51 protein-coding genes and 1 pseudogene (2 of these 52 only partly in view) are annotated in these 56089 nt (G+C 68.4%); 19 read left to right on the plus strand and 33 right to left on the minus strand.

The annotated features are described in order from the left end of the window. Positions 1-476, plus strand: partial view of an N-acetyltransferase gene (locus BLV15_RS04440; protein ID WP_090224953.1) — the 3' portion only. Its footprint begins 13 nt before the window's first position; the window shows 476 of its 489 coding nt (coding positions 14-489); its start codon lies off the left edge, out of view; it ends in the stop codon at positions 474-476. A 105-nt stretch (positions 477-581) separates the two neighbouring features. Here the strand turns inward: BLV15_RS04440 and BLV15_RS04445 are convergent, their stop codons facing one another. Then, positions 582-1493 (minus strand): acyltransferase, encoded by a 912-nt coding sequence (locus BLV15_RS04445; protein ID WP_090224956.1) that lies wholly within the window; start codon positions 1491-1493, stop codon positions 582-584. 151 nt (positions 1494-1644) lie between these two features. On the opposite strand from BLV15_RS04445, the gene BLV15_RS04450 reads away from it, so the two are divergent. From BLV15_RS04450 to BLV15_RS04470, 5 genes are all read left to right on the plus strand, one after another. Further along, positions 1645-2877 (plus strand): cyclic di-GMP phosphodiesterase, encoded by a 1233-nt coding sequence (locus BLV15_RS04450; protein WP_090224958.1) that lies wholly within the window; start codon positions 1645-1647, stop codon positions 2875-2877. 112 nt (positions 2878-2989) lie between these two features. After that, positions 2990-3514, plus strand: a complete 525-nt coding sequence (gene rloA2 / locus BLV15_RS04455; RefSeq protein WP_090224960.1) for a retropepsin-like aspartic peptidase RloA2 — start codon at positions 2990-2992, stop codon at positions 3512-3514. A 98-nt stretch (positions 3515-3612) separates the two neighbouring features. Continuing rightward, on the plus strand, positions 3613-5643 hold the full coding sequence (locus BLV15_RS04460) for a methyl-accepting chemotaxis protein (protein WP_090224962.1): 2031 nt from the start codon (positions 3613-3615) through the stop codon (positions 5641-5643). Between the two features lie 393 nt (positions 5644-6036). Beyond that, positions 6037-6291, plus strand: coding sequence for a hypothetical protein (locus BLV15_RS04465; RefSeq protein WP_090224963.1), 255 nt, complete (start codon positions 6037-6039; stop codon positions 6289-6291). Beyond that, positions 6291-6494, plus strand: a complete 204-nt coding sequence (locus BLV15_RS04470; protein ID WP_090224965.1) for a hypothetical protein — start codon at positions 6291-6293, stop codon at positions 6492-6494. Before BLV15_RS04465 ends, BLV15_RS04470 begins: the two co-directional genes overlap by 1 nt. 4 nt (positions 6495-6498) lie before the next feature. On the opposite strand, the gene BLV15_RS04475 is transcribed toward BLV15_RS04470, so the two are convergent. The 7 genes from BLV15_RS04475 to BLV15_RS04505 form a co-directional block, all read right to left on the minus strand. Next, positions 6499-6681, minus strand: a complete 183-nt coding sequence (locus BLV15_RS04475; RefSeq protein ID WP_090224966.1) for a hypothetical protein — start codon at positions 6679-6681, stop codon at positions 6499-6501. Then, a complete protein-coding gene (locus BLV15_RS04480; protein ID WP_090224968.1) occupies positions 6678-7808 on the minus strand; it encodes a PepSY-associated TM helix domain-containing protein in 1131 nt (376 codons plus the stop codon). The genes BLV15_RS04475 and BLV15_RS04480 overlap by 4 nt, the downstream gene beginning before the upstream one ends. A 70-nt stretch (positions 7809-7878) precedes the next feature. Next, positions 7879-10296, minus strand: a complete 2418-nt coding sequence (locus BLV15_RS04485) for a TonB-dependent receptor (protein WP_090224970.1) — start codon at positions 10294-10296, stop codon at positions 7879-7881. A gap of 105 nt (positions 10297-10401) precedes the next feature. Next, positions 10402-11376: a FecR family protein gene (locus BLV15_RS04490; RefSeq protein ID WP_090224972.1), complete on the minus strand. Its 975-nt coding sequence runs from the start codon at positions 11374-11376 to the stop codon at positions 10402-10404. Next, positions 11373-11891 carry an RNA polymerase sigma factor gene (locus BLV15_RS04495; RefSeq protein WP_090224973.1) on the minus strand — a complete coding sequence of 173 codons (519 nt, stop codon included), beginning with the start codon at positions 11889-11891 and terminating at the stop codon, positions 11373-11375. The genes BLV15_RS04490 and BLV15_RS04495 overlap by 4 nt, the downstream gene beginning before the upstream one ends. A 99-nt stretch (positions 11892-11990) precedes the next feature. Beyond that, entirely contained in the window at positions 11991-12692 is a 702-nt protein-coding gene (locus BLV15_RS04500) for a 3'-5' exonuclease (protein WP_090224975.1), read from the minus strand. Next, on the minus strand, positions 12689-14620 hold the full coding sequence (locus BLV15_RS04505; RefSeq protein ID WP_090224977.1) for a putative nucleotidyltransferase substrate binding domain-containing protein: 1932 nt from the start codon (positions 14618-14620) through the stop codon (positions 12689-12691). The genes BLV15_RS04500 and BLV15_RS04505 overlap by 4 nt, the downstream gene beginning before the upstream one ends. Positions 14621-14886: 266 nt before the next feature. On the opposite strand from BLV15_RS04505, the gene BLV15_RS04510 reads away from it, so the two are divergent. From BLV15_RS04510 to BLV15_RS04520, 3 genes are all read left to right on the plus strand, one after another. Next, positions 14887-15939 (plus strand): glycoside hydrolase family 5 protein, encoded by a 1053-nt coding sequence (locus BLV15_RS04510; protein WP_090224979.1) that lies wholly within the window; start codon positions 14887-14889, stop codon positions 15937-15939. 295 nt (positions 15940-16234) lie between these two features. Beyond that, positions 16235-17275, plus strand: coding sequence for an acyltransferase family protein (locus BLV15_RS04515; RefSeq protein ID WP_090225218.1), 1041 nt, complete (start codon positions 16235-16237; stop codon positions 17273-17275). Positions 17276-17353: 78 nt separating this feature from the next. After that, positions 17354-18790 (plus strand): mechanosensitive ion channel family protein, encoded by a 1437-nt coding sequence (locus tag BLV15_RS04520; RefSeq protein ID WP_090224980.1) that lies wholly within the window; start codon positions 17354-17356, stop codon positions 18788-18790. Here the strand turns inward: BLV15_RS04520 and BLV15_RS04525 are convergent. From BLV15_RS04525 to kdpF, 7 genes are all read right to left on the minus strand, one after another. After that, on the minus strand, positions 18768-19844 hold the full coding sequence (locus BLV15_RS04525) for an NAD(P)H-dependent flavin oxidoreductase (protein WP_090224982.1): 1077 nt from the start codon (positions 19842-19844) through the stop codon (positions 18768-18770). The two genes, BLV15_RS04520 and BLV15_RS04525, sit on opposite strands and share 23 nt — an antisense overlap. Further along, positions 19841-20560 carry a response regulator gene (locus tag BLV15_RS04530; protein ID WP_090224984.1) on the minus strand — a complete coding sequence of 240 codons (720 nt, stop codon included), beginning with the start codon at positions 20558-20560 and terminating at the stop codon, positions 19841-19843. Before BLV15_RS04530 ends, BLV15_RS04525 begins: the two co-directional genes overlap by 4 nt. Next, complete coding sequence (locus BLV15_RS04535; protein WP_090224986.1) at positions 20557-23193, minus strand: sensor histidine kinase; 2637 nt, start codon at positions 23191-23193, stop codon at positions 20557-20559. Before BLV15_RS04535 ends, BLV15_RS04530 begins: the two co-directional genes overlap by 4 nt. Positions 23194-23212: 19 nt before the next feature. Further along, a complete protein-coding gene (gene kdpC / locus BLV15_RS04540; protein ID WP_090225220.1) occupies positions 23213-23761 on the minus strand; it encodes a potassium-transporting ATPase subunit KdpC in 549 nt (182 codons plus the stop codon). Positions 23762-23900: 139 nt separating this feature from the next. Continuing rightward, the gene (kdpB, locus tag BLV15_RS04545) at positions 23901-25958 is read right to left on the minus strand and encodes a potassium-transporting ATPase subunit KdpB (protein WP_090224988.1); all 2058 of its coding nucleotides are present in this window, start codon (positions 25956-25958) and stop codon (positions 23901-23903) included. 9 nt (positions 25959-25967) lie between these two features. Then, complete coding sequence (gene kdpA / locus BLV15_RS04550) at positions 25968-27665, minus strand: potassium-transporting ATPase subunit KdpA (protein WP_090224990.1); 1698 nt, start codon at positions 27663-27665, stop codon at positions 25968-25970. 5 nt (positions 27666-27670) lie between these two features. Beyond that, complete coding sequence (gene kdpF, locus BLV15_RS04555; protein WP_090224992.1) at positions 27671-27760, minus strand: K(+)-transporting ATPase subunit F; 90 nt, start codon at positions 27758-27760, stop codon at positions 27671-27673. 208 nt (positions 27761-27968) lie between these two features. Here kdpF and BLV15_RS04560 point away from each other — a divergent pair, with 208 nt between their 5' ends. The 4 genes from BLV15_RS04560 to BLV15_RS04575 all read left to right on the plus strand — a co-directional run bounded on the left by BLV15_RS04560 (position 27969) and on the right by BLV15_RS04575 (position 32032). Further along, entirely contained in the window at positions 27969-28496 is a 528-nt protein-coding gene (locus BLV15_RS04560) for an SMI1/KNR4 family protein (protein WP_175534281.1), read from the plus strand. Between the two features lie 18 nt (positions 28497-28514). Next, positions 28515-30164, plus strand: coding sequence for a hypothetical protein (locus BLV15_RS04565; protein WP_090224995.1), 1650 nt, complete (start codon positions 28515-28517; stop codon positions 30162-30164). A 47-nt stretch (positions 30165-30211) separates the two neighbouring features. Beyond that, positions 30212-31342 carry a coiled-coil domain-containing protein gene (locus tag BLV15_RS04570; protein ID WP_090224997.1) on the plus strand — a complete coding sequence of 377 codons (1131 nt, stop codon included), beginning with the start codon at positions 30212-30214 and terminating at the stop codon, positions 31340-31342. A gap of 90 nt (positions 31343-31432) precedes the next feature. After that, positions 31433-32032 carry a sugar O-acetyltransferase gene (locus BLV15_RS04575; RefSeq protein WP_090225000.1) on the plus strand — a complete coding sequence of 200 codons (600 nt, stop codon included), beginning with the start codon at positions 31433-31435 and terminating at the stop codon, positions 32030-32032. Between the two features lie 149 nt (positions 32033-32181). Here BLV15_RS04575 and BLV15_RS04580 read toward each other — a convergent pair whose 3' ends face one another. The 4 genes from BLV15_RS04580 to BLV15_RS04595 are packed head-to-tail and all read right to left on the minus strand — an operon-like array spanning position 32182 to position 34985. Then, positions 32182-32889 (minus strand): type 1 glutamine amidotransferase, encoded by a 708-nt coding sequence (locus BLV15_RS04580; RefSeq protein WP_090225002.1) that lies wholly within the window; start codon positions 32887-32889, stop codon positions 32182-32184. Beyond that, positions 32889-34058, minus strand: a complete 1170-nt coding sequence (locus BLV15_RS04585) for an aspartate aminotransferase family protein (protein ID WP_090225004.1) — start codon at positions 34056-34058, stop codon at positions 32889-32891. Before BLV15_RS04585 ends, BLV15_RS04580 begins: the two co-directional genes overlap by 1 nt. After that, entirely contained in the window at positions 34051-34290 is a 240-nt protein-coding gene (locus tag BLV15_RS04590) for a hypothetical protein (RefSeq protein ID WP_090225005.1), read from the minus strand. Before BLV15_RS04590 ends, BLV15_RS04585 begins: the two co-directional genes overlap by 8 nt. Further along, a complete protein-coding gene (locus BLV15_RS04595) occupies positions 34287-34985 on the minus strand; it encodes an MOSC domain-containing protein (RefSeq protein ID WP_090225007.1) in 699 nt (232 codons plus the stop codon). Before BLV15_RS04595 ends, BLV15_RS04590 begins: the two co-directional genes overlap by 4 nt. A gap of 101 nt (positions 34986-35086) precedes the next feature. On the opposite strand from BLV15_RS04595, the gene BLV15_RS04600 reads away from it, so the two are divergent. Continuing rightward, on the plus strand, positions 35087-35986 hold the full coding sequence (locus tag BLV15_RS04600) for a LysR family transcriptional regulator (protein ID WP_090225009.1): 900 nt from the start codon (positions 35087-35089) through the stop codon (positions 35984-35986). A gap of 2 nt (positions 35987-35988) precedes the next feature. Here BLV15_RS04600 and BLV15_RS04605 read toward each other — a convergent pair whose 3' ends face one another. From BLV15_RS04605 to bioB, 10 genes are all read right to left on the minus strand, one after another. After that, positions 35989-36882: a DMT family transporter gene (locus BLV15_RS04605; protein ID WP_090225011.1), complete on the minus strand. Its 894-nt coding sequence runs from the start codon at positions 36880-36882 to the stop codon at positions 35989-35991. A gap of 372 nt (positions 36883-37254) precedes the next feature. Next, positions 37255-39033 carry an acyl-CoA dehydrogenase C-terminal domain-containing protein gene (locus BLV15_RS04610; RefSeq protein WP_090225013.1) on the minus strand — a complete coding sequence of 593 codons (1779 nt, stop codon included), beginning with the start codon at positions 39031-39033 and terminating at the stop codon, positions 37255-37257. Positions 39034-39167: 134 nt separating this feature from the next. Further along, on the minus strand, positions 39168-40463 hold the full coding sequence (locus BLV15_RS04615; RefSeq protein WP_245728130.1) for a GGDEF domain-containing protein: 1296 nt from the start codon (positions 40461-40463) through the stop codon (positions 39168-39170). Between the two features lie 176 nt (positions 40464-40639). Then, positions 40640-42445: a phenylacyl-CoA dehydrogenase gene (locus BLV15_RS04620; protein ID WP_090225014.1), complete on the minus strand. Its 1806-nt coding sequence runs from the start codon at positions 42443-42445 to the stop codon at positions 40640-40642. A 309-nt stretch (positions 42446-42754) separates the two neighbouring features. Continuing rightward, positions 42755-43024, minus strand: a complete 270-nt coding sequence (locus BLV15_RS04625; RefSeq protein WP_090225016.1) for a hypothetical protein — start codon at positions 43022-43024, stop codon at positions 42755-42757. A gap of 90 nt (positions 43025-43114) precedes the next feature. Continuing rightward, positions 43115-43798 (minus strand): dethiobiotin synthase, encoded by a 684-nt coding sequence (bioD, locus tag BLV15_RS04630; protein ID WP_090225017.1) that lies wholly within the window; start codon positions 43796-43798, stop codon positions 43115-43117. 37 nt (positions 43799-43835) lie between these two features. Further along, entirely contained in the window at positions 43836-44633 is a 798-nt protein-coding gene (gene bioC, locus BLV15_RS04635) for a malonyl-ACP O-methyltransferase BioC (protein WP_090225018.1), read from the minus strand. Continuing rightward, positions 44626-45348: an alpha/beta fold hydrolase gene (locus tag BLV15_RS04640; RefSeq protein ID WP_090225020.1), complete on the minus strand. Its 723-nt coding sequence runs from the start codon at positions 45346-45348 to the stop codon at positions 44626-44628. Before BLV15_RS04640 ends, bioC begins: the two co-directional genes overlap by 8 nt. Next, positions 45341-46522 carry an 8-amino-7-oxononanoate synthase gene (gene bioF, locus BLV15_RS04645; RefSeq protein ID WP_090225022.1) on the minus strand — a complete coding sequence of 394 codons (1182 nt, stop codon included), beginning with the start codon at positions 46520-46522 and terminating at the stop codon, positions 45341-45343. Before bioF ends, BLV15_RS04640 begins: the two co-directional genes overlap by 8 nt. A 100-nt stretch (positions 46523-46622) precedes the next feature. Beyond that, a complete protein-coding gene (gene bioB / locus BLV15_RS04650; protein WP_090225023.1) occupies positions 46623-47681 on the minus strand; it encodes a biotin synthase BioB in 1059 nt (352 codons plus the stop codon). A 75-nt stretch (positions 47682-47756) separates the two neighbouring features. On the opposite strand from bioB, the gene BLV15_RS04655 reads away from it, so the two are divergent. The 4 genes and pseudogenes from BLV15_RS04655 (at position 47757) to rarD (ending at position 52015) form a co-directional block, all read left to right on the plus strand. Then, positions 47757-48494 carry a ComFC family protein gene (locus BLV15_RS04655; protein WP_175534282.1) on the plus strand — a complete coding sequence of 246 codons (738 nt, stop codon included), beginning with the start codon at positions 47757-47759 and terminating at the stop codon, positions 48492-48494. Between the two features lie 57 nt (positions 48495-48551). Further along, positions 48552-49895: pseudogene (locus tag BLV15_RS04660) on the plus strand (PhoX family protein); the annotation flags it as partial. A 107-nt stretch (positions 49896-50002) separates the two neighbouring features. Next, a complete protein-coding gene (locus tag BLV15_RS04665) occupies positions 50003-50977 on the plus strand; it encodes a serine/threonine protein kinase (RefSeq protein ID WP_090225028.1) in 975 nt (324 codons plus the stop codon). 141 nt (positions 50978-51118) lie between these two features. Beyond that, positions 51119-52015 (plus strand): EamA family transporter RarD, encoded by an 897-nt coding sequence (gene rarD, locus BLV15_RS04670; protein ID WP_090225030.1) that lies wholly within the window; start codon positions 51119-51121, stop codon positions 52013-52015. Positions 52016-52022: 7 nt separating this feature from the next. On the opposite strand, the gene BLV15_RS04675 is transcribed toward rarD, so the two are convergent. Both BLV15_RS04675 and BLV15_RS04680 read right to left on the minus strand, forming a co-directional pair. Further along, entirely contained in the window at positions 52023-52538 is a 516-nt protein-coding gene (locus BLV15_RS04675) for a glycine cleavage system transcriptional repressor (RefSeq protein WP_090225032.1), read from the minus strand. Between the two features lie 37 nt (positions 52539-52575). Continuing rightward, positions 52576-53028 (minus strand): GNAT family N-acetyltransferase, encoded by a 453-nt coding sequence (locus tag BLV15_RS04680; protein WP_090225033.1) that lies wholly within the window; start codon positions 53026-53028, stop codon positions 52576-52578. 178 nt (positions 53029-53206) lie between these two features. Here BLV15_RS04680 and BLV15_RS04685 point away from each other — a divergent pair, with 178 nt between their 5' ends. Next, a complete protein-coding gene (locus BLV15_RS04685) occupies positions 53207-55384 on the plus strand; it encodes a malate synthase G (RefSeq protein WP_090225222.1) in 2178 nt (725 codons plus the stop codon). Between the two features lie 135 nt (positions 55385-55519). Here the strand turns inward: BLV15_RS04685 and BLV15_RS04690 are convergent, their stop codons facing one another. Both BLV15_RS04690 and BLV15_RS04695 read right to left on the minus strand, forming a co-directional pair. Further along, positions 55520-55981 (minus strand): GNAT family N-acetyltransferase, encoded by a 462-nt coding sequence (locus tag BLV15_RS04690; protein WP_090225035.1) that lies wholly within the window; start codon positions 55979-55981, stop codon positions 55520-55522. A 97-nt stretch (positions 55982-56078) separates the two neighbouring features. Continuing rightward, on the minus strand, positions 56079-56089 hold the final stretch of the coding sequence (locus BLV15_RS04695; RefSeq protein ID WP_090225037.1) for a LysR substrate-binding domain-containing protein. It continues 880 nt past the right edge of the window; only the last 11 of its 891 coding nucleotides appear in the window; the start codon falls outside the window, past its right edge; its stop codon occupies positions 56079-56081.

Below are 56089 nucleotides of genomic sequence, written 5' to 3' on the forward strand. Positions count from 1 at the left end.
CGACCCCGGCCGATCTGCCGGCCCTGCTCGACATCTGGCTCGAAGCCACGCAACAGGCGCACGACTTCATCGAACCGTCCTTCTGGGAAGGCAAATTCGAGGACATGCGCGACCACTATCTCCCCAGCGCGGACGTCTGGCTCTACGAGCGTGACGGCCGGCCGCTCGGGTTCTTCGCCTTGCAGGAACACATCCTCGCCGCGCTGTTCGTCAGCCCTTCCGAACATGGCCAGGGCATCGGCTCGGCGCTGCTGGAGAAGGCGCGCAGCATGACCGACGGGCTGGAGTTGTCGGTCTACGAGCGCAACAGCGAGGCAGTGGCGTTCTACCAGAAGCACGGCTTCTGCCAGATCGACCTGCGCACCGACCAGCGTGCGGGGCACGTGGAACTGGTGATGCTCGATTGCACGCAGATGGACGGCGCCGAGCGGCGCGCGGCCGATCGCGAGGCGGTGGAGTTGATGCAGCCGGGTTGAGGAGGTTTGGATTTTTTGCAGCTGTGCAGCACCGTAGGATGGGTCGAGCGAAGCGACACCCATCGCCTCGCGGCATGACTTGGGTATCGCTGCGCTCAACCCAACCTACGGGCTGACGGACCCGGAGGCTTCGGCCTCCGCCTTCAACCGCTCGATCCGTTCGTCCTTCTCTGCCCACAATCCGCTCACCCATTCCTGCACCTGCCGGCGGAAGTCGGGGTCGTTCTCGTAGTCGCCGCGCCACAGCGCCGGGTCGAGCGGCAACGTGCGGATGTCCATGATCACCCGCGGCACCCGCCCGCACAGCAGGTCCCAGAAGCCTGGCGTGGGTGTCTGCGGGTAGACCACGGTGACGTCGAGGATGGCATCCAGCTGCTCGCCCAGGGCGGCGAGGACGAAGGCCACGCCGCCGGCCTTGGGCTTGAGCAGGTGGCGGTAGGGCGAGCCTTGCGCCGCGCGCTTGGCCGGCGTGAAGCGCGTGCCTTCGAGGTAGTTGACCACGGTCACCGGCAGGCGCTTGAAGCGCTCGCAGGCGGCGCGGGTGATGGCCAGGTCCTGGCCGCGCAGGTGCGGGTTCTTCTCCAGGAAGGCCTTCGAGTAGCGCTTCATGAACGGGTAGTCCAGCGCCCAGAACGCCAGGCCGAGGAAGGGCACCCAGATCAGCTCCTTCTTCAGGAAGAACTTGAAGTAGGGCGTCTTGCGGTTGAAGGCCTGCACCAGCGCCGGGATGTCGACCCAGGACTGGTGATTGCTGATGACCAGGTAGGAAGTGTCCATGCGCAGTTCGCTGCCGCCGCGGATGTCCCAGTGCGTCGGCGTGCACAGGGCGAAGATCGCCTTGTCGATCTCGGCCCAGGTCTCGGCGACCCACATCACGCCGCGCGAGCAGCGATCGCGCAGCGCCTGGTTCGGCGCGATCCGTTTGAACAGGGCGATCAGCAGCAGCGGGCCGATCAGGACGAGGGTGTTGAACAGCAGCAGAAGGGTGGTGACGACGCCGGTTAGCGGGGCTCTCATCGGCCTCTTCTCCTTGGCTATGTGCGGTCGGGGAATCATACCCAGCGCTGGCGCTCGTCCCAAGCCAATGGCGTTACAGGGCTTTTATGCAGCGATGCCTTTGGGCCATCATGGCGGCGCGACCATACGGTCATTCTCATCGGGTGCCAGCGTGCTTAAACGTATCGCTTTGACCGAACTGCGTATCGGCATGTTCATTCACGAATTTTCCGGCTCATGGATGGAGCACCCCTTCTGGAAGAGCCGGTTTCTCCTCGAGAACCCGAAGGATCTGCAACGCATCCGCGACAGCGGCATCGGCGAGCTGTGGATCGACACGGCCAAGGGACTGGACGTGCCGGGCGGGCAGACCGTTGACGAGGTCAAGGCGCAAACCGATGCGCGCTTGCTGGCCGCGGTGACGACGCCGACGGTGCTTCCGCCGCGCGCCAGCCTCGAGGAGGAAGTCGCCCGCGCGCAGAAGCTCTGCTCGCACTCGCGGCGGGCGGTGATGGAGATGTTCCAGGACGCGCGGATGGGCCAGGCGGTGAACGTCGAACAGGTCGGCCAGCTGGTCCGGGACATCACCGCCTCGGTGATGCGCCATCCGCACGCGCTCATCAGCCTGGCGCGCCTGAAGAGCGCCGACGAATACACCTACATGCACTCGGTGGCGGTGTGTGCGCTGATGATCGCGCTGGCGCGCCAGCTCGAGCTGAGCGATGCGCAGATCCAGGAGGCCGGTGTCGCCGGCCTGCTGCACGACATCGGCAAGATGGCGATCCCCAGCGAAGTGCTGAACAAGCCCGGCAAGCTCACCGACGAGGAATTCCGCCGCGTTTGCGACCATCCGCAGGCCGGCACCGACATCCTGCTGGAGTGCAAGCAGGTCAGCGCGCTGGTGATCGACGTCTGCCTGCACCACCACGAGAAGATCGACGGAACCGGCTATCCGCACCGTTTGGCCGGCGATCAGATCAGCCTGTTCGCGCGGATGGGCGCGGTCTGCGACGTGTATGACGCGATCACCTCCAACCGCCCGTACAAGCGCGGCTGGGACCCGGCCGAGTCGATCCGCAAGATGGCCGAGTGGTGTCACCGGCATTTCGACGAAGCGGTGTTCCAGGCGTTCGTCAAATCGGTCGGCATCTATCCGGTCGGCTCGCTGGTGCGCCTGGACAGCGGCCGCCTGGGCGTGGTCATCGAGCAGAACGAGAAATCCCTGCTGTCACCACGGGTGCGGGTGTTCTTCAACGCCAGGACCAATACGCACCTGGCGCGCGAGGTCGTCGACCTGGCCAAGCTGGTCGGCCGCGACAAGATCGTCGGCCGCGAATCCCCGGCGCAGTGGGGTTTCCGCGACATCGATGAGCTCTGGTCGGGAGTCGCCTCTCCCGCTCTCTGAGGCGGTCACCCTTCCGCGTAGCGCCGCGAGCGGCGTACCCTGTGCGCCCGCTGCGCTGAACCCCGTCCGCCAGCCGCCGTCTTAGACTATCCGCGCCCTTTGGAGAACCTGCGTGAAAGCCATTCTCGCCCTGTTGGCCCTGAGCGCCGTGCTGCCCGCCGTCGCCGATGAGCAAGAGCAACCGACCCTCTATGGGCGCAACGAGTACGTACGCTTGCCGGAACTGGGCAAGACCCTGCGCGCCAAGCTCGATACCGGTGCGCTAAACGCCTCGCTGTCGGCCAAGGACATCGAGCGCTTCGAGCGCGATGGCGAGGACTGGGTTCGGTTCCGCCTTGCCGGCAAGGGCGCCGACGACACCCTCTACGAACACAGGCTGGCGCGCATTGGCAAGATCAAGAACCGTGCGGGCGAGCAATCCGCCGACGAGGAGGAAGACGCCGGGGTCGAGGTCAGCAAGCGTCCGGTGATCGATCTCGAGCTGTGCCTGGGCACCGTCAAGGAGACCGTGGAAGTCAACCTGGCGGACCGCAGCAACTTCATCTATCCGCTGCTGCTGGGCGCCAAGACCCTGCGCGAACTGGGCGCGGCGGTGGACCCGGCGCGGCGCTTCACCACCCGCAAGCCGGAATGCTGAGCCTCACGACCAGCTGCGCAGCCAGGCGGCCTGCAACTTGCTAGCATTACGACATCATGGCGCCAGAAGACTGGCGTGATCGTTGTCGAGGTGTGCTGATGGGCGCTCTACTGGTACCGGGGATGCGCGTTCTGGAACGTTTCAGTTTCGCGCGCAAGTTTCAGCTGTTGTTCCTGCTTTTCGTGTTGCCCCTGTGCTTCGCCGCCTGGGTGATCGTCAGCGATTTCACCGCCAAGCTGGACGTGGTGGCGAAGGAACGCGGCGGCATGCGTGCGATGCAGGCGCTGGACGCGGTGCAGCAGGCGATGGTCGAGCAGCGCAACCTGTTCGCCCGCTGGAAAGGCACCGAGGAGCCGGCCAAAGCGGGGTTCGAGCAGCAGGCCGGCGAACTCGACCGCGCCCTGCAGGAGGCCGCCCGCCGCATCGCCCAGGAAGGTTTCACCGCGCAGACCGACCAGCATCTGCAGGCGCTCCAGGCCCTGCGTAGCGAGCTGGCGGTCGACCGGCTGGGCAAGATGGCCCTGCCCGACGGGCTCGAGCGCTATCAGAAATTCCTCCTGCAACTGCAACGCCTGCGTGACCAGGTCGCCACCGACAGCGGCCTGATCCTCGACCCGTGGCTCGACACCTACCTGATGATGGACCAGCTCACCGCCAGCCTGCCGCGGGCGCTGGAGCGCCTCGGCAGTTTCTTCGCCCAGGGCCACGGCGCGGTCGTCTCGCAGCATTTCACCCTGCAGAGCCGGGTGGTGATTCGCGACCTGCGCCGCGCGCTGGACGATTCCCGCGCCAGCCTGCAGAAGGCCGCCGCCACCCTCGCCCAGGATGCGCCCTGGGTGATGCCCGGCCTGCGCCAGCCCTACGACACTGCGCTGCAGGGCCTCGACGCCTATACCCAGCGCATCGATCGCGAGGTCTTCGAGAGCAATCCGATCGCCATCGCCCCGGCGCCGTTCGCCGCCGCCAGCGACACCCTGCGTGACCAGTTGCTCGGTCTGCAGCAGGCGCTCTACGGCGTATTCGAGGCGCGCATGGCCAGCTACCGGGAGGACGCGTTGCACAGCCTGCTGCAGGTGATCGGCGCCTTCGCCGTGCTGGCGTTGTTCGCGCTCTACGTGCTGCTGTGCCTGAACGCCTCGATCCGTCGCAGCACGGCGAGCATCACCGAGGCGGCCCAGGGGCTGCGCGACGGCGACCTGCGCGTGCGCGTCGCGGTGCATGGCGAGGACGACCTGGCGCAGATCGCGCTGGCCCTCAACGCCGCCGTCCTGCAGTTGCGCGACAGCCTGAAGGGCGTCGACGACGAGAGCCACCAGCTCGGCGACACGGTGCACCAGCTGTATGCCCAGGCGCAGGATTCCCTGGGCGAAGTCGAGCAGCAGCAGGTCCAGCTGAGCCAGATCGCCACCGCCGCGACGCAACTTGCCGCCACCGCGCAGAGCGTCGCGCAGAGTTGCGAGGAAGCGGCGGTGGACGCCGTGCAGACCCGCGAGGTCGCCATGCAGAGCCGCCAGCGCAGCACGCGGACCGGCACCAGCATGCATCAGCTCGGCGAGCGCCTGGGCGAGGCCTCGGTCACCCTTGGGCAACTGCGCGAGCAGGCGCAGCAAATCAACCGCATCGTCGACGTGATCAAGGGCATCGCCGAGCAGACCAACCTGCTGGCGCTCAACGCGGCCATCGAGGCGGCCCGCGCCGGCGAGCAGGGCCGCGGCTTCGCGGTGGTCGCCGACGAAGTGCGCAGCCTGTCGCAGCGTACCCAGGAGTCGACCAAGGAAATCGGCCAGACCGTCGGCGACCTGCAGAGCGTGGTCGGCCAGGCGGTGGCGCTGATGGAGGAAGCCAACCGCCAGGCCGAGGGCGACGTCGGCAGCGTGCTGGCGATGGGCGGCGATCTGGAGCACATCGCCGAGTCCGTGCAGCGCGTCAGCGACCGCCTCGCGCAGATCGCCACCGCCGCCGAGCAGCAGGCCGCCACGGCGGACGAGGTGAGCGGCAACATCCAGCAGATCGACCAGGCGGCAAGCCAGTTGCTGAGCGGCGCGCAGTCGGTCAGCGGCGCGGCGGAGCAGATGCAGCGTGGCAGCGAGGGGCTGCGGCGCAACACCGGGCGTTTCCAGCTGAGCTGAGCCGACGGGAGCCGACGAAGCGAAGCGGCACCATTTCGTTTCGCCGGCGTCATAACCCTTGAGAGCCAGTCAGGACAGGACATTCCTCATGCTGCTAGACATCTTGCTGTGGGCCGGTCTGGTCGCCTTTTTCCTCGGCGGTCTGTACGTGAACCCGAAATGGAAAGAACGTAACGACGCCTGATGCGCGCATCCGATCGTCTGCCTTCTTCAGCCTGACGGCGAGCGCCGCGCGCCGCTCTTCCCGCATGCCGCCACCGCCGGCGGCCTTTCGCCATTTCTTTCCGATCCCTTGAAGGACCTCCTCCAGGTTTGCCGGTGGACACTGCCGTGCCGATGCGGTTAGCGTCTTCAGCGCCGGAATAGACGCCTGGCGTCCACAATGGGACATGCATGAGCAAGCGAAAGAAACATGAAGAGCAGGGCGACGCCATCCTCGAGGCGATGCGTGCGGGGCGCCCGCAGGATGACCGCGAGGCACGCCGGAAACAGCTTTCCCGACAGCGCTTTCTCCTGCGTTTCGGCCTGGTCGGTTTCGCCATCGCCGGTGTCGCCGGCTACCTGATTTCCGGCGATCCGCTGCCGATCGCCTGGCTCGGCATGGTGCTGGGCGTGGCGGCGGGCTGGGGCTGGTTGAGGGTGCGCTGATGGACACCGCTTCGCTGCTCTGGGGGCTGCTGTTCAGCGCCTTCGGCTTCGCCTATTTCGTCTACGGCAAGAAGCAGGGCAAGGCGGTGCCGCTGCTCTGCGGCATCGCGCTGATGGTCTTCCCCTATTTTGTCGACAGCGACCTGCTGCTGGCCGGCATCGGTCTGACATTGCTGGCGGTGCCGTTGGTCGTTCGCGGCTGAGGCGCTAGCCGCCGCGTTCGCGGGTGGGGCGCAGGGCCAGGCAGCCGAGCAACGCCGGAACACCGAGGCCGAGCCAGGCTATCGCGTCCCACACACCGTCGCCGAGCAGTGCGCAGAACAGGCCGATGGCGCTGCCCAGGCCGATCAGCGCGGGCAGGGCGAAGGTCGAGCGACGCAGGCGCTTCATGCGTCCGCCCCGGCCGTTCGCGGACTGCCCATGGGCACGCGGCGGCGCACCCACCAGAGGTACAGGCCGCTGCCGAGGACGATGATCGTCAGCACGTCCAGTACGGCCCACAGCACCTTCATCGGCATGCCGCCGTAGTCGCCGAAATGCAGCGGCTGCGACATGCCCAGCGCATCCATGTACCAGGGCCGCGCGACCACCGCGGTGACGCCAAGGGTCTGCGCATCGATCAGCACCGGGGTGAACAGGTGCGAGGTCAGCGGCGTGTTGCCGTTCATGAACACCGTGTAGTGGTGCTCACTGGAGAACCGTGTGCCGGGGAAGGCGATGAAGTCCGGCTGGCTGTCGGGCGCCGCCGTGCGGGCGATCTCCAGCAGCCGGCTGGCCGGCGCGCGTTCGCCGAGCGGCGGGGCGTTGCGGTAGGGCGCCAGCATCGCGGTCAGCGCGTCCTGCCGCCAGGCCGCGATCAGCAGGTCGGCGCAGGCGCTGATCACCCCGGTGACGCCGACCGCCAGCGCCCAGACCAGGGTGACGATGCCGATTAGGTTGTGCAGGTCCAGCCAGCGCAGGCGGGTGGACCTGTCGCGGCGCACCTGGGCGAACCGCTGGCGGCGCATGAAGGGTGCGTAGAGCACGACGCCGGAGATGAGGGCGACGATGAACAGCAGCCCCATGAACGCCAGCAGCAGCTTGCCCGGCAGCCCGGCGAACAGGTCGACGTGCAGGCGAAGGATGAACAGCATCAGGCCGCCATTCGCCGAAGGCATTTCCAGGGCCTCGCCGCTGCGCGCATCGAGCAGGAAGGTGTGCGATTCGTTCGGGTCGCTGCCGGCCGTGGCCGCGCTGATCGCCATCACCGCGTCGGGCTCGTCGTCTTCCCAGGCGAGGTACTGCACCACCTCGCCGGGCCGGTGCGCCTCGGCGGCCCGTACCAGTCGCTGCAGGTCCAGGTGCGGTGTATCCGCCGGCAGCTCGCGCAGCGTGGGCGCATCGCCGAGCAGGTGGTCGATCTCGTGGTGGAAGATCAGCGGCAGGCCGGTCAGCGCCAGCATCAGCAGGAACAGCGTGCAGACCAGGCTGCTCCAGGTGTGGACGAAGGACCAGCGGCGGATTGTCTTGGCGTGCATCGGGGATTCCGTGGAAAACGCCGGAGCCGGCTCCCGGAGCGGCTCGCGCGCGAAGCGGGGCAGCGGCGGTTCAGAACTCCATTTCCGCCGAGAAGGTCAGGGTGCGCGGATCGCCCAGGTAGTAGCTGTTCAACCAATAGGACTTGTCCGCCAGGTTGCTGACGTTGGTGCGCAGGGTCAGCTTGTTGTCCGCCACCGGCATGCTGTAGCGCGCGCCGAAGTCGAAGGTGGTAAAGGACGGCAGGCTGTGGTCGTTGGCCTCGTCGCTGTATTGCTTGCCGGTGTAGTAGGCGCCGCCGGTGAAGGCGAAGCCGGGCAGGGCGTCGAGGTCGTACTCGGCATAGACCTTGGCCAGTTGCGAGGCCACGTTGGTCGGCTTGTTGCCGTCGTTCGCCGCCACGTTGGACTTCTTCACCTGCGGGTCGAGCAGGGTGAGGCCGCCGACCAGGGTCAGGTTGGAGGTCACCCTGCCGGTCACGCCGAATTCCAGCCCGGTGTTTTCCTGGCGGCCGTTAGGCGTGTAGACGAAGTTGGTGATGTAGTTGGGCTTGTCGATGTTGAACAGCGCCACGGTGAACAGCGCATCGCCCCAGGTGGCCTTGGCGCCGATTTCGTACTGCTCGCTGACTTCCGGCGGCAGGGCGATGGAGCGGCCGTTGAGGGTCGTGGCGCCACCGGCTTCCAGGCCTTCGATGTAGGTCGCATAGGTGGTCAGCCAGGGCAGCGGTTTGAAGATCAGCGAATAGTTCGGCGAGGTCTTGGTCTTGGCGTAGGTGCTCACCCCGCTGCCGTAGACGAAGTCGTTGGTGAAGGTGTCGATCTTGCTGTGGGTGAAACCGACGATCGTCGACCACTGGTCGTTGAAGGTGATGACGTCGCCGATCAGCAGGTTCCGCGTTTCGTTGGTGCTGTAGAGGTGCTTGTCGCTGTTGCCGATGCTGTAGGACGGCTTGTCGACCTGCGGGGTTTCGTCGAGCGGGATGTCGCCGACCACCGAGAACTGCGGATAGGACGGGTACGCGTGGTCGATGTGCTGCTTCACGCGGCGCATGTTGCCCTGATAGCCGAACGTCACCTTGTGCCCGATGGCGCCGGTGGCGAACGCCGAGTCGAGGAACAGGTAGCCGGAGGTCTCGGCGTTGTCCACCGGGGCGTAGGCATACAGCGGCTGCGTGTAGTTGCCCGGTGCCGATACCGGTGGCGAGGTGCTGTAGATGGTCGGGCCGGTGTAGGTGTATTCCTGGGTGTACTCGGTGTAGGCGAGCGCACCGCGCAGGCTGAAGATATCGTTCAGGCGCCAGTTGAAGCGGCTGCCGACGCGGTCGCTTTCCGAGTCCGAGAACGCCCACTTCTGGCTGTAGAGCCGGTCGTTGTCCAGGTCGTCCGCATCCGGGCGGCGAGCGCCGTCCTGGACGAACCAGTAGCTGCTCAGGCCGCGCGTCTCGCTCTTCTTGTGCGAGGCGTCGAACTGGATCTGCAGGTCGTCGCTGAGGTTCCAGTCCAGCGCCAGGCTGACCATCTCGCGGCGGCGCTTCTGCAGGTCGATGGCGGTTTCGCCATCCTGGGTCAGCACATTGAGGCGATAGGCGAACCGGCCTTCGGTGTCGATCGGGCCGCCGAAGTCGCCGTGCAGGTAGTAGTTCTCGCCGCCGGCGTTGCCCAGGGTGACGCTGTTGTAGCGCTCGGCCGTCGGCCGCTTGAGCACGTAGTTGACCAGTCCGCCGGGGTTGCCGGGGCCGTAGAGGAAGCCGGAGAGGCCGGTGAGGACCTCGATCTGCTCCATCTCCTCGACGAAGTTGTTGCTGTCGGAATCGGTACTGAAGCGCAGACCGTCGGTGGCCACGTTCAGGTTACCGGCGCTGCTGAAGCCACGGATCGCTACGGCGCTGGCGTAGCCGGCGTTCTTCGGCGAGTAGAGCTGGGTGAACGGGTTGCGCTTGAAGACGTCGTCGGTGGAGGTCGTCTGGGTGTTGCGCAACTGGTCGCTGGACACGACGCTGATCGAATACGGCGTGTCCTGCAGGCTCATGCCGCCCAGCGCGCCGACGTTCTTCGCGGCGTCAACGCGGTAGCCGGCGGCCGCGCTGCCGTCGACGGGCGCCGCGGCGCTCGCGGTGACGCTGGATTCGGAAAGCAGCATGGCGCCGCTCTGCTGCACCTCGTCGAGGCTGTAGACGCCGGCGGCGTTGCGCTGCAGTTGCAGGCCGGTGCCGCGCAGGGCCTCGCGCAGGGCGTCCTGGGCGTCGAACGAACCGCGCACCGGGTTGGACGTGCGGCCGGCGGCCAGCGCCGGGTCGATGCTCAGCGTCAGCCCGGCCTCGGCGGCGATGCGGTTGAGGGTGTTGGCCAGGGACGCGGACGGCAACTGGTAGTCGCGCACGTCGCTGCGGCTGGCGGCTTCCTGGGCCAGCGCGCTACTCCAGGGTTGGCTGGCGAGCAGGGCGGCGACCAGCAGGCTGGGACGGAAAAGGGTTTTCGAGGCGGACATTCGGGAATGGCTCCTGGACAAGAATGAATCTCAATGTCCCTTTGCCGAAGCAAAATCGAAAAGTGATAGGGCGCGGCGAAAATATTTCCGCCGGCGCCATTCCCGTCACTGCTCCTTGGTCGCCGCCGGCACCACCGTCACCCACCAGTCGGTGTGCCGTTCGATGCCCACCGGCAGGCTCGGCGGCAGCGCGGCGAGGGCCAGGTCGCTGTCGTTCAGCGGGAAGCTGCCGGTGATGCGCAGGTCCGCCAGGCGCGGGTCGAGGCCGAGATGACCGCGCCGGTATTCGCCCAGGCGCTCGATCAGTTGGCCCAGCGGCATGTCCTCCACCACCAGCATGCCGCGGCTCCAGGCGTCGGCGGCGACCGGCGCGGGCTGGCTGGCGCCGAGCCCGTCGCCGCGCATCAGCACCTGTTGTCCTTCGCCGATGATGCGTTCCTCGTCGCCCCGTTCCGGGTGCGCGGCGACGGCCGACTTCAGCACGATCAGGCGCGTGCCTTCGGGTTCGCGACGGACCAGGAAGCGTGTGCCGAGGGCGCGCAGATCGCCCTCGGCGGTCTGCACGATGAACGGGCGCGGGTCGCCGTGCGCGGTTTCCACCAGCATCTCGCCGCCGCGCAGGATCACCCGTCGCTCGCGGGCGTCGAAGGCGATATCCAGCGCGCTGCGGCTGTTCAGGCGGATTCGCGTGTGGTCGGGCAGCTCGACGTCGCGCTGTTCGCCGCTGGCGGTGACTTCATCGGCCAGCCAGTCGCTCAGCGGGCGTTGCTGCTGGAGCAGGCCGAGCGTCAGCCCGACCATCAGCAGCAGGCCTAGGGTCGTGCCGCCGAGCCGGCGCAGGCGCCGCCGCACTTCGCCTTCGGCGCGCTGCAGCGCGCGCCGCGCGGGGCCCGACGCGGCGCCGTGCAACTGCTGGTCGATGCCGCCCAGCTGCGCCCAGGCGCGCGCGTTGTCCGGATGCGCGGCGTGCCAGCGGGCGAACGCCTGCTGCTGGCCGTCGTCATCGCCGGCGCCGAGGTTCAGTTGCCAGGCGATGGCCTCGTCGAGGACGCGCGCGCTGACCGGGCGGGTATCGATCATGTCGGTTCGCCGTAGAGCGCGATGTAGCACTGGCGCAGGCCCTGGGCCAGGTACTGGCGCACGCGTGGCACCGAGACGCCGAGGCGCTCGGCGATCTCGGCGTGGCTCATGCCGTCGAGGCGGCTGTGCAGGAAGGCGGCGCGGGCGCGGGTCGACAACGTGGCGAGCAGGCGCTCGACCTCACGCAGCGTCTGCAGTATCTGCAACTGCTCTTCGGCGCTGGGCTGCAGGTCCTCGGGTTGGGCGGCGAGTTCGTCCAGATAGGCGCGTTCCAGCGCGCTGCGCCGGAAGTGGTCGATCAGCAGGCCCTTGGCGATGGTGCGCAGCAGCGCGCGCGGCTCGCGCGGCGCTTGCAGGTCCTGGCGGGCGAGCAGGCGCAGGAAGGTGTCCTGGCTGAGGTCCTCGGCGCGCTGCGGGCAGTTGAGGCTACGCCGCAACCAGGCGAGCAGCCAGTCGCGATGACCGCGATACAGCAGTCCGACCACCTCGTGGTTCGGCGATTGCCCGGTCGACACGACCAGCCTCCATTGCGCACGCTGGCCGCAAAACGAGAATTATTCGCACATGATCGCAAATGTCGTTGGTGCCCGCAATGCCGGGGTATGCCGGTCGGATTAGAGGGATTGCGCGCGCTGCCGGCGGCGCCAGCCGGCCAGGCGCTCTTCCAGCGCGGCGAAACTGTCCATGCCCTGGCGCCGCGCGTGGCTGAACAGGATCAGCGCCAGTTCCGCGGTGGCCAGGGCGTCGGCGCTGGCGTTGTGGCGCTGCTGCACCTGCAGGCCGAAGTATGCGATCCAGTCGTCCAGCCCGCCCTGGCGAATGTTCGCCTGGGGGAACAGCAGCGGCGCCAGCTCGGCGAGGTCGATGAACGGGTGCAGCAGCCGATGGCCGAGGCTGTGTTTCAGCGCGCGGGCCAGCATGCGTTGGTCGAACGGCGCGTGGAACGCCAGCAGCGGGCTGTCGCCGAGGAACTCGAGGAAATCCAGCAGCGCGCCGGCCGGGTCGCTGCCGGCGGCCACCGCGTCCGGGCCGATCCCGTGGATCAGCACGCTTTCGCTGACCTGGTGATTGTCGCGCTGCAGGGTGCGCTCGAACTGCTGGCCGAGCTGGATCGCGCCGTCGTCGATGACCACCGCGCCGATCGCCAGGACCAGGTCGCGGCTGGTGTTGAGCCCGGTGGTTTCCAGGTCGAGGACGACGAAGCGCTGGTCGCGCAGCGGCAGCGCGCCGCTGGCCACGCCCGGCAGGGCCTCGAGGCGCTGGCGCTGGCGATCGTCCAGGCTCGGCGCGCGGCCGTTCAGCCAGGAAAACCTCACAGCTGATACCTCAGCGCCAGGCTGCTCTGCAGGCGCTGCGCCTGGCGGAAGGATTCGCGCAGGATGCGCCGGTCGAGGTGGTTGAGGGTGTCCGGGTCGAGGCGGTTGGAGTAGGGCAGGTTCTGCCGCGCCTGTTGCTGGTGCTGCTGCATGCGGATCAGCTGGATGATGTGGTAGGCCTCCTCGTAGGCGCCGCCGTCCTGGGCGTCGATGATGTCCCGCGCGACCAGCTGGCGCAGGCGTTCCAGGGTGTTGCCGGCTTCGATGCCGTGGGCCAGGGCGAGCAGCCGGGCGCCGTCGACAAAGGGCGTCAGGCCCTGCACCTTGAGGTCCAGGGTGTCCTTCTCCGCGCCCTTGCGGGCCACCACGAAATCGCGGAAACGGCCCACCGGCGGGCGCTGGCGCAGGGCGTTCTCGGCCATCATGCGCTGGAACAGGCGGTTGTCGTCGATCTGCCGCAGCACTTCGCGGCGCAACTCGTCGCAGCCTTCCGGCGGGCCCCAGACCGCGCGCAGGTCGAAGTAGATGCTCGAGCCGAGCAGGTTCTCCGGCGTCGCCTCGCGGATGAAGCCGGCGAAGCGCCGCGACCACTCGGCGCGCGACAGGCACAGCTCCGGGTTGCCGGCCATGATCCGCCCCTGGCACAGGGTGAAGCCGCACAGCGCCAGGCCCTCGTTGATGCGTTCGGCGAGCGGCAGCAGGCGCCCGCGGATCGCCGCGGCATCGGCCGAATCCTCGGCATCGAAGAGGATGCCGTTGTCCTGATCGGTATGCAGCGTCTGCTCGCGACGGCCCTCGCTGCCGAAACACAGCCAGGTGAAGGGCACGCCGGGGTCGCCGCATTCCTCCAGCACCAGCTCGATTACCCGGCACACGGTGTGGTCGTTGAGCAGGGTGATGATGTGGGTGATCTGCGTCGAGCTGGCGCCGTGGGCGAGCATGCGGTCGACCAGCAGATGGATGTCGCGGCGCAGCGCCGCCAGCGTCTCGATGCGCCCGGCGTGGCGGATGGTCCGCGCCAGGTGCACCAGGTCGACGCGTTGCAGGGAGAACAGGTCGCGCTCGGACACCACGCCGCTCAGGCGGCCGTCCGCGACCAGGCAGACGTGGGCGATGTGCCGCTCGGTCATCGCGATGGCGGCGTCGAAGGCGCTGGCGGCGGGCGTCAGGTGGAAGGGGTCGCGGATCATCAGCGCGTCGATCGGCTGGTTCATCTCGCCGCCGCCGGCCACCGCGCCGCGCAGGTCGCGCAGGGTGAAGATGCCCAGCGGGCGCTGCTCGGGGTCGACGATCACGATGCTGCCGACGCTCTGCTCGTCCATCAGGCGCACCGCCTCACGCAGCGGCGTGCCCGGCGCACAGCTCACCGGCTGGCGCATCGACAGTTCGCCCAGGCGGGTATCCAGGGAATATTGCGCGCCCAGGGTTTCCGCGGCGCGCAGCTGGATCTGCTGGTTGACCTGATCGAGCAGGCTGCTCACCCCGCGCAGGGCGAAGTCGCGGAACACGCTCGACACGCCGAACAGCTTGACGAAGGCCGGCTTGCCCAGCTGCAGGCAGAAGGTGTCCTCGGCGGCGAGGTGTTCGGTGCGCGTGGCGCGTTCGCCGATCAGGGCGGCCAGCGGGAAGCATTCGCCGGCGGTGATCTCGAAGGTGGTCTCGGTGCCGCGCCGGGCGCTGTGCGGGCGTTCGCCGTGCACCCGGCCCTGCTTGACGATGTAGAAGTGTTGCACCACGCCATCGGCGGGTTTGATGATGGAGTCGCCGCTTCCGTAGAAGCGCAGCTGGCAGTTCTCCACCATGAACGCCAGGTGGGCGTTCTCCATCTGGTTGAACGGCGGGTACTTCTGCAGGAACTCCATGGTGCCGTGGATGTTCTGCAGCACGGCGGTCTTCCCCGCCTGGGCGAAGGCGTCGGCTTTGCTCATGGCTGGCTCGCTCTTGTTATTCAGCGCGCATGGTCGGCTGCACCCGGCACGCTCGACATTGGACGTAAGTCTAGTCGGGCCCCGGCAACCTCCGGTAACAGACGCGCCGGAACGGGTGAACGCGGCGCCGGCACGGCGTCTCCGCCGTTCCGTCGAGAGGCGCGGCGAGGCGTCTGGCCAGGCATTTTTGAACCTAGCCGGGGTATCCGGGTCGCTTGTGGTCACGGGAATGCATGGTGGGTTCCCATCGGACTGGAGATCAGCCTATGAATAGCGCTTCGACCCTGTGGGGCAAACTCTGTGCGCTGCTGTTCGCGACCTTGCTGGCGAGCGCCGCCCAGGCCCAGGAGGCGCCTCCGCAGCTGGTCGGCATCAACGTCGCCGGCGCCGGCTTTTCGCCGGGCACGCTGCCGGGCAAGCACGGCACCAACTATTTCTTTCCGCCGCCGGACTATTTCGTCCAGTGGAAGGAACGCGGCATCACCTGGATTCGCTTCTCGATCGTCTGGGAGCGCCTGCAGCCGCAGCAGTTCGGCGACTTCGACGCCGACTATGCGGCGCGCATCGACAAGACCCTCGAGGACGCCAAGGCCAACGGTATCCGCGTGATGCTCGACGTGCACAATTACGGGCGCTACTACGGCAAGATCATTGGCGACGCCGATGTGCCGATCAAGGCCTACCAGGATCTGATGGAGCGCATCGCCGAGCGCTGGTCGAAAGACGACACGCTGTACTCCTACGACCTGATGAACGAGCCCTACGGCGACGCCGAGCGCTATTGGTTCGATGTCGCCCAGGCCGGCATCGACGGCGTGCGCAAGTACGACAAGACCAAGACGATCTACGTCGAAGGCCGCAGCTGGTCGTCGGCGCAGCGCTGGCCGGGGCTCAACGACGACCTGCTGAAGCTGGTCGACCCGGCGGACAACCTGGTGTTCTCCGCGCACATCTACGCCGACAAGGACAGCAGCGGGCTGTACAAGCAGGCGATGCCGGACAACTACGACCCGATGGTGGTGGTCAAGCGCGTCGAGCCCTTCGTCGAGTGGCTGCGCCAGCACGGCAAGCGTGGCCACCTCGGCGAATTCGGCGTGCCCAACAACGATCCACGCTGGCTACCGATCATGGACAATCTTCTGAGCTACCTGCAGCAGAACTGCATCCCGGTGACCTACTGGGCCGCCGGGCCTTCGTGGGGGCGCAACTACCACATGTCCATCGAGCCGCTGGACGGCAAGGACCGGCCGCAATGGCCGGTGCTGCAGAAGTATCTCGGCAGCGGCGGCTGCGAGGCGATCGGCCCGAAGAAATCCTGAAACCCCTGCCCACTGGCGGTTTCGGCGCGGTGTATCCGGACAGCTACGTTCGTCCGGATCGTCGCCGCGTCCGGAACCGGCGGACCTTTTTGCGCTCCAAGTTGGGCCCTATAGCCGGGTTGCGAGAAGAAACCTCCTGAAAGGATGCCGTTCGGCAGAGACGAATGCCGGGCAGTCGGCCTCCCGTTGCCAGGAGTGATCGCAGAGTGAGTGCGTCGCCCGTCGTCCGGCGATGCGCCTATCCCGCTTCGCCCTGGTTATGAGACCTCCACGGGCTTTCGAGAAAAGGATGTTCATGAACAATCGCAACCTCTGGGTGGACTACGGCAAAGCCATCGGCATCGTTCTGGTCGTGTACGGCCACGTCGTGCGCGGGTTGCTGGCGGCCGGGATCATCGAAGACCACATCTTCCTGCACAAGCTGGTGGATAGCGTCATCTACAGCTTCCACATGCCGCTGTTCTTCTTCCTTTCCGGGTTGTTCTTCTGGCACTCGATGAGCAACCGCGGTGCCAACGGGGTGTTCCTCAGCAAGATCGACACGGTGTTCTACCCCTTCGTGCTGTGGTCGATCCTGCAGGGCTGCATCGAGGCGCTGCTGTCCAACTACACCAACGGCGATGTCAGCCTGGCCAAGGTGTTCTCGCTACTCTGGGCCCCGCGCGCGCAGTTCTGGTTCCTCTATGCGCTGTTCCTGATCTTCACCCTGAGCGTGCTGCTCTACCGGCGCAGCGCGATGTTCCTGCCGCTGCTGGTGGCGGGCGCGGTGATCTACATCTTCCAGAACCGTGGGCCGAACTTCTTCGTCTTCAACTTCATCGCGCAGAACTTCGTGTTCTTCGCCTTCGGCGTCTGGTTCAACAGCATTCGCGGGCACATCGAGAGCCGCGCCGGCCTCGTCGCGGCGCTCAGCGGGGTGGCCTTCGTCGTGCTGGAGTACGTCTTCCACGGCGTGCTCGGCCTGCGTTACGAAGACCGCGGGGCGCTCTCGCTGGTGGTGGCGATGACCGCCATCCTGTTCGTCGTCAGCGCCTGCATGGTGCTGGCGCGCAAACCGCTCGGCTGGGTGCTGACCCTCGGCGCGCTGTCGATGCCGATCTACCTGATGCACATCCTCGCCGGCAGCGGCATCCGCGTGATTCTCAGCAAGTTCTTCGGCATCGACAGCGTCGCCGTGCATATCCTCGCCGGCTGCGTGATCGGCCTGGTGCTGCCGGTGATCGCCGCGAAGATCCTCGAGGCCATGGGCATCAAGTGGCTGTACGAGGCGCCGGCCTGGATGTCACTGGACAAGCGTCGCCAGCGCCGCCTGGCGGTCGCCCCGCGCAGCCTCTGAGCGGCGCCCGCGGCGGGGCGATCTTTTCCGCCGGATTGCGGTTATAAATGATCCCTCTTCCCGCTCAGCGAAGCCGCGATGCTGCCGATCCTTTCCGCCCATCCCCTGATCAGCGCCGTGCTCCTGCTGGCCATCGACCTGCTCGCCTGGCAACTGGTCGACGAACGTCACAAGCCGTGGAAGATCGCCGCGCGGCTGGGCATCTTCCTGCTCTACAGCCTGCTGATCTTCGAGGCCGGCCTTAGCCCGCTGCAGGCCGCGCCCTGGGCCGACGACGTTCCGCTGCACCTGCTCGCCATCATGCTGGAAATCGTCTGGTGGCTGTTCTGCGCGCGCACCCTCACGGTGGTCATCGGCCCGCTGCTGATGCCGCGCGGCGGGCACACCGGGCGCCTGGTGCAGGATGTGCTTGGCGCGATCATCTTTCTGGTCGCCATCGTCGCCGCCGCGGCCTACGTCATGGAGCTGCCGGTACGCGGCCTGCTGGCCACGTCCGGCGCGGTGGCGATCATCGTCGGCCTGGCGTTGCAGAGCACCCTGGGTGACGTGTTTTCCGGGATCGTGCTGAACACCACCAAGCCCTATCAGCTGGACGACTGGATCTCCATCGACGGCATCGAAGGCAAGGTGGTGGAGATCGACTGGCGTTCCACCCACCTGCTCACCGCCCAGGGCAGCATGGCGGTGGTGCCCAACTCGGTGGCGGCCAAGGCCAAGATCCTCAACCTGAGCCGCCCGCGCGACGTGCATGGCGTGTCGATCCGCCTGGAGCTGCCGCGCCTGGTGCGCCCGCGCAAGGCGCTCGACGCCCTCGAGCGCGCGCTGCAGGGCTGCAGCGAGCTGCTGTCGACGCCCAGGCCCAGCGTCGGCATCAAGAGCTCCGGCATCGACAGCGTCGAGTACGAACTCACCGGCTTCGTCGATGCGATGGCGAAGAAGGCCGCGGTGCGCAATCAGCTCTACGACCTCGCCTACCGTCACCTGGAGGCCTCCGCGGTGCTGCGCGAGGATGCCCCGGCGCAGACGCCACGGGAAATCTCCCGCGCCCGTGCGCTGCTCGACGACGTGAAGATCTTCCGCACCCTGAGCGGGCCGCAGAAGGACGAGCTGAGCGGTCACCTGATGCGCCAGGACCATGCCGCCGGCGAAGAGGTGATCGCCCTCGGCGCCCTCACCGAGGACCTGCTGATCATCGGTTCGGGGGTGATCGGGGTGTCGGTCTCCGATGGCGCGACGCTGATCGAGGCGGGGCGCATGGGGCCGGGCGAGATCATGGGCGAGGAGAGCCTGATTTCCGGCCAGCCCTCGCAGGCGCGCTTCGCCGCGCTCACCGCCTGCGTGCTCTACCGGATCGACAAGGCGCACATCCAGACCTGCCTGGAGGCAGGAGGCGAGGTCGCCGAGGCGATGACGCGGCTGCACCATTTCCGCCAGCAGGCCAGCCAGTCGCTGCTGCTGCAGAAGCCGGTGGCGGTGCACAAGGCCGGTTTCCTCAGCTGGTTGCGCAAGCGCTGAGGCGCGCGGCCTGCAACTCCTCCACCAGCGCCCGCACCAGCTCGGCGGCCGGCAGTGCCCGCGCCAGCGGCGCGCCCTGGCCGGCCCACTGCGCGGCGAAATCGTGGTTGCCGCGGGCGCCGGCCGCGGTATGCAGCGCCTTGGCGGCGTCATAGGCGATCGGGTAGTCGGGCAGCGCGGGCCTGGTATCGGCATCCCGATACAGGCGATTGGGCAGGCCGCGCGCCGGGCGTCCGGACAGCGTCGCGGTGATCCGCGTGCGGGCGGCGCGCTCGCCCTGCAACGCGGCGCGGTAGGCCGGGTTGGCCGCGGATTCCGGGCAGAGGATGAACGCGGTGCCCATCTGCACCGCGTCGGCGCCCAGCGCCAGCGCGGCGGCGATGCCGGCGCCGTCCATGATGCCGCCGGCGGCGATCAGCGGCAGGCGGGTCTGCCGCGCCAGCAGGCGCACCAGCGCCAGGGTGCCGATCCCGTCGTCGCCGCCCTGCGGGTCGAAGACCCCGCGATGGCCGCCGGCCTCGACGCCCTGGGCGACCAGCGCATCGACCCCCGCGGCCTCGGCCAGCGTCGCTTCCACCGGCGTGGTGACGCAGGCCAGCAGGCGGATGCCGGCGCCCTTCAGCGCGGCGATGGTCGCCGCCGGGGGCAGGCCGAAGTGGAAGCTCACCACCGCCGGGCGCTCCTCCAGCAGCACCTCGAGCATCGGCGCATCGACCAGGAAGCTGGTGTAGATCTCGCCCAGCGCGGCCGGCGGCGCGGCGTCGAATTCGGCGAACAGCGGCCGCAGGTAGTCGAGCCAGGCCGCCTCCCGCGCGGCGTCGGGCTGCGCCGGCGGGTGGCAGAACAGGTTGACGTTGAACGGCCGCGCGGTCAGCGCGCGGGTTTCGCCGATCAGCGTTCGTGTCTGCTGCGCGGTGTTGGCGCCCACGCCCAGCGAGCCCAGCCCGCCGGCCTCGGACACCGCCGCCGCCAGGCGGGGCGTGGAAACGCCGGCCATCGGCGCCTGGATGATCGGGTGCTCGATGCCCAGCAGGGCGGTGAGGCGCGGGCTCATGGGGTCTCCTCGGGCGGCGCGGCCGCCGGTAGTTCGATCAGGCGATAGCCGACGCCGGGCTCGGTGACGATGAAGCGTGGCCGGGTCGGCGCATCGCCGAGTTTCTGCCGCAGGTGGCCGACCACCACGCGCAGGTAGTGGCTGTCCTCGACGTGGGTCGGGCCCCAGATGTCCTTGAGCAGTTGCTGCTGGGTGACCATCCGCCCGAGGTGCCGGGCGAGCAGCGCCAGCACGGCGAACTCCTTGCGGGTCAGCGCTACCTCGGCGCCGTCCAGGGTCACCCGGCGGTCGGCGAAATCGATGTGCAGCGGGCCGTTGTCCAGGCTCGGCTCGCCGCGCGGGCCGTCGGCCAGGCGCAGCAGCACGCGCACGCGGGCGAGGAATTCCTGGATACCGAACGGCTTGGTCACGTAGTCGTTGGCGCCACCATCCAGGGCGAGCACCTTCTCGCCCTCGCTGGCGCGCACCGAGAGCACCAGCACCGGCATCCGCGACCACTGGCGCAGGTCGCGAAGCACCTCATGGCCGTCCATGTCCGGCAGGCCGAGGTCGAGCACCATCAGGTCCGGGCGCGCCAGCGCGGCCTGGGCCAGCCCGTCGGTGCCGTTCGCCGCCTCCAGCACCCGGTAGCCCTGCGCGCTCAGGGCGATGCGCAGGAACCGGCGGATCTGCGCTTCGTCCTCGACGATCAGGATGCTGCTCGACATGGGCGTCATTCGTCTTCCAGCGGCGGTTGCGGGTGCACCGGCAGGTGCAGGGTGAAGCAGGCGCCGCGCCCGTCGAGGCCGTCGCCGATGCTCACCCTACCACCGTGGGCGCCGACCATGCCCAGGCAGATCGACAACCCCAACCCGGTGCCCTGGCCGCCGCGATCGCCGCGGCTGGCGGTATAGAACATGTCGAACACCTTGTCGCGCTCCTGCGCGGGAATGCCCGGCCCCTGGTCGGCCACGGCGAAGCGCAGCTCGCCTTCGTCGGCGTCCAGGCCGATGCGCAGCCGCGCACCCGCCGGCGAGAAGCGCGCGGCGTTCTCCAGCACGTTGACCAGCGCCTGCTCGATCAGTGCGGCGTGGACGAACAGCAGCGGCAGGTCCTCGGCCACCTCGAGTTCCACCCGCAAGGGCGCGAGCACCGGGCGCAGGCGCTGCAGCGCGCTGGCGAGGATGTCGGCGGGCGCCACCCAGTCGCGCATCAGCTTCAGCCCGCCGTGGCCGAGGCGGGTCATGTCCAGCAGGTTCTGGATGTAGCGGTCGAGCCGCTCGGCCTCGTCGCGGGTGCCTTCGAGCAGCTCGCGGCGATCCGCCGGGGGAATCCGTTCGCCCAGCGCCAGCAGGCTGTCGATGGAGCCGCGCATGGCCGTCAGCGGGGTGCGCAGGTCGTGGGACACCGAGGCCAGCAGCGCGCTGCGCAGTTGCTCGGTTTCGCCGTGCAGGCGCGCGGCTTCCAGGTCGCTCGCCAGTTGCGCACGCGCCAGCGCCTGCGCCAGCGGCTGGCCGAGGGCGGCGTACAGGCGGCGCTGTTCGGCGCTCAGCGGCTGGCCGTCGTGGGGGGCGATGCCGAGCAGCGCGAGCGGTTGGCCGTCGCCGCTCAGCGGCAGCCACCACCAGCGCCCGCTGGGGAGCGTGCCGGTGCCCAGCCCGGCCGGCTGCTCGTGCCTCCAGGCCCAGTCGGCGGCGGCGCGTTCCTGTTCGGCGAGCGGCGGATGTTCCCCCGCTGGCGCCTGCCACTTGCCGTCGGCGTCACGCCCGAGCAGGCAGATGGCGACGTCCGGGTGCTGGGCGAACTGCTGGCTGGCGGCGCTCAGCACGGCCTGGCGATCGGTGGCGGCAGTCAGCCGGCGCGACAGCTCCAGCAGCTCGCCGGTCTCCGCCTGGGTCCGACGCAACGCCTGCAACTGGCGGCGCTGGCGACTGGCGAGATCGCCAGTGAGGCCGGCCATGAGCAGGAAGAACAGCAGGGTCAGCACGTCCTCTTCGCGGCGGATGCTCAGCGACAGGGTCGGCTGGATGAACAGGAAGTCGTAGGCGAGGAACGACAGCCCGGCGCAGGCCAGTGCCGGCCACAGGCTGCTGCGTACCGCCACCAGCAGCACCGCGGCGAGGAACACCAGGGAGATGTTCGGCAGCTCCAGCACCCGCGAGACGCCCAGCGACAGCGCCGCGGCGGCCAGCGCGGCGCCCATCGCCAGCAGGTAGTCGCGGCGCCGCCAGCCCGTCCGCGCGCGGGGCGTCCGCGGCGCTTCGGTGTCGCTGCCGAGCAGGCTGATTTCCAGCGTGCCGGCGCCCTGCAGCAGGCGTTCGGCGAGGCCGCGCCGCCAGCGCCGGCGCTGCCCGCGATGGCCGACCAGCAGCAGGCTGGCACGGCGCTCGCGGGCATGGTCGAGCAGCGCCCGTGCGACGTCGTCGGCGCGCAACAGCACGACTTCGCCGCCCAGCCGTTCGGCCAGTTGCTGCGCCGCCTGCAGCGCCGCGCGAGCGGTTTCGCTGGCGGGCTTGCCGGTGTCGATGTGCAGCGCGCTCCAGGGCAGGTGGCGGCGCTCGGCGACCCGGCTGGCGTGGCGCACCAGGCGCTGCGCCTGCTCGTCGCCGGTGATCCCCACCAACAGCCGGCCGCGCAACGCCGGGGCTTCCTGGCCCTGCTGGCGGTAGCGGCGGTCGAGGTCGGCGTCGACCCGCGCGGCGGCGGTGTGCATCGCCAGCTCGCGCAGGGCGGTGAGGTTGGTCTGCGAGAAGAACGCATCGATCGCCGCGCGTGCCTGTTCCGGCACGTAGACCTTGCCGTCGCGCAGGCGCTCGAGCAGCTCGCGCGGCGGCAGGTCGATCAGGAGGATTTCGTCGGCGTCCTGCAGCAGCCAGTCCGGCACCGTTTCGCGCACCTGCACCCCGGTGATGTCGCGGACCTGGTCGTTGAGGCTTTCCAGATGCTGCACGTTGACCGTGGTGTAGACGTCGATGCCGGCGTCGAGCAGCTCCAGCACGTCCTGCCAGCGCTTGGCGTGGCGGCTGCCCGGCGCGTTGCTGTGCGCCAGCTCGTCCACCAGCGCCAGCTTCGGCCGCGCCGCCAGCAGGCCGTCGAGGTCCAGCTCGGCCAGTCGCAGGCCGCGGTAGTCGAAGCGCCGCAGCGGCTGCTGCGGCAGGCCGGCGAGCAACGCCTCGGTCTCCGCGCGGCCATGGCTCTCGACGATTCCGGCACGCAGTGCGACACCCTGGCGCCGTTGCGCCTGCGCCGCCTGCAGCATGGCGAAGGTCTTGCCGACGCCAGGCGCGGCGCCGAGGAAGACCTTCAGCCGGCCGCGTCCGCCGCCGGGAAGGTCGGCGAGCAGGGCGTCGGCGCGGTCGGTATCGCTCATGGCGGGCTCTCGGAACGGGTCAGCGATTGTCGTCCAGTGCCCGGTTCAGGGCCAGCACATTGACCACCTCGGGGCCGACCAGCGGGCGCTCGATGTGGCGCTCCAGAAGGCGTTCCAGATCCGCCGCGGCGACCCCGCGAGCGGCGGCCACGCGGGGGATCTGGAAACGCACCGCGTCCGGCGGCAGGTGGGGGTCCAGACCGCTGCCCGAGGTGGTGACCAGGGCCATCGGCACGGCGCCGGGCGCTTCGCCGTGCAGGCGCGCGGCGTCGGCGGCGATGCGCTGGCGCAGCGCCGGGTTGCTCGCCGAGAGGTTGCTGGCGGCGCTGGCGACGGTGGCGAAGGCGCCGGCCGAAGGGCGTGGCTGGAACCATTCGGCGCCGTCGAAGGGCTGCGCCAGCAGGCGGCTGCCGCGCACCTTGCCGACGGCGTCGCGGATCAGGCTGCCGTTGGCCTGCTCGGGAAACGCCAGTTGCGCGACGGCGGTGACGGCCAGCGGATAGGCGACGCCGGTGATCAGGGTCAGCAACGCCAGCAGGGTAACGGCGGGGCGGATGTGCGTGAGCATGGAGTTCTCCGGATTCATTGACGACTCCCTCTCCCAGAGGCAGAGGGGTAAAAGCCTTACACCAGCGTCGTAGGATGGGTCGAGCGCAGCGCCACCCATCACCGGCGCCTCGCTACGCTCAAGCCAACCTGCGTTCGCGTCATGCCAGCCCTGCGGCGACCAGCAGCATGTCGAGCGCCTTGATCCCGAGGAACGGCGCGATCAGCCCGCCGAGCCCGTAGATCAGCAGGTTGCGCCGCAGCAGGCTGGCCGCGTCGGCGGCCTGCACGCGCACGCCGCGCAGGGCCAGGGGGATCAGCGCGACGATGATCAGCGCGTTGAACACGATGGCCGAGAGGATCGCGCTCTGCGGGCTGTGCAGCTGCATCAGGTTGAGCAGGCCGAGCTGTGGATAGAGGCCGCTGAACAGCGCCGGCAGGATGGCGAAGTACTTGGCGACGTCGTTGGCCACCGAGAAGGTGGTCAGTGCGCCGCGGGTGACCAGCAGCTCCTTGCCGACCCGCACCACGTCGAGCAGCTTGGTCGGGTCCGAGTCCAGGTCGACCAGGTTGGCTGCCTCGCGCGCGGCCTGGGTGCCGTCGTTCATCGCCATGCCGACGTCGGCCTGGGCCAGCGCCGGCGCGTCGTTGGCGCCGTCGCCGCACATCGCGACCAGCTTGCCCTCGGCCTGCTCCTGGCGGATGCGTTGCAGTTTCTTTTCCGGCGTGGCCTCGGCGATGACGTCGTCGACCCCGGCTTCGGCGGCGATGGCGGCGGCGGTCAGCGGGTTGTCGCCGGTCACCATCACGGTGCGGATGCCCAGCGTGCGCAGCTCGGCGAAGCGCTGGCGGATTCCCGGCTTGACCACGTCCTTGAGGTGCACGGCGCCCAGCAGCTCGCCGTCGGCGCAGACCAGCAGCGGCGTGCCGCCACTCTGCGCGATGCTGTCGATCTCGCGTGCCAGCGCGGGCGCGAGGCTCGCGCGGTCGCGGCCGAGGAAGTCCAGCACCGAGTCCACCGCGCCCTTGCGCAACACCCGGCCGTTCCAGTCGATCCCGGAGAGCCGCGTCTCGGCGCTGAACGGCACCGCGGTCACCGCGCTGCGCGCCGGCTCCTGCAGCGGATGCAGCGCGCGCAGGTAGTCGACGATGGATTTGCCTTCCGGCGTGTCGTCGGCCAGCGAGGCCAGCAGCGCGCCTTCGGCCAGGGCCATGGCGCTGACGCCGGGCGCGGCGAACAGCGCGCTGCAGCGGCGGTTGCCGAAGGTGATGGTGCCGGTCTTGTCGAGCAGCAGCACGTGCACGTCGCCGGCCGCCTCCACCGCGCGACCGGATTTGGCGATCACGTTGAGGCGCACCAGGCGGTCCATCCCGGCGATGCCGATGGCCGAGAGCAGGCCGCCGATGGTGGTCGGGATCAGCGTCACCAGCAGCGCCACCAGGTACACCAGCGGCAGGTCGCCGCCGGCGAAGCGGGCGAACGGCTGCAGGGTGGCGACCACTAGCAGGAAGATCAGCGTCAGGCCGATCAGCAGGATGTCCAGCGCCACCTCGTTGGGCGTCTTCTGCCGCTTGGCGCCTTCCACCAGGGCGATCATCCGGTCCAGCGTCGACTCGCCGGGGTTGGCGCTGATGCGCACCAGCAGCCAGTCGGACACCAGCCGCGTGTTGCCGGTCACCGCGGAGCGGTCGCCGTCGGATTCGCGGATCACTGGCGCCGATTCGCCGGTGATCGCCGCCTCGTTCACCGCGCCGATGCCTTCGACGATCTCGCCGTCGCCGGGAATCAGCTCGCCGGCCTCGACGCGCACCAGATCGCCACGCCGCAGGCTGCTGGCGGCGACGCTGGTGTAGCTGCCGTCGGCCGTGCGAAGGCGGGCGCGTAAGCCCTCGCCGCCGGCCTTGAGGCTGTCGGCGCGGGCCTTGCCTCGACCTTCGGCGAGCGCCTCGGCGAAGTTGGCGAAGAGCACGGTGAACCACAGCCAGAGCGCGATCTGCAGCGCCAGGCCGGTGCTCACGCCCTGCGCCGGAACGAAGCACAGCAGGCTGGTGACCACGGCGGTCAGCTCGACCACCAGCATCACTGGCGAGCGCAGCAACTGCCGCGGATCGAGCTTGACGAACGCCTGCACCAGCGCCGGACGCCAGAGGGCGGAGAGGCGCGTGCGGGCCTGTTGGGGGGCGCCGGTCAGCGCCGGATTCTGCGAGTTGCCAGTCATGTCGGCTCCTTATTGGCCCAGCAGGCTGAGGTGTTCGGCGAGCGGGCCGAGGGCCAGCGCCGGGAGGAAGGTCAGGCCGCCGACCAGCAGGATGGTCAGGGTCAGCAGGGTGACGAACAGCGGGCCGTGGGTCGGGAAGCTGTCGCTGCCCAGTGGTGCGCGCTTCTTCTGCGCCAGGCTGCCGGCGATCGCCAGGACCGGCAGGAGGTAGCCGAAGCGCCCGAGAAGCATGGCCAGGCCGAGCATCAGGTTGTGGTAGATGGTGTTGGCGCCGAAGCCGGCGAAGGCCGAGCCGTTGTTGGCGCTGGCGGAGGTGTAGGCGTAGAGGATCTGGCTGAAACCGTGCGGGCCGGGGTTGCTCACCGACGCCAGCGGGCCGGGCAGGCTGGCGGCGAGTGCGCCGAACACCAGCGCACCGACCGGCATCACCAGCAGGGTCGCCACCAGCAAACGGACTTCGCGGGCCTCCAGCTTCTTGCCGAGGTATTCCGGGGTGCGGCCGATCATCAGCCCGGCGAGGAACACGGCGATCAGGACGAACAGCAGCATGCCGTAGAGGCCGGCACCGACACCGCCGAAGATCACCTCGCCGAGCATCATGTTGAACAGCGGCATCAGCGAGCCGAGCGCGCTGAAGCTGTCGTGCATGGCATTCACCGAGCCGTTCGAGGCGGCCGTGGTGGTCACCGCCCAGAGGCTCGAGGCGGTGATGCCGAAGCGGCTTTCCTTGCCTTCCAGCGAGCAGGCCTGCTCGATCGGCAGGCCCGCCAGCAGCGGGTTCGGCTGGTACTCGGCGTATAGCGTCAGGCCCAGGCCGATGACGAAGACGATCAGCATGCTCGCCAGCAGCGCGCGGCTCTGGCGCAGGTCCCTGACGTAGTGGCCGAAGGTGAACAGCAGCGCCGCCGGGATCAGTAGGATCGAGACCACCTCGAACAGGTTGCTCCAGGCCGTCGGATTCTCGAATGGGTGCGCCGAGTTGACGCCGAAGAAGCCGCCGCCGTTGGTGCCCAGCTGCTTGATGGCGATCTGGCTGGCCGCCGGGCCGAGGGGAATGCCTTGCGGCTGGCCTTGCAGGGTCAGCGCGTCGACGTAGGGCTGGAAGGTCTGCGGCACGCCCTGCCAGACCAGCAGCAGCGCCAGCAGCAGGCACAACGGCAGCATGCCGTAGAGCGTGGCGCGGGTCAGGTCGACCCAGAAGTTGCCGATCTCCCGTGTCGAACGCCGGGCGATGCCGCGGCAGAACACCGTCAGCACGGCCAGGCCCACCGCCGGGCTGACGAAGTTCTGCACGCCGAGACCGAGCATCTGGCTGAAGTAGCTGAGCGTCGACTCGCCGCTGTAGGCCTGCCAGTTGGTGTTGCTGACGAAGCTGATCGCGGTGTTCAGCGCCAGGCTCCACTCGAGGCCGGCCAGCTTCTGCGGATTGAGCGGCAGCACGCCCTGAAGCAGCAGGATGGCGAACAGCAGCAGAAGGCTCGCCAGGCTGAAGACCAGCAGTGACGCCGCGTAGGCCTTCCAGTCCTGGGCCGCTCCTGGCTCGAGCCCGCAGAGCCGGTAGCAGCCGCGTTCCAGCGGGCCGAGCAGCGGGCTGAGCAGGGTGCGCTCGCCCTCCATCGCCCGGTACAGGTAGCGACCGAGCCAGGGCGCCGGTGCCAGCACCAGGACGAAGAAGGCGATGAGTTGCCAGTAGTCGGAGGTCTGCATGGCGCCTAGCTCCGCTCGGCGCGCAGCAGCGCTACCACCAGGTAGATGAACAGCCCCGTGGCCAGGGCCAGGGACACGCCGTCGAGAATGCTCATGGGTTTCGCTCCTTGTCGGCGGACCGTCCGCCTGGCGCCATTCTCGGCAGTGGCGGCGTAAAGGAACGAGATGAGCGGGCCGGGCGCGGCGTAAAGAATTCATAAAGAAGCGCGGGCCCGAGCGGTTGGCGAACGGATCGAGTTCCCGTAGAGTCGCCGGAAAGCTGGCGCCTGAATAATGACTCTCATCGGATCACGAGCGGCAAACATGTCGGAAGCGATGGATACGCGGGTTCTCTGGAAACGCCTCGAAGCCTGGCTGGCGGGCCATGATCCCGCGCGCCTGGCCGACCTCAATCCGCCGGCTTCCGAGTCCGCCGTGCGCGAACTGGAGCGCGTGCTGGGCGTGGCCCTGCCTGCCGGCTTCAGCGACTGCCTGAAGGTCCACGACGGCCAGCGCGGCCAGGCCGGCGCGTTGTTCGACGGCAACCAGTTCCTGCCGATCCGCCACATCGCGATGAGCTGGTCGTCCTGGACCGAGTTGCTCGACGACGGCGATTTCGACGGCCGCGTCGCCCGCCCGGACGCCGGCATCCGCGAAGGCTGGTGGCAACGCGGCTGGGTGCCGTTCGCCTCCAACGGCGGCGGCGACTACCTGTGCCTGGACATGGTGCCGGCCGCGCAGGGCCGCGTCGGGCAGGTCATCGAGGTGCTCCATGACGTGCCGCAGCGCGTGCTGGTGGCGCCTTCGTTCGCCGCCTGGCTCGGCGACTTCATTCACCGCAAGACCGTCTGACCAAGGCAGGGAAACGCCATGCAACCCACCACCATGACCCGCGAGCAACGCCTGCAGAAGCTCTTCGATGACTGCCAGCAGCACGTGCTGTCGCAGGTGATCGGGCCTTTCGGGCTGTCCACCGCGATGTTCAAGGACGTCGACCGCAACGGCGGCAACGTCACCACGCTGCACAACTTCTCGCGTGAAGACGACGACTATGTGGCGACCGACTCGGACAAGGCGCTGCACGGCCAGTCGCGTAAGGAATACGACAGGTCGGTGCGCGCCGAATACGAGGTCGACACCCAGGCCAAGGCGGATACCGCCGGCGGCAAGACCTGGGATGACAAGCGCAGCGAGCGGATCGAGCGCGGTCAGGACGAATACACCGGCGAGGCGGTTCACGCCGACGGCACGGTGGACCTGAAGAACGGCGGCCAGGCGCGCGCCGAGCTGGACCACGTGGTGTCGATCTCCGAGGTGCACAACGACCCGAAGATGCACCTGGCGCTGGGCCAGGTGAGCGAGGACGGCAGTGTCGACGTCAGCCGCATCCGCGAGATGGTCAACGCCGACGACAACCTGGCCCTGACCAACCAGCCGCTGAACGGCTCCAAGGGCGACGAGGACCTCGCCGAATGGGCGGCCACAGAACGCAAGGACGGCCAGACCAACGCCGAGAAATTCGGCGCCGACCAGGAGAAGGTCGACGAGAAACACAAGACCGCGCGCAAGCACGTCGACCGCACCGCCAACCACGCGCTGCTGAAGAAGCAGGCCACCGAACTGCTCGTTACCGGTGGCAAGCAGGCCGCGCTGATGGGCGCGCGCCAGGCGCTGGGCGTGCTGCTGACCGAACTGGTCAACGGCCTGTTCAACGAGGTCAAGCTGCTCATCCAGCAGGGCGTCGAGGTGGGCAAGAGCCTGCTGGAGGAGATCGGCCAGCGCCTGCTGCGCATCGCCGAGCAGGTGGTGAAGAAGGTCCCCGCCGCGCTCTCGCAGATGATCGAAGGCGGCGTCAGCGGTTTCGTCAGCAACCTGCTGACCTTCCTGCTGAACAACTTCCTGTCCACCGCCAAGCGCTTCGTCACGGTGATCCGCGAGGGCCTGCTCGGCCTGTTCAAGGCGGCGAAGATGATGCTCTTCCCGCCCGCGCACATGACCCGCGAGCAGGCGATGCAGGAAGGCCTCAAGCTGCTTGGCACCCTGGTCATCAGTTCGGTGGGCATCCTGCTCGGCGAGACGGTCGCGGTGTTCATGGCCAGCGTGCCCTTCCTCAAGCCGTTCGCCGACCTGCTCACGCCGGTGCTGATCGGCACCCTCAGCGGCCTGCTCTCAGCCTTCCTCGCCTACCAGATCGACTGCTGGTTCGACCGCCATGCGCGCAAGGAGAAGCTGCTCGACGAACTGATCGCCAACGCCGGCCGCCACGAGGCCGTCGCCGGCGAGCTGGTGAGCCTGTCCGAGGCCGCGCTGGGCAATGTCGCGCTCTATACGCAATCCATCGAACTGAACCGCCAGACCGGCGCGGCCCTGGGCGCCGCCGGGTTGGCCTCGGCCGCCACGCTGGCCAGTCTGGAGCAGGCGCTGGAGAGCACCCGTGGGCAGGTCGAAAGGAGCTGGCGGATGATCGGCCGCATCGACGAGAGCCAGGCCGACATCGACGACTTCCTCAAGACCCTCTGAGCCCCACTCTCTTTCCGCACTCAATGCCGTAGCAGGAACGCTAGACCATGCCCAACCAGACCCGCACCTCGACGAAAGGCTCCCAGGAATTGCAGATCGTCCAGGCGTTCTCCAGCCTCGAGGTGCCCGAGCGGATCATCCGCGAGAGCAACATCAAGGAGCTGCTCAAGGGTCTGAGCGCCGATCAGGAAAAGGTCCTGTCCGAGGCCGACCGCCTGAACAGGCTGCGCGGGGAAAAGAAGGACGGGAATTTCGTCGGCAACTGGTTCCACGGCCGCAGCGACAAGATTCAGGAAGCCCAGCTCGACCTCAACGCCTCGATCGGCCAGTTGACGCAGAAATCCTCGCAACTGCTGGTGGTCAACACGGCCATCTCCAAGGTGCTCAGCGATCAGCAGAAACTCCTCCTGCAGCAGCAGAACCTGCTGAAGCAGCAGGCCGACGAGCTGGTGGCGCAGAACCAGCGGATTCTCGACCAGCAGGTTCAACTGGGTGAGCAGCAGCAAGCGATCAACGCCGCCAACCAGGGGTTGCTGGAGGCCAAGGGGCTGACCCAGGAGCAGGCGCAGCAACTGGTGGGCTGCGTGAAGCAGGTGAGGGAGGCCGAGCAGCGCATCGATGCCGCCAATCGGGCGCTGCGCGACGAGGTGACCCGCGACCTGGGCGTCGCCAGCGCGCAGTGCGTCAGCCAGCTGGGCGTCGGCTTCGCCAACCTCGAACAACGGCAGACGGAAAACGCGCGACAGCTGAGCGATGCCTTGCAGGCGCAGGCCGAGCGCAACGAGGACGAGTTCGCCCGCTTCGCCGAAGACGGCCAGCGCCTGCGCAAGGATATCGACCGCCACCTGCAGGAGCAGGACAGGACGCTCGCCAGCCAGGCCGCCGAGGCGACGCGCGTGCAGGCGGCGCTGGAGCAGCGTCAGCAGGCGCACGCCCAGGGGCTGCAGGAACAGCTCGGCGCCCATGAAGCGGCGGCCCTGCAACAGGCCGCGGCATTGCGCGAGTCCTTCGACCAGTCGCTGCAGGCGCTCGATCTGGACCTTTCGCAGCGGCTGCTTGCCCTGCAGGCTGGCCATGACCGGCGTTTCGGCCAGCAACGCCTTGCGTTGGCAGGGGCCAGCGTACTGGCGCTCGCCGCGCTGGGCTGGCAGGTGGCGGTGCATTTCGCGCTGATCTGAGGTCCGCCGAGCATTTTCATCGGAGCGCTGCGCATCCTCGCTCTGGCAGGAGTCGAAGGGAGCATCGACGACAGGCAGCGAGGCGGACCGATGAACAGCAATCGCGAGAAAATGCTCGCTGGCGAGCTTTACCAACCCTGGGACCCTGAGCTGGTGGCCGCACGCGCCGCGGCGCGGGTGTTGATGCACGCGTTCAACGCCAGCGCGGAAAACTCCGCCGAGCGCCACGAGCTGCTCGGCAGGATCCTCGGCTCCGCGCAGGGCGAGCCCTACATCGAATCGACCTTCCGCTTCGACTACGGCTTCAACATCCATGTCGGGCGGAGCTTCTACGCCAATTTCGACCTGCTGATCCTCGACGCCGCGCCGGTGCGCATCGGCGACGACTGCCTGATCGGACCGGGTGTGCATATCTACACCAGCACCCATCCGCTGGACATGGGCGAGCGCGTCTCCACCCTTGAAAGCGCGCGGCCGGTGACCATCGGCAACGGCGTCTGGATCGGCGGGCGCGCGGTGATCAACCCCGGCGTCAGCATCGGCGACGGCGCCATCATCGCCTCGGGCGCGGTGGTGACCCGCGATGTGCCGGCGTTCACGCTGGTCGGCGGCAACCCGGCGCGGCTGATCCGCCAGCTCGAGACGCACCCTGCGGCGGAACCCCGGAATGGACCCGTCCCTCGCCCGTAGGGTGCGCCATGCGCACCAACCGCACTGCATGCCCCACTGGTGCACGCGGCGCGCCCTACGGCAGCCGGACCCCTGAAAAAGAAAACCCCGCACCCAGGCTGGCCGGTGCGGGGTGACGCGAAATCCGCGGAACGAGGTTCGTGTGGGCGCTAGCGCATCGCGGCATGCGGCCCGGAAAGGTAGTCGAGCAGGCGGAACAGGCTGATCTTCAACGTGCTGCACAGGCTCAGGCCCTGGCGGATGGCCGCGGCATCCTGCACCGCGCCGCGGCCCTGAAGGTCTTCGGCGCAGGCGCCGAGCAGCGCCTCGATGCTGTCCGGCGTGCTCTCCAGGTGGTATTGCAGGGCGATCACGCGCTCCTTCCAGATGAACCCCTGGCATTCGCACGCCGCCGAGCCGTACAGGGGAATCGCCCCTGAAGGCAGCTCGAAGTTGCGTTCGTGCCAGTGCAGCGCCATCAGCCGCTGCGGCAGCATCCGGCCGAGCGGCGAACTCTGGGCCTGGGCGTATTTCTCCACCGGCCACCAGCCGACTTCGGCCTGGCCGACGTCGCGTACCCGCGCGCCGAGCGCGTCGGCGATCAGCTGACCACCGAAGCCGATGCCCAGCAGGCGCTTCTGCGTCTTCAGCGTTTCGCGGATCAGCCGTTTCTCGGCGCTCAGCCACGGATAATCGGCTTCGTCGTCGACATCCATCGGGCCACCGAGAACGATCAGCAGGTCGAAATCATCGATCTCGGGCAGTGCCGCGTTTTCGTACAGCGCATGCACGCGTGCCCAGAGGGCGCGCGATTCCAGCCATGGGCCGATGCGGCCGAGGCCTTCGAAGGACGCATGTTGCAGGATCGAGACGCGCATCAGGCCACCTCCGCCGTGGCGGTCTTCGCTCGCGCCAGGGCGGCGGCGAGTCGTTTGAGCATTTCTTCGACGTTGGCCGCGCTGACCGTCAGCGCCGGCGAGAAGCGCAGGCAGTGCGCATGCGGCGCGCTGATCAGCAGGCCTTCGGCCAGCGCCGCGCGGACCACCGCCGGGGCGTCCAGGCCGAGCAGCGGAAGGCCGATCAGCAGGCCGTGTCCGCGCAGCGGGCCGTGGCCGCTGCGCCGTGACAGCCGCGCCAGGCCCTCGCGCATGCGCTCGCCGACCTCGCGGATGTGTTCGAGGAAGCCCGGCTCCAGGGTCGCCTGCAGCACCGCGAGCCCGGCACTGGTCATCAGTGGGTTGCCATGCAGCGTTCCGCCCAGATCACCGGGCTCGAAACACCCGGCGTTGCCGCGCGCCAGCAAGGCGGCCAGCGGAACGCCGCCGCCGAGGCCCTTGCCGAGGGTGACGATATCGGCGCGCACGCCGTACAGCTCCTCGGCGAGCAGCGAGCCACAGCGGCCGATGCCGGTCTGCACTTCGTCGAGGATCAGCAGCAGGCCGCGCTCGCGGCACAGCCGCTCCGCGCCCTGCAGGTATTCCAGGGTCGCCGGGATCACGCCGGCATCGCCCTGCACCGGTTCCAGCAGGATCGCCACGCTATCGTCGTCCACCGCGGCCTGCAGCGCGGCGAGGTCGTTGAACGGCACCGAGCCGAAGCCGTTGCGCGCCTCGCCCTGTTCGGACAGCGCGCCGAAGGTCAGGCCGTGGCCGCTCTGGCTGGCGCTGATCACCTTGCGCGCGCCGCCGCGATGCAGGCGGCCCCATTTGCGCGCCAGTTGCACCGCGGCCTCGTTGGCCTCGGCGCCGCTGTTGAGGAAGTACGCCTGTTCGCTGCCGGTGGCCTGGCACAGCCGCGCGGCGAGCTTGAGCAGGCTGCGGCTGTAGAAGCTCGGGCCGGGGTTGAGCAGGTTCTCGGCCTGACGCTGCAGCGCTTCGACCAGCACGTTGGGGCTGTGGCCGAGGCTGTTGGCGGCACCGCCCTGGTGGAAGTCCAGGTAGGCGCGGCCGCCGCTGTCCCACAGCCAGGAACCCTGGCCGCGGACGAAAACCTGCTCCGGACGCTCGATCGTATGCATCAGGCGCAGGCGGGCCTGTATGTCACGCATGTTCGCTCCCGCCCTGGTGCAGGTACTCGACACGGATCTGCCGGCGACCGTGGTGGTTCAGGCCAAGCACGCGGCGCAGTTCGCGACCGCCCTCGACGACCAGCACGAAGCCCTGTTCCGGCGGAAAGCGCTCCGCCAGCAGGCGGCGTACCTGGCGGTACTGCGCGCTGCGAACGGTCAGCTCGGCCAACTGCATGTCGCCGTCGAGCAGGGTGATCCGATAGTCGCTCATGCGCGCAGCCCCTCCGGCGCCTGGCCATACAGGCGGGCGCTCCAGTCTTCGATGCGGCCGGTGGCCAGGCGCCGCGCGGCGGTGTCGCGCCAGCGCACGCTGAGGTCGTGGCAGGAGACCAACTGCTGCAGGCCGGCGCGCTCCAGCGGTGCCTGGTAGAAACTGCGGATCGCCTGGGCGACGGTCAGCCCCGGGTAGTTGCGCTGAACCAGCTGCAGGCCGTTTTCCGGGCTGACGAAGCCGGCCTTGAGCACGCGGTAGTACCAGCCGAAGCGGCCGCTCTCCTGCGCCCATTGCGGCATTTCGGCGATACCGCTGCGGTGGCTCAGGCGGTAGCACGGGGAGCGCGGCTGGCTGACCTGCAGCAGCGCGTCGCCCCAGCGGAACACGTCGCCGATGCACACGCGGTTTTCCAGCAGGCCGTAGGTGGACAGGTTTTCGCCGAAGTCCGGCGCCTTCCAGTCGATCTGCGGCAGCACGCGTTTCCAGTGGGCATAGTGCTCGGCGGGATAGTGGTGCAGGACGCGCTCGGGACCGCCGTGGAAGCGGATGTCGCCCTGTTCGTCGCTGCCCAGGCCTTGCGGCCACAACCAGAGCCGATGGTTGATCGGCTGCTTGTCGGTCGCGCTGACCAGCCCGACGCCGATCTCTTTTGCTTTGCCTATGAATAATCCGTTGACCTTGATGGCTTTCATCGCCGTTCTCCGCACCGAGCCCTCGCTCTGTGGGGCTAGATTAAGAGCGGCAGGGGGATGCGGATATTTCGATTTTTCAGATTCATTGATAAGCTCTGCTTATGGATTTTCGTCAACTTCGCTACTTCGTCGCCCTCTACGAGGAAGGCCATGTCGGTCGCGCCGCCGAGCGCCTGAGCCTTTCGCAGCCGGCGCTGTCCCAGCAGATCCGCGGGCTCGAGCAGGGTCTCGACGTCAGCCTGTTCCAGCGCAGCGGCAAACGACTGCTGCCGACCCTTGCCGCCCACACCCTGTACAACCATGCGGTCGCGCTTCTCGACGGCATGGAGCGCGCGCGCGAAGCGTTGCGCAGTTTCCGCGGCCAGGCGCCGCGCAGCCTCGCCATCGGCGTGCTGCAAACGGTCAACGCCAGCCTGGTGCCGATGCTGCTGGAGCGTCTGCGCGAGGCGCAGCCGCAGCTGGTGGTGCAGATCTACGAGTTGTCCGGTATCGACATCGAGCGGCGCCTGCTCACCGGCACCCTGGATGTCGGCATCGGCTTCCTGCCGCCGCGCCAGCCGGGGCTGCATTCGCTGCCGCTGTACGAGGACGAGCTGCAGCTGGTGATTCCGGCCGAGCACCCGCTGAAGGAATTCAAGAAGGTCTCCCTGACCCAGGCCGCGGAGCTGCCGATGCTGCTGTTGGGCGAGGAATTCCGCGTGCGACAGATCTGGCAGGAGCAACTGGCGGCGCTCGGTCGACGCCCTCGCGTGCAGGCCGAGCTGAACCAGATGGGCGGGATTCTCGACAGCCTGGCGCAATCCAACCTGGCCACCGTGCTGCCCGGTCGCGCGCGCCAGGTCAACGCCACCGACCGCCTGTTGTGGAAGCCGCTCAGCGAGCCGCGCGTGCTGCTGCAGGTCGGCCTGGTGTTCCGCGACGCGCAGCGCCAGCAGGCGACGCTGGAGCTGTTGCGCTCGCTGCTGGAAGGGATCAACCCGCCACGCGACGGGCTGAACTGAGGCTACTTCGCCTCGTCGCGCGGCGGACGCAGCACCAGCCACAAGGCCAGGGCGATCAGCACGCCGCCATACAGGTAGGCCCAGGACAGCTGTTCGTCGAGCAGCAGCACGCCCCAGAACACCCCGAACAGCGGAATCAGGAAGGTCACGGTCATCGACTTGACCGGGCCGATGTCGGCGATCAGGCGGAAATACAGGATGAAGGCGAACGCCGTGCAGACCACGCCCAGGCCCACCAGCGCCGCCCAGGTGAGTGGATCGCTCCAGTGCGCCTGCGACTGGCCGGGCAACGCCCAGAGCATCAGCGGCAACAGGCTGAGGGTGGCGCCGACCTGGCTGGCCAGGGCCAGCAGGCGGCTGTCCAGTCCGCCGCGCTCGCTCACCCAACGTCGCGTGAGGAAGCCGGATAGCCCGTAGCAGGAGGTCGCCACCAGGCAGGCCGCGGCGCCCCAGGCCAGATTGAGGTCGAACGCCACCGGCCCGGTGCGGCTGAGCACGGCGACACCGGCCAGGCCGAGCAGCACGCCGGCGCCCTTGCTCGCGGTGAGCGATTCACCGAAGAACAGCGCGCCGATGAGGACGCCCATCAAGGGCGTGGTGGCGTTGAAGATCGCCAGGTAACCGGCCGGCAGGTGCTGCGCGGCGACCGCGTACATGGCGAAGGGCAGCCCGGCGCTGATCACCCCGAGCAACAGTACGCGGCCGAGCAGGCCACGGAAGTCCCATCGGATGCGCAGCACGAGGACGATCAGCGCCAGGCCCAGGCAGGCCATCGATACGCGCCCGAAGGCCGTGGGTAGGGTGCCGATCTGCGGCACCAGCATCCGCACGAAGAGGAAGCTGGCCCCCCAGATGGCGGCGAGGCTGATCAGGCGAAGGTAATCGGCAGCGCGCATGGGTCGATTCCGCGGGAGTGGGTGCCGAGTGTTGCCATCCACGCGTCCTCTGGCAATCCGATTTCGGCTTTTGCGGCTTTTTCCGGGCAATAAAAAACCCCGCCGAAGCGGGGTTGATTGATTTCGACTTCCTTGATCCGCCGCCAATCCGTAGCGGGTTCCGACGTATCCGTGTTCGACCTTGGCGCTTCCTGCGCGACGTCCTTGGAGCAGGAGAATACGCAGGCGCCCTTTGGCTGGATAGAGGCGGAAAGCCATCACGCTTTGTAAGCTTTGGCTTACACGGAAGGCCATTTGCCATTAGCGCCTTTCTTTTTCTTCACCCATAAAAAAGCCCCACGCAGGCGGAGCTTTTCGGAGTACGGCGAGCGATCAGAACTGCGCGGCGTCCAGCAGGTACAGCGATTCGCTACCGGCCTTGACCGACGCCGTAAGCGAATGGATACGCGGCAACAGGCGGGCGAAATAGAAGCGCGCGGTGCCGAGCTTGCTGGCGTAGAACGCGTCCTCGGTTTCCCTACCCAGCGCGGCGCGTGCCATCAGCGCCCACATGTAGGCGTAGGCGGTGTAGCCGAACACGTGCAGGTATTCCACCGAAGCGGCGCCGATTTCGTTGGGGTTGCTTTGCGAACGGTCGAGCAGCCAGGCGCTGAGCTCGTCGAGGTTCTTCACCGCCGCGTCCAGCGGTACGGTGAATTCGGCGAGTTCGCTGCCGGCGGAGGCGGTGAACGCCTTGATCTCGTCGGAGAAGTGCTTGTAGAACGCGCCGCCGCTGCCGACGATCTTGCGCCCGACCAGGTCCAGCGCCTGGATGCCGTTGGTGCCTTCGTAGATCTGCGTGATGCGCACGTCGCGCACCAGTTGCTCCTGGCCCCATTCGCGGATGAAGCCGTGGCCGCCGAACACCTGCTGGCCGTGCACCGTGGTTTCCAGGCCGAGGTCGGTGAGGAACGCCTTGGCTACCGGAGTGAGCAGGGCGACCAGGTCCTCGGCGCGTTTGCGCTGGGCCGGGTCCTCGCTGAACTTGGCGGTGTCCAGTTGCATCGCGACGTAGGTGGAGAAGGCGCGGCCACCCTCGTTGCTGGCTTTCATGGTCAGCAGCATGCGCCGCACGTCGGGGTGCACGATGATCGGGTCGGCGGCCTTGGTCTTGTCCTGCGGACCGGTCGGCGCGCGGCTCTGGATACGCTCGCGGGCGTACTCGACGGCGCTCTGGTAGGAGCGTTCGCCCGACGCGAGACCCTGGATGCCGACGCCCAGGCGCTCGTAGTTCATCATGGTGAACATCGCCGCGAGGCCCTTGTTGACGTCGCCGACCAGCCAGCCGGTAGCGCCGTCGAAGTTCATCACGCAGGTGGCCGAGGCCTTGATACCCATCTTGTGTTCGATCGAGCCGCAGCTGACCGCGTTGCGCTCGCCCAGCGAGCCATCGGCGCCGACCATGAACTTCGGCACCAGGAACAGTGAGATACCCTTCGGCCCGGCCGGTGCGTCCGGCAGCTTGGCCAGCACCAGGTGGATGATGTTCTCGGTGAGGTCGTGTTCGCCGCCTGTGATGAAGATCTTGGTGCCGGAGACCTTGTAGCTGCCGTCGGCCTGCGGCTCGGCCTTGGTGCGGATGATGCCCAGGTCGGTGCCGGCGTGCGGCTCGGTCAGGCACATGGAACCGGCCCAGACGCCGGCGTACATGTTCGGCAGGTAGGCGTCCTTCAGCTCGTCGCTGGCGTGGGCGTTGATCGCCAGGCAGGCGCCGGCGGTGAGCATCGGGTACAGGCCGAACGACAGGTTGGCCGAGTTGACCATCTCCTCGACCTGCGCGCCGATCACCTTGGGCATGCCCATGCCGCCGTAGGCCGGGTTGCCGCCGACGCCGACCCAGCCGCCTTCGGCATAGGTGCGGTAGGCCTCGACGAAGCCGGCCGGGGTGCTGACCACGCCGTCCTTCCACTGGCAGCCTTCCTCGTCGCCGCTGCGATTCAGCGGCGCGATGCTGCGTGCGTTGACCTTGCCGGCCTCCTCGAGGATGGCTTCGGCGGTGTCGGCGTCCACGACTTCGGCCAGCGCCGGCATCTCGGCCCACAGACGGGCCACGTCGAAGACTTCGTTGAGGACGAAACGCATATCGCGCAGGGGCGCTTTGTAGTCAGCCATGGTGCATACCTCGAGATCGGGCCGGCCTCGGTGGCCGGTGCTTGATTCCACGAGTCTAACCGAACACCTTTTCAGAGACGTAGGTTCATGTTGTGACCGGGCGGACAGCTTTCGATCCTTGGATCACGCCGCTTTCAGGCGCCGCGCTGCGGCTTCAGGCGCACCGCGCCGCGGCGGTTCTGGCCCTGTACGAAGACCCGGTTGCGCCCGGCGCTCTTGGCGCTGTAGAGCGCCTGGTCGGCGGCTTTCAGCACCGCGTCGGCGCTGCGCAGCTCGTCGCTGCGCGCGGCTACGCCGAGGCTCATCGTCACCGACACGGCCTCGGCCTGGGTGTTGCTGCGCAGGTTGCGGCCTTGCAGATTGTCGGCCGGGCGCTGCTGTCGGTCGCGCAGTTGCAGGCTGTAGGACTCGATGGCCTGGCGCACCGCTTCCAGGTACGGCAGGCAGTCGTCGGCGTCCTTGCCGGTGAACAGCAGGGTGAATTCCTCGCCGCCGTAGCGGTAGGCCTTGCCACCGCCGCCCACCTTGCGCAGCTGCGCGGCGACCATGCGCAGCACCTGATCGCCGACGTCGTGGCCGTGGGTGTCGTTGAATTTCTTGAAGTGATCGACATCGCCCATGGCGATCACGTAGCTGCGGGGCAGGCGCTGCAGGCGCTCGTTCAGCGCACGTCGGCCGGGCAGCCCGGTGAGTTCGTCGCGATAGGCCATCTGGTACGCCTCGTGGGCCAGCGCGGCGGTCTGCGCGAGCATCACCAGGCTGCTCATCACCCCCAGCGCGTGCGGCAGGATGAACACCTTGGGCAGCATCCACAGCAACCCGGCCAGGCCGATCAGTTGCGCGGCGTGCGAGGGGCGCGGCTGACGCAGGTACTGGATGGCGAGCAGCAGCAGGGCGCCGGCGAACGCGAAGTAGGCGAGCTGCACCAGGCTCATCCACTGGCCATGCAGCAACGGCCAGTAGACCTGGGTGGTCACGCTCAGCAGGCCCTCGGGAAAGCGGCGGGCGAGGGCCACGACGACACCCAGGGTGGCCAGCAGCACCGCGGCGCGGGCGATCAAGTCCTGCAGCAGATGGGCGCGCTCCTGCCACCCGCCATACAACCCGTAGAGCAGCGGCAGCAGCAGGCTGCCGAGGTGGAACACCAGCGCGGCGTCGGCGCTGGCAGCGCCGGTGAGGCGGAAATGGTCGACCTCGTTGTCGAGAAAGAAATACATCAGGTAGACCACCAGCAGCAGGAACAGCTGGCGGACACGCCCGTAGACCAGGCAGAACGCGCCGCCGAGCAACAGCAGCAGGGTGGGCAGCACGTTGAACAGCGAGGTGAAGAACTCGGTCATCTGCGCCAGCGAGCCGGCCACCGCACCGCCGCCGACCAGCAGCAGCGGCACGAAGAAATGGCTCGGACGAAAGGAGACGAGATTCCGCACGCGGGATACCAGTCGATGGCGTTGGATCGATCAGGGGCACCTATAGTGGCATTTTCGCCTCCCCGGCGGGAGATCGCGATGCCACGGCCTTTCGTGGACCGACGAGGCGTCGGTCGGCAGCAACAAAAATGCCGCTCACCTCGCGGTGAGCGGCATCGTGAGGAACGTCCCTCGGCTTAGTAGCCCAGGGCGAAGTCCTCTTCGGCCATGTCCATCAGGTTGTCGGCGCCGGACAGCATGGTTTCCACATGGGTGCGGGTGCGCGGCAGGATGCGTGCGTAGTAGAAGCGCGCGGTCTGCAGCTTGGCCTTGTAGAAGGCCTCGTCGCCGGTGCCGGTCGCGAGCTTCTCGGCTGCCAGACGGGCCATGTCGGCCCAGAAGTAGGCCAGGCAGACGTAACCCGAATACATCAGGTAGTCCACCGATGCGGCACCGACTTCCTCGCGGTTCTTCATCGCGGCCATGCCGACCTTCATGGTCAGCTCGCCCCATTCCTTGTTCAGCTTGGCCAGCGGTGCGACGAATTCCTTCACCGCGTCATTGCCTTCGTTGGCCTGGCAGAACTTGTGGACGATCTTGGTGAAGCCTTTCAGCGCTTCGCCCTGGGTCATCAGCACCTTGCGGCCCAGCAGGTCGAGGGCCTGAATGCCGGTGGTGCCTTCGTACATCATCGAGATGCGGCAGTCGCGCAGGTTCTGCTCCATGCCCCACTCGGCGATGAAGCCGTGGCCGCCGTAGATCTGCATGCCGTGGGAAGCGGACTCGAAACCGACCTCGGTCATGAAGGCCTTGGCGATCGGCGTCAGGAACGCCAGCAGGCCGTCGGCCGCCTTGCGTGCTTCTTCGTCCTGGCTGTGCTGGGTGATGTCTACCTGCTTGGCGGTGAAGTACACCATCGCGCGGTTGCCCTCGGCGAAGGCCTTCATGGTCAGCAGCATGCGGCGCACGTCCGGGTGCACGATGATCGGGTCGGCCGCCTTGTCGGGTGCTTTCGGACCGGTCAGCGAACGCATCTGCAGACGCTCGCGGGCGTACTTGATGCCGCCCTGGAAACCGACTTCCGCATGCGCCAGGCCTTGCAGCGCGGTGCCTAGGCGGGCGGTGTTCATGAAGGTGAACATGCAGTTCAGGCCCTTGTTCGCCGGGCCGATCAGGAAGCCGGTGGCGCCGTCGAAGTTCATCACGCAGGTGGCGTTGCCGTGGATGCCCATCTTGTGTTCCAGCGAGCCGCAGGAAACGCCGTTGCGCTCGCCGACACCGCCTTCGGCGTTGGGCAGGAACTTCGGCACGATGAACAGCGAGATGCCTTTAGTGCCGGCCGGTGCATCGGGCAGGCGCGCCAGCACGATATGGACGATGTTCTCGGCCATGTCGTGTTCGCCGGCGGAGATGAAGATCTTCGTGCCGGACACCTTGTAGGAGCCGTCGGCCTGAGGTTCGGCCTTGGTGCGCAGCATGCCCAGGTCGGTGCCGCAATGCGGCTCGGTCAGGCACATGGTGCCGGTCCATTCGCCGGAGACCAGCTTGGTCAGGTAGGTCTGCTGCTGTTCGGCGGTGCCGTGGGCGGAGATGGTGTTCATCGCGCCATGCGACAGGCCGGGGTACATGCCCCACGACCAGTTGGCCGAGCCGACCATTTCGCTGACCGCCAGGCCGAGGGATTCCGGCAGGCCCTGGCCGCCGTGCTCGACGTCATGCGCCAGGCTCGGCCAGCCGCCTTCGACGAACTGCTTGTAGGCTTCCTTGAAGCCGGTTGGCGTCTTCACGCCTTCCGGGCTCCAGGTGCAACCTTCCTGGTCGCCGACGCGGTTCAGCGGAGCGATGACTTGCTCGCAGAACTTCGCGCCTTCTTCGAGGATGGCGTTGACCATGTCCGGAGTGGCGTCTTCGCAGCCGGGCAGGCTCTGGTAATGCGCTTCGTAGCCGAGCAGTTCGTCGCGTACGAAACGGATATCGCGCAAGGGGGCCTTGTAGTCAGGCATAACGGTAAACCTCTGCGGTGGGTTCGTAATGTAAGAGCCACTCACGGGCTCTCTGGGGCGACCGGTGCGCCGGTCTTGGCATCGAATCGCCGGCGGCCGACAGGGCCGCCAGGCATCAAACAGGCGTTTGAAACATACGTTCGCGTTCTGGGCTTGTCAACCCTGGGCCAAAGACGCGGGGACACCATTCGGCGCTTTGGACAGTGACTTTAGTCTAGGTGTTACCCGGCAAACGCGCAGGCGTGCGCCCGAGCGAGGGTGCTCGAAGGAAACCCGGAAGGTCTGTTGCCAGCGGGCGCTGGCGAGGGATCAGGCGCGGATGTCGATCAGGGTGCCGAGCGCGTCGTCGGCGGTTTTGACGACTTTTGCGTTGACCTGCACGTCCTGCTTGCCGGCCTGCAGATCGACCAGGCTGCGCGCCAGGTCGTCGTTCTCACGCACCTGCGACGAGGTTTCCTCGATGCCGTCGCCGCGCGCAGCCGACTGGCTGGCGATCTCGCCGGCGGCGCGGTCGACGCGCTGCTGGCCGGCCTGGATGCCGCTGAAACCGCTGCTGAAGGCACTTCCTGAAATTTGCATGGCGAAGGCTCGGGGAAAACGTTTGAGCGGTTATTGAAACAGAGTCGTCGCAGCTATCGTACTGGCAATGGGCTATGTAAACCGCCGTGCTTAGAACCCGAGCGCTGCCAGGTCTAGATGCGCGGCGACGCTTGCGGCATCGGCGCGATCCAGGCGCGGCACGCGGCCGAGGCAGGGTGCCGGCAGGCGCTCATTCAGCGTGGCGAGGTTTTCCTCCAGGCGCGAGGTCTGCGCGTCGACCAGATTGGCGATCCAGCCGGCCAATCGCAGGCCGTCGCGCTGGATGGCTTCGGCGCTGAGCAGCGCGTGGTTGATGCAGCCCAGACGCACGCCCACCACGAGAATCACCGGCAGGCCGAGAACGATCGGCAGGTCGGACAGGCTGGCCGTGCCGGCCAGGGGAACGCGCCATCCGCCGGCACCTTCGACCAGGGTGAAGTCGGCTTGGCGGGCGAGGATCGGCCGTACCGCATCGACCAGCGCCGGCACGTCCAGCCGCACGCCGGCCTCTCGGGCGGCGAGATGCGGCGCGATCGGCGGCGCGAAGGCCAGCGGGTTCACTTCCTCGTAGCGCAGCGCGAGGCTGCATTCGGCGAGCAGGGCGAGGGCGTCGTCATTGCGCAGGCCGGCGTCGGTCAACTGGCAGCCGGAGGCGACCGGCTTGGCCGCCGCCGTCGAGAGGCCGGCGCGGCGGGCGGCGTGGAGCAGGCCGGCGGCGATGGTGGTCTTGCCGATTTCGGTGTCGGTGCCGGTGACGAAGTAGGCGTGGTTCATGCGTTGGTTTTCACTCGATGGCGGGGCGCAGGTTCGTTCAAGCCTTGCGCAAGATACCGTAGACCACCTGGTAGGTCGCCGGCAGGCCGAGCGGCTGGCGCTGGCGCTCGTAGGCCTCGACCAGCGCCCGCACCCGCGCGCGACCGGTCAGCCCGCCAGGGCGGCCGGGGTTGAGGTTGTGCGCGCCGAGCGCCTTGAGTTCATGGGTCAGCTGGCGCAGGTCGGGGAAATGCAGGACCTCGGCGCATCGCTCCAGGCCGACCAGGCGCAGGCCGCTGTCGGCGCACAATTGCTGGTAATCCTCGAAGCGGCGGAAGGCGTTGACGTGGACCAGGCCGTCGACCGCCTGCCAGCTGTCTCGCAGTTCCTGCAGGGTGCCGACGCAGAGGCTGGAGAACGCCAGGTAGCCGCCTGGGCGTAGTACCCGCCGGGCCCCGTCGAGCACGCCGGCGAAGTCGCCGCACCATTGCAGCGCCAGGCTGCTGAACAGCAGGTCGACGCTGGCGTCGCGCAGCGGCAGGTGTTCGGCGTCGCCGGCGACGAAGTGGGCCGCGCCGCCCAGCGGCCGGGCGTGACGGAGCATGCCCTCGGCGATGTCCAGCGCCAGCCCTTCGGTGCGTGGGAAGCGGGCCGCCAGCACGCGGGAGAAATGCCCGGTGCCGCAGCCCAGGTCGAGCCAGCGCGCGGGCGCCAGGTCAGCCGGCAGGCGCGCGAGCAGGGCGTCGCCCACCGTGCGCTGCAGGCCGGCGACGCCGTCGTAGCTGGCCGCGGCGCGGGAGAACGAGGCGGCGACACTTCGCTTGTCGGGGCGCGTCGAGGCGGCGGGCTCAGTCATCTACGGCGTCGCCGATGAAGCCCAGCAGCGCCCGCGCGACCTGGTCCGGGCATTCCAGCGGCAGGCCGTGGCTGGCGTCGAACAGTTCCACTTCCAGGTCCGGCAGCCAGGCCAGCAGGGCGTCGGCGGCGGCCACCGGCACCAGTGCGTCGTGGCGGGCGAACAGGTGCAACTGCGGGCCGGAATAGACGCGCAGGGCGGCACGTCCGTCCAGCTCGGCGAGCAGGCTGAGGCCGGCATCCAGCGCCTCGATGGGCGTGCGGGGCTGGGTCACCTGGAGTTGTCGGGCCAGCGTGCGCGGGTCGAAGGCGCCGCGGCTGGCGAGCAGGCTGAAGCGCTTCAGGGTCTGCTCGGCGTCCAGGCCGAACGCCTGGCGGAAGGTGGCGAAAATCTCCGCGGGCATCGCCGTGGGCCAGTCCTCGCGGTTGGCGAAGCAGGCGTTGCTGGCGAAGGTGATCAGCCCCGGACACGCCTCGCCGCGGCGGGCGGCGAGCTGGGTGGCGAGCATGCCGCCGAGCGACCAGCCGGCCAGCCAGGCTTCGGCCGGCAGGCGTGCGTCGAGCTCGTCGAGCCAGGCGCCGGGCGCGGCGTTCTCGGGCAGCTCGGCGATCTCCACGCGCAAGTTGGGCGCGCGTTGTTCGAGGGCTTCCTGCAGCGGTTGCAGCGCGGCGGCGCCGAAGCTCCAGCCGGGCAGCAGGATCAGGCGGTCACGCATCGGCGCCGGTCTCCGTATTCAGTTGGTGCCAGGCGTTGGCGAGGGCGTCGAGCAGACGGTCGACCTGCGCCTCGCTGTGGGCGGCGCTGAGGGTCACGCGCAGCCGCGCGCTGCCGGCGGGCACCGTCGGCGGACGGATCGCGCCGACCAGCAGGCCGCGCTCGCGCAGCAGGCTGGACAGGCGCAGGGCGCGCGCGCTGTCGCCGATCAGGATCGGCTGGATCGGCGTCGGGCTGTCCATCAGCTGCAGGCCGATGCGCGCGGCGCCGTCGCGAAATTGCGCGATCAGCCGTTCCAGGTGCTCGCGCCGCCAGCGCTCGCCGCGCAGCAGTTCGAGGCTCTTCAGCGTCGCGCAGGCCACGGCCGGTGGCTGGCTGGTGGTGTAGATGTAGGGGCGGGCGAACTGGATCAGCGTTTCGATCAGTTCCTCGCTGCCGGCGACGAACGCGCCGGCGGTGCCGAACGCCTTGCCGAGGGTGCCGACCAGTACCTGCACGTCATCGCTGCCCAGGCCGAAATGCTCGACGATGCCACCGCCGCCGGCGCCCAGCGGGCCGAAGCCGTGGGCGTCGTCGACCATCACCCAGGCGCCCTTGCTGCGGGCGGTGGCGCAGAGCGCCGGCAGGTCGGCGAGGTCGCCGTCCATGCTGAACACGCCGTCGGTGACCACCAGGGTGTTGCCGCTGGCCTTCTCCAGGCGCTTGCCCAGGCTCTCGGCGTCGTTGTGCAGGTAGCGCGAGAAGCGCGCGCCGCTGAGCAGGCCGGCGTCGAGCAGGGAGGCGTGGTTGATGCGGTCTTCCAGCACCGTGTCGCCCTGGCCGACCAGCGCGGTGACGGCGGCCAGGTTGGCCATGTAGCCGGTGGAAAACAGCAGCGCGCGCGGGCGGCCGGTGAATTCGGCGAGGGCCCGCTCCAGTTCGTGGTGCGGGCCGCTGTGGCCGATCACCAGGTGGGAGGCGCCGCCGCCGACGCCCCAGCGCGCGGCGCCGTCCTGCAGCGCGCGAATCACTTCGGGGTGATTGGCCAGGCCGAGGTAGTCGTTGGAGCAGAACGCCAGCAGCTCGCGGCCATCGACCTGCGCCAGCGGGCCTTGCGGGCTCTCCAGCAAGGGCCGTTGGCGATAGAGATGGGCGGCGCGGCGCTCGGCGAGGCGTGCGGAGAGATCGAAGGTCATGGTGATCCGGTTGCGGGAGCGGGGGACAGGGTCAGGCCGCGGTGCGGGATTGCCCTGTCCCCGACCCTCTCCCATGAAGGGGAGAGGGGGCCAATGGCATTCAGGCCGAGACGGCGTTGTAGAACAGCTTGGAGTCGCGCTGTTCGACCAGGGCCTGCTCGATGGCGGCCTGGTGAACTTCGTCGGCGTGTTCCTGGCGCTCTTCAGGCTTGATGCCGAGGCGGGCGAACAGCTGCATGTCCTTGCCGGCCTGCGGGTTGGCGGTGGTCAGCAGCTTCTCGCCGTAGAAGATCGAGTTGGCCCCGGCGAAGAACGCCAGCGCCTGCATCTGGTCGTTCATCTGCTCGCGGCCGGCGGACAGGCGCACGTGGGATTTCGGCATCATGATCCGCGCCACCGCCAGGGTGCGGATGAAGTCGAACGGGTCGACGTCCTTCTCTTCCGCCAGCGGCGTGCCCTTGACCTTGACCAGCATGTTGATCGGCACCGATTCCGGCTGCTCGGGCAGGTTGGCCAGCTGGATCAGCAGGCCGGCGCGGTCGTCCACCGACTCGCCCATGCCGAGGATGCCGCCGGAGCAGATCTTCATCCCCGCCTCGCGCACGTGGGCGAGGGTTTCGAGGCGCTCGGCGTAGGTGCGCGTGGTGATGATGTTGCCGTAGAACTCCGGCGAGGTGTCCAGGTTGTGGTTGTAGTAGTCGAGGCCGGCCTCGGCCAGCGCGACGGTCTGCTCGCGGCTCAGCTTGCCGAGCGTCATGCAGGTTTCCATGCCGAGCGCCTTCACCCCTTCGACCATCTTCAGCACGTAGGGCATGTCCTTGGCCGACGGATGCTTCCAGGCGGCGCCCATGCAGAAGCGCGTCGAGCCAATCGCCTTGGCCTCGGCCGCGGCGTCGAGCACCTTCTGCACTTCCATCAGCTTTTCCTTGTCCAGCCCGGTGTTGTAGTGGCCGGACTGCGGGCAGTACTTGCAGTCCTCCGGGCAGGCGCCGGTCTTGATCGAGAGCAGCGTCGAAACCTGCACGCGGTTGGCGTCGAAATGCGCGCGGTGCACGGTTTGCGCCTGGAACAGCAGGTCGTTGAACGGCAGCTCGAAGAGCGCACGGACTTCGGCGAGGGACCAGTCGTTACGCGGAGCGAAGGGAAAAGTGGCGCTCATGGGTGTTCCTTATCGGGGGCTGGCGCCTGCTACAGTCAGGCGCGACACGGATGTCACGCATATTAGGGAAGCTGGATGCGCTGTCAACCAAGGGCCTTGCGGCGGGTTTACAAGTGGTTAAATAGTGGTCAGTCATGCTTGCTCTGCGATGAGCCGGCCGAGCGCGACGGACTGCCCCTGTGCAATGCCTGCGAGCTCGAGTTGCCCTGGCTGCAGGGGCATTGCGCAGTCTGCGCGTTGCCGTTGCCCACCGAAGGGCTGGTCTGCGGCGCCTGCCTCAAGCGACCGCCGGCGTTCAGCCGGGTCGAAGCGCCCTGGCGCTACGCCTTTCCGGTCGACAGCTTGATCACCCGCTTCAAGCATCAGTCACGCTGGCCCATGGGACGTCTGCTCGGCGGCCTGCTGTCACACCATCTGCAACAATCCTTCGCCGAGGGCCTGCCGCGGCCGGACGCCCTGCTGCCGGTGCCGCTGGCCACGCGGCGGCTGCGCGAGCGCGGCTTCAATCAGGCGGCGATGCTCGCCCACTGGCTGGGCCGCGACCTCGGGCTGCCGGTCGAGGAGGGCGCGCTGCTGCGGGTGCTCGATACGCCGGCGCAGCAGGGGCTGACCGCCGTCGAGCGGCGGCGCAACCTGCGTCGGGCCTTCGCGCTGTCGGCCGATGCCGAGGTGGAGGGCCGCCACCTGGCGCTGGTGGACGACGTGCTGACCACCGGCAGCACCGCCGATGCGCTGGCGCGGCTGCTGATCAAGGCCGGCGCGGGTCGCGTCGACGTCTACTGCCTGGCGCGCACGCCCCGCCCCGGCGACTGAAACAGGACTGTCATCCGCGCGAATTAAGGTCGGCCGCATCCCCGTGAAGGAGCCGACCATAACCGGCGCATCCACGGCAACACGCCGATCCGTTTAAGCGGTCCGGCGGCCGGCCATGAATGGCTGCGCACCGCCGCCGATCCGAGCGGGCGCGAGGTGCTCGGCACCTTCCAGAACTGCGCCTCGGGCAGGACGCCCTGGGGCACCTACCTGACCTGCGAGGAGAACTTCACCGACTGCTTCGGCAGCAGCGACCCGGCCTACAGGGCGGAAGGCGCGCTGAAGCGCTACGGCGTGCTGGCCGACAGCAAGGACGTGCACTGGCATCCCTACGAATCACGCTTCGATGTGAGCCAGACGCCCAACGAGTACAACCGCCACGGCTGGGTGGTGGAGATCGACCCCTTCGATCCGCGCTCGCAGCCGGTCAAACGCACCGCGCTGGGCCGCTTCAAGCATGAGAACGCGGCGCTGACCCAGGCCGCCGACGGCCGCGTGGTGGTCTACATGGGCGACGACGAGCGCGGCGAGTTCATCTACAAGTTCGTCAGCTTCGCCCGTTTCGACCCGACGCAGCCCAACCCCGACCTGCTCGACCACGGCACCCTGTACGTCGCGCGCTTCGATGACGGCGACGGCGACCCGCAGCATCCCAAGGGTCGCGGCCAGTGGCTGGAGCTGGTGCACGGACGCGGCGGGCTGGATGCCGCCGCCGGCTTCCCCGGCCAGGCGGAAATCCTCATTCACACCCGGCTGGCGGCCAGCGTGGTCGGCGCCACGCGGATGGACCGCCCGGAGTGGATCGTCGTCAGCCCCGAGGACGGCCAGGTCTACTGCACCTTGACCAACAACGTGAAACGCGGCGGCGACGGTCAGCCGGTGGGCGGGCCGAACCCTCGGGCGAACAACGTCTACGGACAGATCCTGCGCTGGCGCGAGCACGGCGACGATGCCGCGGCGTCGAGCTTCGAGTGGGACCTGTTCGCGGTCGCCGGCAACCCGGCCGCGCATCCCGGCACCGCCAAGGGCGGCTCGCCGAACATCACCGCGCAGAACATGTTCAACAGCCCGGACGGCCTGGCCTTCGACGGCGGTGGCCGGTTGTGGATCCAGACCGACGGCGACACCAGCAACCGCGGCGACTTCGCCGGCATGGGCAACAACCAGATGCTCTGCGCCGACCCCCGCAGCGGCGAGATCCGTCGCTTCATGACCGGCCCGGTGGGCTGCGAGGTGACCGGCGTGGCCTTCGCCCCGGACTACCGCACGCTGTTCATCGGCATCCAGCATCCCGGCGAGAGCGGTGGCTCGACCTTCCCGTCCGGGCAGCCCGGCGCCAAGCCGCGCTCCTCGGTGCTGGCGATCCGCCGCGACGACGGCGGGGTGATCGGCGGCGCCTGAGCGGCCTGCACCCATACCCCGCGATCTATGCTCAATGGCGGGCGCAATCGGTTGCCCTGCCCGTGGCAGGCCTGCGCTACCATGCCGGCCCGCCGCAGGAGATCGCCATGACCCACCCGTTCGTCTCCCTCAGTCCCGACCTCGTGCTGGATGCCGTCGAAAGCATCGGCTACCTCAGCGATGCCCGCGTGCTGGCGCTCAACAGCTACGAGAACCGCGTCTACCAGGTGGGCATCGAGGACGAGACGCCGATCATCGCCAAGTTCTACCGGCCCGAGCGCTGGAGCGAGGCGGCGATCCGCGAGGAGCATGCCTTCACCCTCGAACTGGCCGAGCGCGAAGTACCGGTCGTGGCGCCGCTGGTGCGCGACGGCGAGACCCTGTTCGAGCACGCCGGCTTTCGCTTCGCGCTGTTCCCGCGCCGTGGCGGGCGCGCGCCGGAGCCGGGCAACCTGGATCAGCTGTATCGCCTCGGTCAGCTGCTCGGGCGTCTGCACGGGGTGTCGGCGATGCGCCCGTTCGAGCACCGTGAAAGCCTTGGCGTGCAGAACTTCGGCCACGACTCGCTGAATTTCCTCCTCGAAGGCGGCTTCGTCCCGCGCAGCCTGCTGCCGGCCTACGAGTCGGTGGCGCGCGACCTGCTCAAGCGCCTCGACGAGCTGTTCGCGCGGGTGCGCTTCACGCCGATCCGCCTGCACGGCGACTGCCATCCGGGCAACCTGCTGTGCCGCGACGAGATCTACCACATGGTCGATCTCGACGACTGCCGCATGGGGCCGGCAGTGCAGGATTTGTGGATGATGCTCGCCGGCGACCGCCACGAGCGCCTCGGGCAGATCGCCGAACTGATCGACGGCTACCAGGAATTCCACGACTTCGACGCGCGCGAATTGCCGCTGATCGAGGGACTGCGTTCGCTCCGGCTGATGCACTACAGCGCCTGGCTGGCGCGGCGCTGGGACGACCCGGCGTTCCCCATGAGCTTTTCCTGGTTCGGCAGCGAGCGCTACTGGGGCGATCAGGTGCTGGTACTGCGCGAGCAGCTCTCGGCGCTGGACGAGGAACCGCTAAAGCTGTTCTGAAATCCTCCGGTGCGCGCGGCGCACCCTACGCGGGCGCGGTGCCGTAGGGTGCGCCATGCGCACCGCAGCAAAGCTGATCGACCAGACAAACCCCGGTCGGCCCTCTAGAATCATCGGCCCTCCCGCCTTCAGGACTGCTGCATGTCCACCGCCAACCCGCGCCGCGGTTATCTGCTGGGTATCGCCGCCTACACCGCCTGGGGTCTGTTTCCGCTGTACTTCAAGATGCTGCAGGCGATTCCGGCGATCGAGATCATCGTCCACCGGGTGCTCTGGTCGGCGCTGTTCGGCGCGCTGCTGCTGACGGTCTGGAAGCATCCCGGCTGGTGGCGCGAGCTGCGCGAGAATCCCCGGCGCCTGGGGGTGCTGGCCGTCAGCGGCTCGCTGATCGCCTGCAACTGGCTGGTCTACGTCTGGGCGGTGAACAACGGGCGGATGATCGAAGCCAGCCTGGGCTACTACATCAACCCGCTGGTCAACGTGCTGCTCGGCCTGCTGCTGCTCGGCGAGCGCCTGCGCCCGCTGCAATGGGTGGCGCTGGGCCTGGCGGCGCTCGGCGTGGCGCAGCAGGTCTGGCAGCTGGGCAGCCTGCCGTGGGTATCGCTGGTGCTGGCGCTGACCTTCGGTTTCTATGGGCTGATTCGCAAGCAGGCGCCGGTGGCGGCGTTGCCCGGTCTGGTGGTGGAAACCTGGATGCTGCTGCCGCTGGCGCTGCTCTGGCTGATCCTCGGCCCGTCCGGCGTGAGCACGCAGGCGAGCTTCTGGACCACGGCGGATGCGTTCTGGCTGGCGCTCGCCGGGCTGATCACGCTGTTCCCGCTGATCTGCTTCAACTCGGCCACGCGACACCTGCCGTTCACCTCGCTGGCGTTCCTGCAATACCTCTCGCCGACGCTGGTGCTGCTCCTCGCGGTGGTGGTCTACGGCGAGCACTTCGACCCGGTGCGCCTGCTTTCCTTCGCCTGTATCTGGCTGGGCCTGCTGGTTTACAGCGTGGACATCTGGCGCGGCCTGCGCCGCGCCCGCGCGGCGAGCTGAGCGCACGTCAGACGTCGGTCCGCAGGTTCAGCTCCACCATCAGGTCGTCCGCCAGGGTCTCCAGGCGCTCCTGCAAGAGGTCGAGGGACAGCTCCAGCGGCACCGCCAGCATCGCCTCGGCGTGGAACAGCGGCTCGCTGCTCATCGGCGCCGGCAGCACTTCGGTGATCAGGCTTTCGAGGTTGACCTCGTGTTCGGCCAGCAGCCGGGTGATGTCGCGGACGATGCCCGGCCGGTCGTTGCCGACCAGGTCGAGAAGGATCGGCTTGCCGCTGCGTTGCGGCTCGCCGCCCTCGGCCAGCTGGACGCGGATGCCATGGGTCTGCAGTGCCTGCAGGGCGTCGCTCAGGCCGCGATGGCCGGCCGCCGGCACCGACACGCGAAGAATCCCGGCGAACTGCCCGGCCATGCGCGACATGCGGCTTTCCAGCCAGTTGCCACCATGCTCGGCGACGCAGGCGGCGAGGCGTTCCACCAGGCCGGGCTGGTCCGGGGCGATGACGGTGATTACCAGATTGTCCATGCGGAGGTTCCTTTGGGTCGAAGGCGGCGGCCGCGGATCAGGCGTCGGGCAGGGCCAGCCAATAGGTGAGATAGACCTCGTCGCGCACGTAGCCAAGGCTTTCGTAGAGCGCCTGGCCGGCGAGGTTGGTCTTCGCGGTCTCCAGTTGGATGCCGCAGGCGCCGCCGAGTTGCGCGAGTTGCCGGGCGGCATCCATCAGCGCGCGGGCGACGCCCTGGCGGCGGGCGCTCTCGGCGACGTAGAGGTCGCTGAGCAGCCAGGAGGGGCGCAGCGCCAGCGAGGCGAACAGCGGGTAGAGCTGGACGAAGCCCTGCGCCTGGCCCTCGTCATCCCGGGCGATCAGCAGCCGCGAGTCGCCCCACTCCAGGCGCGCGGCGAGGAACGCGCGGATCGGCTCCTCTGCCTGTGGCACCTCATAGAACTTCAGATAGCCGCCGAAGAGGCGGGTCAGATCATCCAGATCGGCAGGGTGTGCGGGGCTTACCGGCATGCGTCAGGTCTCCGTGGGCGAGCCCTGAGTATAGGCCGGCGCGGGCCGATGCCAGGGCGGTTTCGGCGGCTCCCGGCGGCCCCCTGATTTTTCCGCAGGCATCATGTAGTATCCGCCGATCCGCACTACAAGATCGTCCAGCCAGGCAGTGCTGGCCCCGAAAAGAGAGAGGAAGATGATGACGGAACGTGTTCAAGCCGGCGGCCTGCAGGTCGCCAAGATCCTCTTCGACTTCGTCAATGACGAGGCGATTCCCGGCACCGGCATCGACGCCGACGCCTTCTGGGCCGGCGCCGGAAAGCTCATCGACGAACTGGCGCCGAAGAACCGCGCGCTGCTGGCCAAGCGCGACGAACTGCAGGCGCAGATCGATGCCTGGCACCAGGCGCGTGCCGGCCAGGCTCACGACGCCGCGGCCTACAAGGCCTTCCTCGGCGAGATCGGCTACCTGCTGCCGGCGGTGGAGGATTTCCACATCGCCACCGAAAACGTCGACGACGAGATCGCCCGCATGGCCGGCCCGCAGCTGGTGGTGCCGGTGATGAACGCGCGCTTCGCCCTGAACGCTTCCAACGCTCGCTGGGGCTCGCTGTACGACGCGCTCTACGGCACCGACGCGATCAGCGAAGAGGGTGGCGCCAGCAAGGGCCCGGGCTACAACGAAGTGCGCGGCGCCAAGGTGATCGCCTTCGCCCGTGCCTTTCTCGACCAGGCCGCTCCGCTGGCCAACGGCTCCCACGTCGACGCCACGGCCTACGTGATCTACGGCGACAAGCTGGTGGTCAACCTCAAGGGCGGCGATGAAACCGGCCTGCAGGACGAGTCGCAGTTCATCGGCTTCCAGGGCGACGCCGCGCAGCCCAAGGCCGTGCTGCTCAAGCACAACGGCCTGCACTTCGAGATCCAGATCGATCCTTCCAGCCCGGTCGGCCAGACCGACGCCGCCGGGGTCAAGGACGTGCTGATGGAGGCCGCGCTGACCACCATCATGGACTGCGAGGACTCCGTCGCCGCGGTCGATGCCGAAGACAAGGTGCTGATCTACCGCAACTGGCTGGGCCTGATGAGAGGCGACCTCGCCGAAGGCATCAACAAGGGCGGCAAGGTCTTCACCCGCGTCATGTACGCCGATCGCAACTACACCGCGGCCGACGGCAGCGCGCTGACCCTGCACGGCCGCTCGCTGCTGTTCGTGCGCAACGTCGGCCACCTGATGACCAACGACGCGATCCTCGACGGTGCCGGCAACGAGGCGCCGGAAGGCATCCTCGACGTGCTGTTCACCAGCCTCGCGGCGATCCACAACCTCAACGGCAACACCACCCGCAGCAACAGCCGCCGCGGCTCGGTGTACATCGTCAAGCCGAAGATGCACGGTCCCGAGGAAGTGGCGTTCACCAACGAACTGTTCGGTCGCGTCGAGGACATCCTCGGCCTGCCGCGCAACACCCTCAAGGTCGGCATCATGGACGAGGAGCGCCGCACCACGGTCAACCTCAAGGCCTGCATCAAGGCCGCCCGCGAGCGCGTGGTGTTCATCAACACCGGCTTCCTCGACCGCACCGGCGACGAAATCCACACCTCCATGGAAGCCGGGCCGATGGTGCGCAAGGCGGCGATGAAGGGCGAGAAGTGGATTGGCGCCTACGAGAACAACAACGTCGACGTCGGCCTGGCCTGCGGCCTCGCCGGGCGCGCGCAGATCGGCAAGGGCATGTGGGCGATGCCGGACCTGATGGCGGCCATGCTGGAACAGAAGATCGGCCATCCGAAATCCGGCGCCAACACCGCCTGGGTGCCGTCGCCGACTGCCGCCGCGCTGCACGCGCTGCACTACCACCAGGTCGACGTGTTCGCCGTGCAGGCCGAACTGGCGCAGCGCGCGGCGGCCTCGGTGGACGACATCCTCACGATCCCGCTGGCGCCGAACCGCGACTGGTCGGCGGCGGACATCCAGAGCGAGCTGGACAACAACGCCCAGGGCATCCTCGGCTACGTTGTGCGCTGGGTCGAGCAGGGCGTCGGCTGCTCCAAGGTGCCGGACATCCATGACATCGGCCTGATGGAAGACCGCGCCACCCTGCGCATCTCCAGCCAGCACATGGCCAACTGGCTTCGCCACGGCGTGGTCAGCGAGGAGCAGGTGCGCGCCAGCCTGGAGCGCATGGCACCGGTGGTGGATCGGCAGAATGCCGGCGATCCGGCCTACCGGCCGATGGCACCGGACTTCGCCAACAGCGTGGCGTTCCAGGCCGCGTTGGAGCTGGTCCTGGAAGGCACCAAGCAGCCCAACGGCTACACCGAGCCGGTGCTGCACCGCCGTCGTCGCGAGTTCAAGGCCAAGCAGGGCCGCTGAACGCGTCGCGGGTGCTCCGCGCTCCCGCTCACGGAGCGCGGGGCGTGGGCCGCGAAACGTCGGCCTTTGCCTTCCGCCAAGCGTTCGAGCAACCGCATCAGCCGCCTTCAGAGGCGGCTTTTTTGTGCGCGCGGCCTAGAGCGCCTTGGCCATCTCCGTGGTGCCTTTCCAGCCCAGTTCGGCGTACATCGGCTTGCCCATTTCGGTGGCATGGAGGATGGCGAACGGCAGGTCTCGGCGGGCGAATTCCGCTTCCGCCAGTTTCATCAATTGACGCCCCAGTCCGCGCCGCCGATGGCCGTGCTCGACATAGACGTTGAGCACGTAGCCGCGCTGGTCGTGGCGCGGGTGCGACGGGTGCGGCGGCCAGTCGATGGCCATCAGGCCGATGCCGGCGACCGGTGTTTCGCCGTCCAGCAGGACAAAGCCGAAATAGCGTCCGTCGGCCAGGCGCGGCGCCAGCCAGGGACGAAAATGCTCGGTCATCACCTCTAGGGTGCCCGCATCACGGCCGGCCTCCTGGAACATCGCATGGCGGTGCCGGCAGATCAGGTCGAGGTCGCGGACATCGACCGGGCGGTGCGGCAAGACGGACATGGGGCGGCTCCTGTGAAGGGTGTCTGGCGGCGATCCTAACCTGCGGCCCGGTCGCCGGAAATGGCGCCGGCCTCGGCCCGGGCGCTCGTGAAGGCACTCAGCGCGCTT

This window comes from Pseudomonas kuykendallii (assembly GCF_900106975.1).
Taxonomy (GTDB): Bacteria; Pseudomonadota; Gammaproteobacteria; order Pseudomonadales; family Pseudomonadaceae; genus Pseudomonas_O; species Pseudomonas_O kuykendallii.

Coding starts and splice junctions, on each gene's coding strand:
- BLV15_RS04480 (WP_090224968.1), bottom strand. CDS start 7,808: ATGCACGCCAAGACAATCCGCCGCTGGTCCTTCGTCCACACCTGGAGC.
- BLV15_RS04475 (WP_090224966.1), bottom strand. CDS start 6,681: ATGAAGCGCCTGCGTCGCTCGACCTTCGCCCTGCCCGCGCTGATCGGC.
- BLV15_RS04520 (WP_090224980.1), top strand. CDS start 17,354: ATGCTGCCGATCCTTTCCGCCCATCCCCTGATCAGCGCCGTGCTCCTG.
- kdpA (WP_090224990.1), bottom strand. CDS start 27,665: ATGCAGACCTCCGACTACTGGCAACTCATCGCCTTCTTCGTCCTGGTG.
- BLV15_RS04585 (WP_090225004.1), bottom strand. CDS start 34,058: ATGCGTGACATACAGGCCCGCCTGCGCCTGATGCATACGATCGAGCGT.
- BLV15_RS04675 (WP_090225032.1), bottom strand. CDS start 52,538: ATGGACAATCTGGTAATCACCGTCATCGCCCCGGACCAGCCCGGCCTG.
- BLV15_RS04505 (WP_090224977.1), bottom strand. CDS start 14,620: ATGAGCAAAGCCGACGCCTTCGCCCAGGCGGGGAAGACCGCCGTGCTG.
- kdpF (WP_090224992.1), bottom strand. CDS start 27,760: ATGAGCATTCTCGACGGCGTGTCCCTGGCCCTGGCCACGGGGCTGTTC.
- BLV15_RS04600 (WP_090225009.1), top strand. CDS start 35,087: ATGGATTTTCGTCAACTTCGCTACTTCGTCGCCCTCTACGAGGAAGGC.
- BLV15_RS04610 (WP_090225013.1), bottom strand. CDS start 39,033: ATGGCTGACTACAAAGCGCCCCTGCGCGATATGCGTTTCGTCCTCAAC.
- BLV15_RS04490 (WP_090224972.1), bottom strand. CDS start 11,376: ATGATCGATACCCGCCCGGTCAGCGCGCGCGTCCTCGACGAGGCCATC.
- BLV15_RS04655 (WP_175534282.1), top strand. CDS start 47,757: ATGCGCTGTCAACCAAGGGCCTTGCGGCGGGTTTACAAGTGGTTAAAT.
- BLV15_RS04510 (WP_090224979.1), top strand. CDS start 14,887: ATGAATAGCGCTTCGACCCTGTGGGGCAAACTCTGTGCGCTGCTGTTC.
- BLV15_RS04445 (WP_090224956.1), bottom strand. CDS start 1,493: ATGAGAGCCCCGCTAACCGGCGTCGTCACCACCCTTCTGCTGCTGTTC.
- rarD (WP_090225030.1), top strand. CDS start 51,119: ATGTCCACCGCCAACCCGCGCCGCGGTTATCTGCTGGGTATCGCCGCC.
- BLV15_RS04460 (WP_090224962.1), top strand. CDS start 3,613: ATGGGCGCTCTACTGGTACCGGGGATGCGCGTTCTGGAACGTTTCAGT.
- bioB (WP_090225023.1), bottom strand. CDS start 47,681: ATGAGCGCCACTTTTCCCTTCGCTCCGCGTAACGACTGGTCCCTCGCC.
- bioC (WP_090225018.1), bottom strand. CDS start 44,633: ATGACTGAGCCCGCCGCCTCGACGCGCCCCGACAAGCGAAGTGTCGCC.
- BLV15_RS04605 (WP_090225011.1), bottom strand. CDS start 36,882: ATGCGCGCTGCCGATTACCTTCGCCTGATCAGCCTCGCCGCCATCTGG.
- BLV15_RS04640 (WP_090225020.1), bottom strand. CDS start 45,348: ATGCGTGACCGCCTGATCCTGCTGCCCGGCTGGAGCTTCGGCGCCGCC.
- BLV15_RS04620 (WP_090225014.1), bottom strand. CDS start 42,445: ATGCCTGACTACAAGGCCCCCTTGCGCGATATCCGTTTCGTACGCGAC.
- BLV15_RS04580 (WP_090225002.1), bottom strand. CDS start 32,889: ATGCGCGTCTCGATCCTGCAACATGCGTCCTTCGAAGGCCTCGGCCGC.
- BLV15_RS04595 (WP_090225007.1), bottom strand. CDS start 34,985: ATGAAAGCCATCAAGGTCAACGGATTATTCATAGGCAAAGCAAAAGAG.
- BLV15_RS04575 (WP_090225000.1), top strand. CDS start 31,433: ATGAACAGCAATCGCGAGAAAATGCTCGCTGGCGAGCTTTACCAACCC.
- BLV15_RS04570 (WP_090224997.1), top strand. CDS start 30,212: ATGCCCAACCAGACCCGCACCTCGACGAAAGGCTCCCAGGAATTGCAG.
- kdpC (WP_090225220.1), bottom strand. CDS start 23,761: ATGCTCACGCACATCCGCCCCGCCGTTACCCTGCTGGCGTTGCTGACC.
- BLV15_RS04525 (WP_090224982.1), bottom strand. CDS start 19,844: ATGAGCCCGCGCCTCACCGCCCTGCTGGGCATCGAGCACCCGATCATC.
- BLV15_RS04665 (WP_090225028.1), top strand. CDS start 50,003: ATGACCCACCCGTTCGTCTCCCTCAGTCCCGACCTCGTGCTGGATGCC.
- BLV15_RS04685 (WP_090225222.1), top strand. CDS start 53,207: ATGACGGAACGTGTTCAAGCCGGCGGCCTGCAGGTCGCCAAGATCCTC.
- BLV15_RS04530 (WP_090224984.1), bottom strand. CDS start 20,560: ATGACGCCCATGTCGAGCAGCATCCTGATCGTCGAGGACGAAGCGCAG.
- BLV15_RS04680 (WP_090225033.1), bottom strand. CDS start 53,028: ATGCCGGTAAGCCCCGCACACCCTGCCGATCTGGATGATCTGACCCGC.
- BLV15_RS04465 (WP_090224963.1), top strand. CDS start 6,037: ATGAGCAAGCGAAAGAAACATGAAGAGCAGGGCGACGCCATCCTCGAG.
- BLV15_RS04565 (WP_090224995.1), top strand. CDS start 28,515: ATGCAACCCACCACCATGACCCGCGAGCAACGCCTGCAGAAGCTCTTC.
- BLV15_RS04590 (WP_090225005.1), bottom strand. CDS start 34,290: ATGAGCGACTATCGGATCACCCTGCTCGACGGCGACATGCAGTTGGCC.
- BLV15_RS04515 (WP_090225218.1), top strand. CDS start 16,235: ATGAACAATCGCAACCTCTGGGTGGACTACGGCAAAGCCATCGGCATC.
- BLV15_RS04470 (WP_090224965.1), top strand. CDS start 6,291: ATGGACACCGCTTCGCTGCTCTGGGGGCTGCTGTTCAGCGCCTTCGGC.
- BLV15_RS04535 (WP_090224986.1), bottom strand. CDS start 23,193: ATGAGCGATACCGACCGCGCCGACGCCCTGCTCGCCGACCTTCCCGGC.
- kdpB (WP_090224988.1), bottom strand. CDS start 25,958: ATGACTGGCAACTCGCAGAATCCGGCGCTGACCGGCGCCCCCCAACAG.
- BLV15_RS04560 (WP_175534281.1), top strand. CDS start 27,969: ATGTCGGAAGCGATGGATACGCGGGTTCTCTGGAAACGCCTCGAAGCC.
- bioD (WP_090225017.1), bottom strand. CDS start 43,798: ATGAACCACGCCTACTTCGTCACCGGCACCGACACCGAAATCGGCAAG.
- BLV15_RS04690 (WP_090225035.1), bottom strand. CDS start 55,981: ATGTCCGTCTTGCCGCACCGCCCGGTCGATGTCCGCGACCTCGACCTG.
- BLV15_RS04485 (WP_090224970.1), bottom strand. CDS start 10,296: ATGTCCGCCTCGAAAACCCTTTTCCGTCCCAGCCTGCTGGTCGCCGCC.
- BLV15_RS04625 (WP_090225016.1), bottom strand. CDS start 43,024: ATGCAAATTTCAGGAAGTGCCTTCAGCAGCGGTTTCAGCGGCATCCAG.
- bioF (WP_090225022.1), bottom strand. CDS start 46,522: ATGACCTTCGATCTCTCCGCACGCCTCGCCGAGCGCCGCGCCGCCCAT.